This is a genomic window from Lagierella sp. ICN-221743 (genome assembly GCF_037890055.1).
Taxonomy (GTDB): Bacteria; Bacillota; Clostridia; order Tissierellales; family Peptoniphilaceae; genus Mediannikoviicoccus.
Map to the genome: position 1 here is coordinate 1 of NZ_JBBKBD010000016.1, position 44061 is coordinate 44061.

A 44061-nucleotide genomic window follows, 5' to 3' on the forward strand; every position below is an offset into this window, starting at 1 on the left:
AATAAAGGATGATAAACATCCTTTATATATATTACTTTTACTCTGCTAAGTGTTCTATGAACTCAACAAGCTTGTCCAAGTTTTCTTGTTCGTTTTCACCGGAAACTCTTACAGTTATTTCAGAACCCTTTGAAACACCTAAGGCCATAACGTTGAAAATACTCTTAGCATTTGCAGTTTTTCCATCTTTAATAAGCTCTACAGTGCCTTCAAAATTTTTAACAAATTGAACTAATGATGCAGCAGGTCTTGCATGTAAACCTGTTTCATTTTTTACAACTAAGGTTTTTTCTACCATTTTTTCCTCCTAAAATTTATCCTTATAATTAGTCTATCACTTGATTTATAAATTATCAACAATAACTAATTTAAATCCTTTACTGTTTCCCTAACAATCAAACTGCTTGGAAGAATTGTAACCTTGTCTATGTCTTCCTTATCCTTCAGATTTTTTATAATTTTTCTTACGGCTACTGCGCCATAATCATAATAAGGCTCTCTAACAGTAGTAAGTCTTGGTCTATATAGAGAAGCTATTTTTATGTCTCCAAAACCTACAACAGAAATGTCCTCAGGAACATTTTTATTATTATCATAGCAATAGTTCAAAAATCCTATGGCAAGTTCATCTTCAGAGAAGAAGCAAGCTGTTATGCCTTCCTTCTCTATTACTTCCCAAATTTCTTCACCATGATTATAACCTTCTCTGTCGGTTACACCTTCTACAGAAATTTCAAATGGTTTTAAATTGTTTTTCTTTACAACTTCGTTATATCCCTTTAATTTTTCAAGGCCAATCTTAGCATTACTATATTCCTTGATAAATAAAATATTCTTATGTCCCTTTTCAATTAAGAACTCAGTCATGTCCTTAGATGCTTTAGTATAGTCCACATTTACTGAATATGTATCGTCAGTATCGTAGAACTTGTCTAGGTGCATAAATGGAGCCTTGTGGCTGTTTAACATATACACAAGCTCTGGGTTGGCATCTTCAGAAACAAGAATTATACCTTCAACTTGCTTAGTAAACATAAAGTTTATAATTTTTTTTGCCAAATCCAAGTCGCCATAAAAGCTGGATAGAAGAATGTCATAATTATACATTCTACCAACTTCTTCAATTCCCCTAACCATTTCAGTCATATGGGAAATGGCTATGTCTTTTACGACAACACCAATAAGATTAGATCTTCTCATAACTAAAGATCTTGCTAGTTCATTGGGTTTGAAATCTAGTTTTTCAATTGCATCAAGAACTTTTCTTCTCGACTCTGGGCTTACTGGTTTAGAGTCATTCATTACTCTTGAAACTGTAGAAATAGAAACTCCTGCCAGTTTTGCCACATCTTTTATTGTAGGTGATGACAATTTCTTCACTCCTTTATATTTGTAAAAACTTTTAGTTTATAATCAGCGACTTTAATATCAATAGGCGTTGTACCAAAGGCCTCTCCATCAATATCTAGTTCCACCGGTTGTTCCGACTCAACATGGATGTCCTTTGCGTGGAAGTAAACAACTGCATCGTCCTCCACATGCTCTCCAGAAAATATTTTGAAAAATATTGAAGCCACATCCCTAACATTGCCTGTGTCTTTTATAATTATTACATCTAAGTATCCATCTGTAACCAAAGCCTTTGGGGCAATTTTTGAAAATCCTCCAATGGAAGATGAATTTGATACAAGAAACACTAAAGCGTTGTCTTCATATTTTTCACCGTCAACTGTGTAGGTCATCTTAAATCCAGAAGATAATGCATCTGGGACAGCCTTTGCACCTTCTGCATAATATGCAAGCTTTCCAAAAACCGTCTTAAGTGCCCTGTCAGTTTCGTGGGCTATGCTTGCAATCTTCCCTCCAGCTGCCACATTTACAAAGTATTTATCATTTGCCAGGCCTAAATCAACTGGAATATAAAAATCGTTTTTTATAAGTCTTACTAAGTCTCTTGTAAATCCATTTAGTCCTAGATATGTAGCGAAATCGTTTACAGTACCCGTAGGATAAATTCCTAATTTCATGGAACTTTTCAATTCTGCCATGGCATTTACGACTTCATTCACAGTACCATCTCCACCACAGGCTATTATTATATCAAAGCCATCCCTATCTGCACTTATAGTCTCGTCATACGCACTGGTCTTATATATTGTTGGTGACAACTTCACCATATAATCGAGATCCAATAATTGTAGCGCCAAGTTGTGTGCAGAATTTTTTGATAGTTGATGCCCTGAAGTAGGATTATATATTATTTTAATTTTTTGCACTATTCTCACCAATAAAATATTATCAAATATTTGAAAATTTATCAATAAGCATTTCAAAAACAAAAGGAGAGCATAGCCCTCCTTTACATATTATTTCTTAAAGATTGAAAGTACAGAACTCAAGCTATCAAAAATTGTAGATTTAATACCTCTAGATGGTGATGTGAATCTATTTTTGATATTGTCAACTCCATCTACTACAGATTCTGCAACAAATTCAACTGTATGTGTAACATCTGAAACAACTCCATCAACATTTGATGTCACATTTGACACAGAGTTTGTTATATTTCTTACATCAGGTGAAATATCTTCAATCAATCTATCTGATTTTCTTGTAATAAGCGAAACATTTTCTGTAGTTTCCCTTACACTACGCAAAGAGGCGTCAATATCATTACGGTTTCTTTCGATTGTGCTATTAATTTCTTTAATTGTTGCAACTAATTTAAACACAAACACTGTTAAAGCTATAAGAAACGCCGCTAAGCATATATAAACCAAGATTAGAAAATATTGTGTTAAATCCATTATCTATTTCCTTTCTAATATCTTAGACTATTTGTTGTCTTTAGCTTCTTTTTCTACTTTATCAGCAGCTTTTGAAACTTTATCTCCTGCTTTTTTAGTGTCATGTTTTATTTCTTTAGAAGCTTCTTCAGTCTTTTCTGCAACTTTTTTACCAGCTTCTTCAGCTTTTTTAGCTACATCTTTACCAATTTCTTCAGCCTTGTCTGCAGTTTTGTCAGCGAAGCTTTGAGCTCTATCAGATACTTCTCCTGCAACTTTTTCAAGTTCAGTGTATCCTTTATTTCTCATTTCGTCATATTTATCTTTAACGTCATCGCTAAATTCTTGAGTCTTTGTAGCAATAGTATCTTTTGCATTTACGATTTCTTCTGCTAATGCATCCTTTGTTTCTCTTGTATAGTCAGCGATGTCCTTTCTAGTTTCCTTTCCTGATTTAGGTGCAAATAAAACACCAACAGCAAGTCCAGCTAATGCTCCAGCTGCTACAGTTGAAACTGATTTAAGTCCATCTTCTAATTGTTTTAATCTTAGTTCTGTTCTGATTTCTCTTTCTTTTTGTTTTCTCTTTTCATCAATGTAATCTAGTATACTCATTTCTTACCTCCAAAAAATTTAAATTAAAAACCCTAGCGACTCCTGCAAAATAACAACCTTCAGTATGTGAAGGTGGGTCGACTGTCTTAAATATCTGAAGTCCCCTCTTGAGGGCTTTCCATCAAAGTAAGAACTTCCGTCGTCCCTTATAGTCAGTGTAGGTTTATATAACAGGACTTGTCACTAAGGCTATCTTTATTATATAAAATGCAAGATATAATTTCAAATCCCTATTATATTTTTATTCTCTACTAACCCACTCTGTTATTATATATACCCAATGAAATCATTTTAAACATAAACTTTTGATTTCTGTTATAATCTAAATATTAGGAGGTAATACCTTTGAGTGAAAATAAAATTATAAATTTAATGACCAACGGGTCGGAAAAATCTCTAATCATTGCAGAAGAGTTAAAACATAAATTTGAAGCCCTAGGATATGTGGGCACTTACGAATTAGATGACAATGCAATTTTAAATATTTGTATTGGCGGCGACGGAACTTTTTTAAGGGCAGTTCATAAAACAGGTTTTAGTAGCACCCCATTTGTAGGTATTAACACTGGAACCCTTGGGTTTTTCCAAGAGATATCCGTACTAGAAATAGATAAATTCATAAAGACATTTGTTGCCGGTGACTACGACATTGAAAAGCTTGACCTATTAGAAGGAAGAGTCTATTCAAGGGAACATAAAGAATATTTTCATAACTCACTGAACGAGTTTGTAATTAGATCTGAAGACACTTCCATAATCCACTTAGATGTATTTATTGACGATAACCATTTACAGACCTTTGCCGGTGATGCACTTCTTGTGTCAACACCATCTGGCTCTACCGCATATAACTACTCTGCAGGTGGGGCTGTATTGTACAGGTCTTTAAAAGGCTATCAACTTACACCCCTTGCACCAATTAACTCCAAGGCCTATCGTTCGCTTTTAAACCCATTGGTGTTGCCAAGTGACTCGGTACTTACTTTAAAGAGACGCCCAGAGGACAAGGCGGGAACACTGGTTATTAATGACGGAATGAATGTACTATGCGACAACTTTGATTGCATAAAAATTAAGACTTCCGACAAGTGGATTAACAAATTACAATTTAACAACAACTGGTATTGGTTGAATATAAAAGACAAATTTATTTAATCAAGAGCTTCTACTACGGTGGAAGCTTTTTTTATTAACAAAAAAAGGAAGCCGTAGCTTCCTAAATGTTTTTTTATTAAAAACTTCTTCCTGCTCCTCCGCCTCCGCTGGAACCTCCTCCACCGGAAAAGCCTCCGAATCCACCTGAGCTTCCACTTGATCCAGAAAATCCTCCAAAGCTCCATGGGGAGTATCCCCTTCTATATCCTCTACCACGAGGTCCCCTTGGCGTTCTGTATCTTGAAAGTAGAATAAGTATTATGATGATTAGAAGGATTACCCATCCATTGACCTCTTCAGAACTATCCAGTCTGTTCATGTACTTTTCATAATCTCCATCAAGTTCTACATCATATTCCAAAATAACCTGTGATATAACCGCTCTGAAAGTCTCCCTAAGGCCTTCGTCGAAACTAGTTGGGTCGTCCCTGTTTATATGAGGAATAAAAAATTCATCTATAATTCTTCCAACTTTACCATCATTAAGCCTTCCTTCAAGGCCATAACCAGTTGCAATATAGATAGAGTACTTTTCCGTTGTAGGTTCTTTTCCTAGTAGAATAAGCACTCCATTATTTAACTCCTTGTCGCCTATGCCCCACTTTCTAAACATTTCAAGGGCATACTCCTCAATAGGATACTGCTGTAAGTCATTTACCGTTGCAACTACAACTTGTGCCTTTGTCTTTCCTTGAAGTTCTACATTGGTCTTTAGTATTTCACTCTTTAGTTCTTCAGAAATAACTCCCATTTCATCGTAGTAGTAGAACTCCTTTGTGGGACTTGGCAAATTAAGTTTTGCAAAGCTTGATGTGGTTGAAAAAATTATTGTAAGGACGAGAAGGATAGGAAAAAATCTTTTTAGTTTTCTATCCTTCATAACATTATCCAATCATATTTATAACTTTGTAACCAAAGTTAACTGATGGCGCATTTTCTGCACCAGGATCTGCTTCAAAGTAATCCCTTGGTGAAAATCCTAACATCTTTGCAAAGATATTTGTAGGAAATCTTCTAACTTTGCTATTAAAAGTCTTAACAACGCCGTTGTAGTCTTTTCTTGCTACGGCAATTCTATTTTCAGTTCCCGCAAGTTCATCTTGAAGTTGTATAAAGTTTTGATTTGCCTTTAAATCAGGATAAGCTTCCACAACCACATTTATGTCGCCAATGGCCTTAGTAAGTTCTGCGTTTGCTTCAGAAAGTTCCTTTGGTCCCTTTGCTTCATTAACCTTTGCCCTTGCTTCAGTTATCTTTGTAAGTGTTTCTTGCTCATGACTTGCATATCCCTTAACAGTATTTACAAGATTTGGGATTAAATCTGCCCTTCTTTGAACGGCTGTTTGTAAATCTGCATAGGAGTTGTTTACATTTTCGTCAAGTCCTACAAGTCCGTTATATGTGCTAAATGCTCCAATTGCCAAAATAACAACTATGGCTATAATTGCAAGCACTCCTCCGCCAGCTTTTTTCATGTTATCACTCCTTTTCAAAAATCAATTTAGGTTTAAATTTAGGTTTATACCTATAATATATTTACCCAAATAGATTTTAGTAACCCATTACTCCACATCTATTTCATAAATCTCCATGCTGTTTATTGCATCTTCCACAAGCTTGTCCACTTCAAGATTTTCTTCGCTCTTTAAAATATCAGAAAGTCTCGGCTTAGTTACAGGCCTGTCTGGAAGAAATACCGTACAACAGTCTTCGAAAGGAAGGATTGATGTTTCATAAGTTCCAATATCACGAGATATTTCAATAATCTCCGTCTTGTCCATTCCAATTAACGGTCTTAAAATCGGCATTGACACAACTTGATTTATTACACTAACGGACTCTATGGTCTGACTTGCCACTTGTCCTAGACTCTCCCCGGTTATAAGGGCATTGTATTCATGCTTTTTAGAAATCTCTTCTCCAATCCTCATCATAAAGCGCCTTGAAAGAATTGTCATCTCCCTGGCTCTACACTTTTCATTAATCTCCCTTTGAATCGGAAGAAGATTTATGGAGTACATGGTAATTTTACCTGTGTAATATGAAAGTTCTTCTGCAAGTTTATGAACTTTTTCAAAGGCACGGTCACTGGTAAAAGGATATGAGTGGAAGTGCAACGCCGATATTTCAACGCCACGCCTTGCAAGTAAAAAGCCTGCCACTGGACTGTCGATACCACCGGACAATAGTAGTAGTCCCCTTCCTGAAGAGCCAATAGGTAGTCCACCATAGCCCTTTATCTTGTCGGAGTAAATATAGATATGATTTTTCACATCAATATAAACCATAATGTCTGGGTTATGCACATCAACATACATCTTTGAGCCATACTGCTTTAATATAGCTCCACCAATTTTAGGATTTAGTTCCGGTGACTTAACGGGGAAACTCTTGTCAGATCTCTTTGCTTCCACCTTAAAAGAGGTCTTCTCCGTAATATTTTTGCTTTCTATTAATTGAAGTGCTCCCTTTTCAATTTCTTCAACGGATCTTCCAACTCTAATTACAGGACTAATATACACAATTCCAAAGACCTTTTTAATATGGTCAATCATATCGTCAAAGTCGTCTTTATTAGCCTTAATATATAACTTTCCCTGATCCTTATAATGATCTTCTATGTCAAAATCCTTAACAGAATCCATAATTTTTTTAACGGCTCTGTCTTCAAAAGTCTTTCTGTTTTTTCCCTTAAGTGCAAGCTCTCCAAAGCTTACAGATAAATACCAATTCATTACCTTCTCCCTACAATAGATCTAATATCATTAACCGCTCTTTCAAACTCAACAAAGAACTCCCTAGCCTCTTCCATGGTGGATTCGTCACTAAAGGAAATTCTAACAGTGCCAAGACCATACTCCTTAGGCACCTTTATGGCTTGAATAACTGGGCTTACATTATTTTTATTACATGCAGAACCTGTGGACACATACATTTCCTTTGACTCCAAGTAGTGAAGTAGCACCTCTCCCCTAACGTCCTTTAAAGACACATTTAAAATATATGGGCTGTGGTGTTCCCCTTTGGAGTTTATAATTACATCTCCCAATGATTCTAGCTTTTCAATCAAATAATTTTTTACCTTACTTACATTTTCATAATTTTCTTCCAAATTTTCACTCATGATTTCGCACATTTCACCAATGGCAAGAATCCCCGGAACATTTTCAGTACCAGAAGACATTCCCTTCTCCTGACCACCACCATATATTACCGGCTTTAAATTTACACCTTCTTTAATATACATGGCACCAATGCCCTTTGGCGCGTGGAATTTATGTCCAGAAATTGTGTACACATCCACCAATGCCCTTTTTAAATCAAGGTGCACTTTGCCAAAACCTTGAATGCCGTCCACATGAAATATAGTATTTGGATTCTTTTCCTTAATAATCTTTCCAATGGCCTCAATATCATTTATGATACCAATTTCGTTATTCACATGCATAACAGAAACCATCTTGGTGTTTTCATTAATGGAGTCCCTAAGTTCATCAAGGCTAATCTTACCATGTTTATCAACGGAAAGAATCTTTAAATTTTTTATATTGTGATTTTCATAGGCCCTTTTAACAGAAGAGTGTTCAAGCTCTGTCGTAATAAACTCTCCAGAGCTTCCATGGAAAGTTGCAATTGCAATATTGTTTCCCTCAGTTCCACAAGAAGTAAAATAAACTTCATTTGCAGAAACACCAAGGGCATGTGCAACCTTTTGCCTTGCAACATCTACCTCCTTTTCAACCCTGTGGCCAAAGCTGTGAAGTGCAGAAGGATTTGCAAAATCATCCCTCATGGCCTTCACCATTATATCAACAGCTTCCTGTCTAACCCTAGTAGTGGAAGCATTATCAAAATAAATCATTAAACCATCCCTTCATACTGTGCTAAAATAATTATAACACTAAGAGAGGTGATATTAAATGAATGAACTCTTCTGCCATAATGATAAAAAAACTTTTCTAAGTATAATCACAACGGGAATAGACAGAAATAAAAATAGAATTTTTCTTGCAAATCTATACGACGGTGAAAATTTAAAACAATATAGATTTCCATTAGATAGGGAAGTATTTGAAAATGACATAAAAGATTTAAAAGTAATAACCTACAATGGAGGTAGCTTTGACATTCCATTCCTAAAGGCAAATAGAATTACTGTAAGTGAAAACTTCGACCTGTATTCATTTTTAAAATTATATAAGCTGCTGGACCTTCAAAGCCATAAATTTAAAGATGTGTATAAATATTTTACTTCAGAAGACACAGGCGAACTTGAAGCAAAGGAAGTAATAAAACTTATAAAAGAATACGAAAAGAATAATGACGAAGTTGCATTAAAAAAAGTTTTTGCACATGGAGAAAGACATATAAAAAATTTATACAAACTTTATGAAGCGGTGAAAAAAGATTTGATTAAAAACCAATTGGACCTGGAGTTATATAGCAAAAAAATTAAAATGACTCCCTATAGCTTTAAAGAAGAAGGCGATTACTTTGATATATTGCTATTAAATATGGGTGAATTTATAAATATGAACCTTGAATTTAATACCTTTAGTTTATTTAGCAAAGACTTAAACTACGTACTTCGATTTAAAACCATAAGGGGATATTTGAATGAAAATACCATAGGTACATGCGTTATAACAGACCTGGACTTAAAGGACGAAAACTTCCCTATGTTAAATAAAAATCTCTACCCTATAGTGGTTGATAAGGAAAAAATAGAAAACGTGAAGAGGCTATCTGTTAAAGCGATTGAAAGTGTAATAGAATAAAGTTGAGAAATGTTGAAAGAAAATTTCTTCAGGAATTTTCTTTCTGCTTCCCTCAGCCAACAAAAAATCATTTATTTTATTCAGGTGTTTTACATGAAGTAAATGCAATTTAATCTCATTGACAAAACAAAACCCCTACTATATAATAATCAATACCTGCTCTCTTAGCTCAGTAGGTAGAGCGCTTCCATGGTAAGGAAGAGGTCGCCGGTTCAATTCCGGCAGTGAGCTCCATAGGCATCCCATTTGGGATGTCTTTTTTTTGTCGGAATTATTTTTTATTTTATTTTTTTATTTATTTTTTCTTAAATGGGTATACAATTATTGGCTGTAGAATTTTAGCAGTATGTTGAGTTATTTAACAAATTATTATCCCTAAATTAAATTAACTAATATACTTTAAACATAATTTGCCATTCGGTGAAAAATATGCTAAATTATATAGCGCAAAAAATTTTTTCAGGAGGCAAAAATGAAAAAAACAAAATTACTTGCAATTTTCATGGCTTTTGCATTCATATTAACTGCATGTGGAAAGCCAGCAGACAACAAAGGAACCGATGCTCCTAACGCACCGGCTGTTGAAGGAACTGAAACAGGTTCTGGCAAAGTAGGTGGATTAATGGTTTTAGGTATTGGATCAGATCCAACATCTGTTAACCCTCTATTTGCAAACGACAGAGTTTCATTAACTATTTCAAATGTACTTTATGATGCCCTATATCATGTTAAGTTAGGTGAAGTTGTATATGATGGTTTAGCTGAGTCTATGACTCCATCAGACGACCACTTAACTTATACACTAAAGTTAAAAGACGGCATCAAATGGCATGATGGTAAAGACATAACAGCTGATGACGTTATCTTTACCTATGACAGCATATTAGATGATAAGCAAAATGCTAAGGGACAAAATGTTCTTAAGTCTGACGCTGGTGTTGTTGAGTATAAAAAAGTTGATGACAAGACAATAGAATACAAATTACCTAAGGTAGATATGACATTCGTTGAAGGAATTTCTGGTATCTCTCCTATTCCAAAGCATGTATTTGAAGGAGAAGCAGAAATTGCTAAGAGTCCAAAGAATGCTTAACCAATTGGTAGTGGTCCTTTCAAATTTAAAGAACACAAGACTGGTGAGTTATACCAAGTTGAAAGATTTGATGAATACCATGGCGACGTTGCAAAGCTTGATGGCATAGCTTATAAAGTTATTCCTGATGCAAACGCATCAATGGTTGCACTTGAAAACGGCGAAATTTCTGTTTCATATATCAAACCAAAAGACGTAGCTAAGTTTGAAAAGAATGACAACTTTGAAATTGTTACCTTCCCTGAAGGAATGGTTGACAATCTATTCTTTAGAGTTGACTCTGAAAACCTAAAAGATGTAAAGGTTCGTCAAGCTATCTCTTATGCAATTGATAAAGCTAAACTTATTCAAGGAACTTATTTAAGTGAAGACTATGCAGATCCTGCATATTCAGCATTCGCAACAAACACTGGATTCTTTAGTGATGACGTTGAAAAATATGACTACAATGTTGATAAGGCTAAAGAACTTTTAAAAGAAGCTGGCAAGGAAAAATTAGAACTTAAGTTAATGTACACTTCAGGAAGCCCTGCTCAAGAAAAAGAAAGTCTATTAATTCAAGAAATGCTTAAAGAAGTTGGAATCAATGTAGAACTTCTTCCAATGGAAAGAGCAACATTCATTGAAAAATTATTAGACGGTTCAAACCACGACTTTGACATGGCTATAAACGGATATGTAATGGGAGACAACCCTGACTCTTATGCTTCAATTTTTAATACTAATTCATCTGAAAACTTCAGTAACTACAGCAATCCAAAGGTTGATGAGCTATTTGAACAAGCTAAGGTAGAAACTGACGAAGCTAAACGTAGAGAGCTATATAAAGAAATTCAACAAATTCTTGCTGAAGATGCAGTAGAATATCCTGTTGCAAATGTTAAGTCTATACTTGCAGTTCGTAAAGACTTTACAAACTTAGACGCAGCAAACCCTGCACCTATTCATATGTTTGATTACTTCAACAAGATTGAATCTAAATAAAACTATAACACAATGAACAGTCCCTTCATGGGATTGTTCATTTATTTAGGAGATATTATGACAAGACTTATACTAAGACGACTTTTACAAACCATACCTATGATAATAACTATTTCCATAGTTTCCTTTTTGCTTGTAAGAATCGCACCCTCTGACCCAGTTAGGGCGATGATAACACCTGAGTCCACTGTGGAAGACATCGAAAGAATCAGGGAGAACATGGGCCTTAACGACAGTTATGTCGTTCAATACAAAAGATGGGCGGGAGATATTTTAAAAGGCGACTTTGGTTACTCTTTTTCAAATCACAGACCTGTGCTTGACCAAGTTACTGAAAGACTTCCAGCAACCCTGGGACTTATGGGAAGCGCATTTATTATTTCAATTATAATCGGCACAATTATCGGTATTATTTCCGGAATGAACCAGGGAGGTATAGTGGATAAAATTTTTACACTTCTTTCCTACATAGGAATATCCATACCTTCATTCTGGTTTGCCATGATGCTGGTACATCTTTTTTCACTAAAACTAGGACTCCTTCCTTCAATCGGAATGAGAACCCTTGGCGTTGAAACCACAGCAGACCTTATTAAGCACTCTATACTACCAGTTCTTACACTTAGCATAGGCGACACAGCTGTAATAAGTAGATATGTAAGGGCAAGGGTAACAGACCAACTAAAAGAAGATTATGTTATGACAGAGCTTGCCCAAGGTAGTTCAAAGAGAGAACTCTTCTTTAAAAGTATTTTAAAAAACTCTCTCCTTCCACTTATCACACTAGTTGGAATGAGTTTACCAAGACTTGTTTCAGGCGCATTTATAACTGAAAGTATCTTTGGATGGCCAGGCCTTGGTCAACTTGGTATGAATGCCATCTTCACAGCAGACTACCCACTAATCATGGCAACAACAATGTTTGCTTCTGTACTATTAATCCTTGGAAATTTAATCTCCGACATCCTTTATGGAATTGTAGACCCTAGAATAAAGGAGATGAACTAATGAAAAATCTTTTTAAAAAATTAAAACAGAGTCCCCTTAGAGTCAAACTTTCCGTAGCGGTGTTACTAATCTTTATATTGTCGGCAATCCTTGCTGACCTGTACCCTAAAAATGGCATTGATACGGACATAACCAATGCACTGGTTCCACCAAATGGCGAAAATCTATTTGGTACCGATGACCTAGGTCGTGATTACTTTGCAAGGGCATTACACGGCGCAAGGGCTTCCCTTACAGTTGGTGTACTATCAGTAGTCATCTCCACCATACTTGGTTCCTTCGTTGGAATTATCTCAGGATACTTTGGTGGCAAAGTTGATATGATACTAATGAGAATGGTCGACATACTTATGAGTATACCTTCATTCTTCTTAATACTGATTTTAAACGCAGCACTAAAACCAGGTATTCAAAACATTATCATCATCATCGGACTATTTAGCTGGATGGGTGTTGCAAGGTTAGTTCGTGCAGAGACCTTAACAGTAAAAGAAAGAGACTATGTAACCTATTCAAAGTTAATCGGTGTTAGTCACAAAAAGATTATGACAAAGCACATTCTTAGAAATATAGTTCCCACACTTACAGTTGCGGCAACAGTCAACGTGGCATCAGCCATATTAACTGAGTCTTCCCTATCCTTCCTTGGACTTGGAGTAAGACAACCAAACTCCTCTTGGGGTTCAATGTTAAAAGATGCTCAACAATACCTAGGCACTTCACCATATTTGGCACTGTTCCCAGGGCTTTTAATCCTTTTAACCGTACTTTGCTTTAATGTAATTGGAGACTATTATAGACAGGAGATACAATGAAATTAGTAGAAATAAAGAACTTAAATGTAGAATTTCCAGGAAAGGAATATACTACCTACGCCGTTAACAATGTGAGTTTTGATATATACGAAAATGAAACCCTTGGCATTGTAGGAGAGTCTGGCTCTGGAAAATCAGTAACTGCAAAGTCCATATTAAATCTATTGAAGGACAAGTCTAAGTATAGCGGAGAAATTATCTATGATGGAGTAAACATGCTAGATGCTGATGAAAAGACTTTAAGGCGCATTAGAGGCGACGAAATATCCATGGTGTTTCAAGACCCAATGACATCTTTAAATCCCCTTTTCACCATCGAAAAGCAAATGTATAGACTTATAAAAAGACATAGAAAAGATTTAAGTACAAAGGAAATAAAAGAATTGTCCATAAAGTACTTGGACTTAGTTGGAATTCCCGATGCAAAAAACAGAATAAAATCATATCCTCACGAGTTTTCAGGTGGAATGAAACAAAGGGTTATGATTGCCATGAGTCTTTGTCTAGAGCCAAAACTTATTATTGCAGACGAACCTACCACTGCCCTAGACGTTACAATACAGGCGCAAGTACTAACGCTTTTAAACAATATAAACGAAAACTCTTCCCAGTCCACCCTACTAATAACCCACGACCTGGGAGTTGTAGCAAACACATGTGACAGAGTTATCGTGCTATATGGTGGAAAGATAATGGAAGAAGCAACCACAAAGGAACTTTTTACAAATGGACTTCATCCATATACAAAGGGACTTTTAGCATCACTTCCAAGAATTGGAGAAAAAGAAAGACTAGTTCCAATACCAGGTAACCCACCTGTTATAACAGAAAATCCAAAGGGATGTCCATTTTATGATAGATGTAGTTTAAGACAGGACATATGCAAGAATAAAGAATTACCAAAAAAAGAAGTATCCCCTACCCATAGGGTTTACTGTCACATGGTGGAGGTGTAGATATGGAAAAGATTTTTGAAATTAAAAATTTAAAAAAATACTTCCCTGTGAAAAAAGAAAAGGTATTTGAAGAGCAAAAATATTTAAAGGCACTAGATGGAATTGACCTTGAAATATATAAAGGCGAAACATTTGGACTAGTTGGAGAGTCTGGCTCGGGAAAGTCCACCTTAGGTAAATGTATTACAGGAATACATGACATAACAGAAGGCGATGTGTACTACAAAGGCAAAGATATAAACGACAAAGCCACAAAGAAGACTATGCAAAATGAAATTCAGGCGATTTTTCAAGATCCATACTCTTCCCTTAATCCAACCCTAACAGTTTATGAAATAATTGCAGAGCCAATTAAGACAAGACTTAAACTAAACGATGCAGAAACTAGAAAAAAAGTTGTAAAGCTATTAGAAAAAGTTGGACTATCACAAGAGATTATGAATAAAAAACCAGGACAATTTAGTGGTGGTCAAAGACAGAGAATCGGAATTGCAAGAGCAATCTCCACAGACCCTGAGTTTATACTATGCGACGAACCAATTTCCGCACTGGACGTTTCAATACAGGCACAAATAGTAAACCTACTAGAAGATTTACAAAAAGAACTGGGACTAACCTATCTATTTATTGCCCATGACCTGGCAATGGTACAACACATATCCCATAGAATAGGAGTTCTATACCTTGGCAATTTAGTTGAAGTTGGAAGCGGTAAGGATATATACGAAAACCCACTTCATCCATACACAAAAGAACTTTTAAATTCAGTTTTAAAACCAGAAGTTACAGGAGAAAAAGTATTGAGCCATGGCGACAGAGAAATCCCAAGCCCAATAGACCTTCCAGAAGGATGCGTCTTCCAAGGCCGCTGTCCAATTAAGACAGATATCTGTTCAAAAGAATGTCCTAAGCTTGTAGAAGTAAGTCCTGGACATAAAGTTGCATGCCATAATATATAGTGAGAAGTTAGAATGAGAAATTCGAGAAAATATATTTATTAAACAGAAGAAAATCCAGCAAGATTTTCTTCCTCTTCCAAAGCAGGTTTTCAGGACGGCCAGTTCTGAATCGTTTGGAAGGTAAGAAAAAGGGGATTTCAAGGGGAAAGCGATAGAAACCATACGAAAAGGTTTCTTAGCTTTCCCCTTGGTTGAATTAGGAAGTATGTTAGTAATAAAAAGTTGTAGGGCTTTCACCCTACAAAATAAAATTTTTAATAAAAGTTTTTACAAAAAACTTTGACAATAAACTTATGCCTTTTGCCGAGATTTTCAGAGAAAATCTCGAGGTCGCTTTCTGACACTTTCTTAAAGAAAGTGTCCGGGATCTTTCGACTTCAAAATTCCTCTGGAATTTTTCCGCTCAAGATGACAGGGTGCGTAGCTTCCCTGTTAAGCTCTTATTATCTCTATATCATATCCATCGGGGTCTGTTATAAAGTAAAAGCTTGGTCTCTTTGCATCGGAAAGGCCTCCCAGATCTGTCACTCTATATCCCTTGCTCTTATGCTCATCGTGATGCTTTTCAAGGTCTTCCACTTCAAATGCAATATGGGAATAGCCATTGCCTATGTCATATGGCTCGTGTCCATAGTTATAGGTTAGTTCTATTTCAAAGGCCCCTTCTTCCGGTGCCATATACACAAGTGTAAACTTGTCATCTGGATAGTCCTTTCTATTTGTTTCAATAAATCCGAATGCATTTTTGTAAAATTCTACAGATTTTTCTAAATCAACAACTCTAATACATGAATGTATCGGTTTAAATTTCATTTATATCACCTCTATTATCATATACCCCATACAAATGCCTTCAACCTATGGAAGTACATAACCTAAATGTGATAAAATAAGTATTTATGGAGGTATTATGATTTACTTTGACTATGCAGCAACTTCAATAAAAAGACGCGAAATATTTGAAGATGTTTTAAATAATTTTGAAAAATTCGACGCAAATCCCCACTCCCTTCATGGAATGGGAAGAAAGGCTCAGCAAGTTTTAGAAGACTCTAGGGAGAAAATCGCAAACTCCCTCGGTGTTAATAAAGACAATATAATATTTAATTCTGGAGCGTCGGAAGGTAACAACACCATTATTAGACACTTCACCGGTATTGGATATAAATTTTTATGTTCAGAAACGGACCATTCTTCTGTTATAAATTCACTAAAGAATTTAAATTCCAATTTTGAGTACCTAAAACTTGATGAACATGGACGAATTGTTATAGATGATTTAGAGAAAAATCTGGATGACAAAACCGTACTTATACTAACCCTTGTTAACAACGAAACTGGGGTTGTACAAGACCTTGAAAAAATCTCTGCCGTTTTAACGGATAAAGACGTTCACCTTCACATCGACAACGTACAAGGCTATGGCCACAAGGACTTCGACTTTGAAAGGGCTGACTCCATAAGCCTTTCTGGACATAAAATCGGCGGCATAAATGGTTTTGGAATTCTCTACTGTAACAAAAACATTCACAACCTAATCTACGCCGGCGAACAGGAAAAGAAGCGTCGTGGTGGAACTTCCTTTGTTATGGGTGCCTACTCCATGGCCAAGTCCTATGATAAAATAGTTTTGGAAAGGGATTTAATAAGAGAGATTAAACAAAGCTTTATTAACGAATTAAATTCTCTAGAAATTCCATTTGAAATTAATGGGGATTTGGAAAACTCCAGTGACCACATACTAAATTTATACTTTCCATTTATAAAGTCAGATCTTCTTTTGACCTACCTTGATATGAACGGCATCTGTGCATCGGCAGGGTCAGCGTGTTCCGCTGGGTCACTGGAAGAAAGCCATGTTATAAAGGCGATTTATGGAGAGGAAAGGGCAAAAAGGTCTATTAGATTTAGTTTTGGTTTCACTAATAATATTGAAGACGTAAAATATACGGTAGAAAAAATAAAAGAAATTTACATTAGAAAAGGTGATTCAAATTAAAAAGAGAGTTGTTTTAGGAATAAGCGGTGGCGTTGACTCCTCTGTTGCGGCAGTGGTGCTTAAAGAACAGGGCTACGACGTTACTGGCATATTTATGAAAAATTGGGACGATACAGACGAAAACGGATTTTGTACCGCAGAAAAAGACTACGAAGACGTTATAAAGGTTTGTAATCAACTGGAAATCCCCTACTACTCCATAAACTTTGAAAAGGAATACTACGACAGAGTGTTCACTTACTTTTTAGACGAATATAAAAAGGGACGTACACCAAACCCAGACATTATGTGCAATAAGGAAATAAAGTTCAAAGCCTTTTTAAACTTTGCCTACGACCTTGGCTTCGACCTAGTGGCAACGGGACATTATGCAAGAATTGGAGAAGCTAAAGACTCATCAAAACTACTTTTAAGAGGCGTGGATAACAATAAGGACCAGTCATACTTTTTAAGCATGCTTTCACAAGAGCAAATAAAAAATGTAATTTTTCCCATTGGCGACCTGGAAAAATCAGAAGTTAGAGAAATTGCAAGAAAACATAAACTTGCCACAGCAGAGAAAAAAGACTCCACTGGAATCTGCTTTATAGGTGAAAGAAACTTCAACGAGTTCCTTTCAAACTACCTTCCAGCACAAAAGGGCAAAATGGTTTCAGTTGACGGAGAAGTTATGGGAGAACACGAAGGGCTGATGTTTCACACCATCGGACAAAGACGTGGCCTTGGAATCGGCGGCGACGGCGAAGCCTGGTTTGTATGTGGAAAAGACATAGAAAAAAATGAGCTAATCGTATGTCAAGGAAAGGAAAATGAACATCTATTTTCAAATAGACTACTGGCGTCACAGTTTTCAACTGCACTAGTTGAAAAACTTCCAAAGGAGTTTGATTGCACAGCAAAGTTCAGGTATAGACAAAAGGATATCCCTGTTCATGTAAAATTTTTAGACGAAAGCCATGTGGAAATAACCTACGACCATGTTAAGTCAGTGACCCCGGGCCAAGCGGCAGTGCTATATAAAGATGAAATCTGCCTTGGATGCGCAATTATTGACGAAGTATGGAGAGATAGCCATAAACTTAAACTGTAGGAAGATTTCCCTTAAAATAAACTAATAAAAGTACTGCAAGTATGACAGTTAAAGTAGCTGTGTACAAAATATAGAGGCCATCCCTCTTCAGTACATTATTTAGTGGGAATGGAATCTTTTTACTCCTCAAAGTTTCAATGATTTCCCTTACAAGAACAATCATAAACAAAATAATTAGAATTTTTAACATAATAATCACCTATTTTGATTATATCATTAAAGGAGCGATTTAATGAAAAATAAAGAGAGACTACAGATTGTGCTTCTTACGGTCCTTTCCTTATTTATATTTATTTTTATAATTGACGGAAGCAAAGTCTACACAATTTCAAAAAGAAATTTAGAAAACGACGCAGTTAATTTTCTACTGAAATACGTTCCAGAAGATGAGACGGACACAAAACTCCTATTAGATGAAAAGACAAAATCATCCCATCTTTTGATTTTTAAAACTGGGGACACATATACTGCAGTTACCTACAACAAGAGTCTGCTGTTTAAACTATACACAAGGGACTCGGTCTATTATAATATCGAAAAATTGGATCACTATAAAATACATCAAGACAACGACAGAAGTCACATCACCTACGATATTTCAAAAGTTAGTGATGACATTAAGGTAGATATAGATACAAAGACATCAAACCAAATTATTTATAATAGTATCTACGCCTTGATTTGCTTTGCCATTGTAATATTTGGAGTCTACTTTGCAGTAAAAAGAAAAATAAAAACTAGGGAGGATCAGTAATGCCCTACCACTACTACGACTATTTAAACTTTAGAGGAGATATTACCATAGACATTGACGGACTAAGCCCAGTAGACGCATCGATTTTTGCAAGGCTGTCCTATTTGCCACTGGAACTAATAAATAACTTTTCATCCATGAGCATAAAAGACCTTGGAGAGGAGCTTTTAAAGAAAGAAAACCTTGAAGAAAACTTAGTTACCCCAGAAGATAAAAAACTTTTAACAGAAGTCATTAAGACAAAGCGTTTCGAAAATATTGAAGTTGTAAAATTCGAAAGCGAAACCGATATAGAAATTCAAAAACAATTTGCCGCCATGACCTTTTTACTACCAAATGAAATCGCCATGGTGACCTTTAGAGGAACAAATAGAGAGCTTATTGGATGGAAAGAAGACTTTAACATGAGCTTTTTAGACTCAGTTCCATCACAACTTTCCGCACTGAAATACTTAGAAAAAGTCGCAAAAGAATATGAACATATAATTATAAATGGTCACTCAAAGGGTGGAAACCTGTCCCTATATAGCCTAACAAAATGCAAAAGCGAAGTCTACGAAAAAGTAATTCGAGCATTTAACTTCGACGGTCCAGGCCTTACAGAAGAAAGCCTAACGGACGAAGTTCGAAAAAGAGCAAAAGAAAAGATGACAAACTATATACCACAAGGTTCCATCGTTGGCACATTACTGGAAAGAGAAGGCAAAGAAAAAATAGTTTCATCAAAAGAAGATCCATTAAAACAACATGACATGTATAATTGGCAAATAGCAGGACGGGACTTTTTATACCTGGACCACCTTTCAAAAGAAAGTAAATTTGCAGAGTTCACACTAAAACAATGGATTTCAAAAGTGTCCAGCAAAAATAGGGAGCTTTTCTTCGAAGCAGTCTACGATCTTTTCGACCAAATTGGAAAAACCGAATTCAATCTTATTTTATCCAATAGAAACGTTATAAAAACCTTGGGACAACTGACCATATCCCTGAAAGACCTACCATCAGACCAAAGAAAAATTGTAATCGATGGAGTGATAGAACTGTTAAAAATCGCAAGTAGAAACTATGTTGAAATGAGAAATGAAAATAGAAATAAGTAAGAAGAAAGCTGAACAAGGCTTTCTTTTTTTTGTGGGTTTTATCTTAGTCTTTTTAAAAGATAAAACCCTGCTCTTAGGAATAAAATCCATCGTTATGTCATTCATCGACTTCATTTCAGGAATAAGAAACCTAGTACTGTCATTCTGAGCGAAAATTTTTACGAAGTAAAAATTGAAGTCGAAGAATCTCGCATTTGATTTATCAAATGCATAAAACGCCCGTATTGTCATGTTGAGCGAGCGTAGCGAGTCGAAACATCTCGAGATTTTCTTTTAGAAAATCTCGCTAGTCCCCATCACGCATCAAACTTCTCATTTCCCACAACCAAAAAAAGAACTCAGGATTTCTCCCAAGTTCTTTTCTTTTAACTTACTTACTTAGTTCATTAAGAACTCTATCACTTACCATACTTCTACCACCAATTGCAGTTATCTTTTCGATATTTGCTTTAGCGATATAGTCTTTTAGTGATTTTGGTGCGCTGTTTGCTTGTGTTAATAGGATTGGCATATCTAAGATACCGCCTACTGGTCCTATTACAAGTGCGTCCATCCATTGTTCTCCATTTGCTAAGAATATTTTGTTTGTATTAAACTTCTTAGTTGCTATATCAATAGCTGTTTCGTATCTTGTTGGCCCGCTTAGTCTTTCTACTACTGTTGGTAGTGATTTTTCTAATGGTTTAGATACTGTTGAATATCCACCTGCTATTGTCACCTTTGTTATTGAAAGGTCTTTTATAGCTTTTGCTACTGTTGGTGGTAAGCTATTGTATTTAACTAGTAGTATTGGATAGCCTTCTCTTGATGCGTATGGTGCTACTGTTAGTGCATCGGCAAATACTTCTCCTGATGCTACTACTGCATGTCCAAGTTTTCCTGTTATTCCTACTACTCTTCTTGCAACTTGTGCTGAAGTTTCGTATCTGTCTTTACCGTAGATTCTTTCTACATTATCTTTATCAAATTTAGTTAATTCTTTCTTAACTGCTTCTGATACTGATGAGTTTCCACCTACGATTATTACATCTCTTGCTCCAAGTCTTTGAATTTCTGCTGCTACTCTTGGGTCAAGCTTGTTAGTTTCTGTTAGTAGGATAGGTGCTTTTAATAGCTTTGATAATACTGATGCAGTCATTGCGTCAGGGAAATCTTTTCTATCTACTACTATTACTGTGTCTGCTTGTCCAAAGTATCTCTTAGAGATTTCGATAGCAGTTTCAACTCTGTCATCACCATGAACTCTATCTGGTGTTTCTGGTTTTGTAGGAGTTGTTGGAGTTGATGGTGTATCTTTTTTAACTGTAACTTCAACTGGTGGGGCAGATTTTTTCTTACCTTCTTCAGTTTGAGTTACTTTGATAACATCTTGATCTTTTGGTTCTTTTCCTTTTGGTACTTCTGCTTCCCAAGTTTTATCATCTTTAACAGTTGTTGTAATTATTGTTGGTTTGTTTGGATCTTCAGGATTTGGAATTACAACTTCAATCGTAGAGCCTTTTTCACCCTTACCTGTGATTTTCTTGTCGCCAGGTTTAACTGGGTTAACTGTAGGTTTTTCTGAAGTAGCTTGTCTTCTTTCCCATGTTCCAGTTACAGTTTTATTTTCTGAAATGTTATTAAATTCCTTTGGATCCCATTCTTTAAATGTCCATTCATATACAGCAGTTACTTTCCCTTGATCATCTTTAATAGTTTGAGTAACTTTTTTATCGATATTAGAAGGTGTATATGAATAGTTTTCTTTTGCTGTTACTGTTTTGTCTGCTGGAATTAATGATTTAGTTCCAGCTTTTAATTCTTCTGGTAAATCATTTGCAGCAATTTCTGGTCTGTCTGCCTTATCTGCGTCAATTCCTTTAAATACATGTGTTACAGTAAATATTTTTGAAGCTTTAGCTGTGAATACGTCATTATCACTTCTTACCACATGATCATTAGGTTTATTAGGTGCTTTAGCTTCCCATACAACGCCAGTATATTTTGTAGGTTCTGTTACTTCTGCATTTATATGATCGAAGATAGTTGCTTCAGTTCCAGCAATTTTTAACTTATATTTGTCAAGGTTAGTGTTTGGTTTTACTTTATACTTACCATATTCTACAGGTGTTGCTGCACCAATTGTGCTTCCAGCTTTAACGCCTTCACCTAGCTTAAATGTTACTTCTAGTGCATCATCTGGTGTATTGTTATTTGTTGGACCTGTTATATGAGGTATTACATATAAATCTTGGTTTTCAACATCAATATATGACTTATCGCTAAATGTTACTCTTATTGTTCCTTTATTTGGATTTTTTTCTGCTGCTTCTTCTTTTGAAGTTCTTGCAGGAGTTGTATGGTCATTAAATGAAGTTTTTGCATCATTCAAATAACCTTCTATAGTTGTCTTCAATGTTTCATCAGTTACAGTATCGGCAACCTTAACTCCGTCTTTCCATGGTATAGTATCTCCTACCCATACCTTCAATGGTACTGGTGCAAGATTTGCTTTTGTAATAATCTCTGCTATCGTAAGAGCTTCATATTGGACAGTCAAAGTAACATTTTTCTTAACATTTTTGTTACTGTCAATTGCATCTGCTGGATTTTTATCCCAAACGTATTTGCTAGAGTCATTTAATTTTACCTTGCTCTTACCATCTGTAACTTTTGAATAAACTTCAACATTGATGTCCTCAGTTCCATTAGCCTTTTTACCACTTAGTTTATTTGCTTCTAAATCTAATGTTGCATTATTTGGATTTACATAGTAAACAAGTTCTTCTACTAATCCAGCATTATCAGTTGGTTCATCTGCTTGAGTATCTGTCTTTAGCCATAATTTTCCTTTATTAGCATCTGCCGTTTTAAAAGTAACTTTTAAATAACCAGCTGGTTTTGTATCACCAGGTTTTTGTACGACAATGTCGTCAATTTTCTTGTAGTGGAATTTAACTGTTTTTATATTTGTATCTTTAGTTTCATACTTTGCATTTGCTGGTATTTCAATACCACCTGTTCCCTGTGTAGTATCTTTTTCATATCCAATTAGGTCGTGGTAGTCTTTTGTTAAATCAGTTGCTTGTACTTTAGCATCTTCAGTGCCTTGTTTTTCAGTGATATAAGTCTTGTTAGGAAGTTTGTATGCTGAAATATCATTTGAAGGATCATTTATTTTATTTCCATCTGCCCAGTATTCAATCTTAACTGATCCATCACCTAGTTTTGTAGCTGATGCAATGAAGCTTTCATCTTCGTAAGTTTTGTTATCAGATTTTAATCTTCCTGGGAATACTGTGGTTTTATCTTTATCCCATTTTCCAGTACCTGTTTTATAGCCTGTTTGAACATCTAATGTTGGGAAATCAGCTTCGGCAAGTCCTGTATTTGGTTTGATATAGAATGTTGAGTGAACAACAGTGTTGGTTTTGTCGCCATTTGTATCTCCCACTTTAACACCTTCACCAAGTTTAAGTTCAACCTTAATCTTGTTGTCAGGTAGATTATCAGGATTGATATATTTAGGATCAGTATTTGGCTTTTCCTCAACCTTGTGTTCTGATACATATAGTTTTTGTTTTGGAACTTCAATAGTAGATTTGTCCTTAAATGTTATCTTAATTGTACCTTCAAATGGATCTTTTTGTGCTGTACTTGAATTTCTAGCAGGTGTTGTTGCGTCTGCATATTTAGTTTCAGTTTCATTTAAAATCCCTTGAAGAGTATCGTCTTTAGCTTTAAGTTCAACACCTTTCTTCCAGTCGATTTTTGAACCGTCTGTATCCGTATCATCTTTCCAAACTTTAATGTCGACCGGTTTAAGTTTATCAATAAACTTAGCTGCTGTTTTATCAGCAACAATAGCTGTTAAAGTAATTTCTTTCTCTTTATTTATTTTGTGACTTTTATTTGTAATAGTAGAATTAGGTTTTGAGCTAAATGTCCACATATTATTAGCGTCTACCTTGTAAAGATTGTCATTCATTGAAACAGCATTTACATCTGCTACATCTTTTATTTCTATTCCTTCAACTGGATTTACATAGTAAACAAGAGGTGATTTTGCTTTTGCACCATCAAGTTGTAGCTCAGCTTTTTTAGAATCTTTGTCATCAACTTGATAAATTACTTTTGCATAATGCTTTTTAATATTTTCTGTTACCTTAGGATTATCATTTCCATTACCATCTTTTTCAGGAATAATACTGTCAAGTTTTTTGTAAGGAACTTCTACTGTGTATCTACCATTTTCGTCATACTTTTTACCAGTTACATCGATATTCCCACTTCTTTCATATCCGATAAAGTCTGGCTCTGGAATTGTTTCCTTTTTAACATCTTCCCCCTTGTTTCCTTCAGCAAATTTTGGATAATCTTTACCTTGAATCTTGTATATATCTTTAATAGCTTTGCCTTCTGCATCTACATATTGAACTGCAACTCTACCTTGAGCTACTGGTGCGTATACAGCGTAGAATGTTTTATTTTCTTTTACTTCATATCCATTTGGATCTACAAGTTTATCTGCATTTTGTCCATTGCTAAAGTCTAGATCTTTATTAGCTTCATCAATAACCCATCCAACAAATTCTTGGTCTTTGTTGTCTTTTTGTGGAATGTTTGTGATTTGATTTGCTTTTGGTATTTCAACAGCTGCTAAGTCTCCAAATGCTTCCCCTATTTTCATGGAGTGTCCTATTGGTTGTTCAGTTTTAACTGCTTGGTCAAATTTAGCTCCATTTGGATCAAATTTAACTTTTAGTTCTTCTCTCATTGTAGAAACGAAAGGAGTCTTATAGTCTCCAGTTATATTGAAGTGGTATTTTGTATCTCCATTTTCAATAGTTCCCTTAGTCTTCTCTTCTCCATTTTGGTCTATGATAAGTCTCCAAAGAACAGCGCCCTTCATGTCACTAACTAAGAAATCGTGTCTAGGAATAGTCCCTTTATTTTCATCTTTAACAACTACTCTTTTTTGACTTACATAAAGTTCTCCACCTTCATTAGAAACAGACTTATATTCATTTGGATCTAACTCATTTTTATTAAGTTCAACTTCATGAGGCCTATTTTTTCCATCACGATAAATAGCTTTAACAGTTGGTATTTGCTCTTCTTTATTATTAGTAAACCAAACAGCCTTATATAGAGGCATAGCTCTTTGAGCCACAGTAAGAGTCACTGTTTCAGTATCAAAATTTCCTCCATCTTCAACTTCAAGCCTTATTTCATATCTAAAGTCGGTTGGTACTATTAAATACCACTTAGTTGGATCTTTATGATCTTCGTTATTCTCATCATAATCTTTCGTTTTTACAAAATAAAAAGATTGTTCCTCAATATCTTCTTCTGTTGGATTAATTGTAGATTCTGCTATTTTAGTGTCATCTTCTTTTAAAGCGACATACACTTTAAAATTAAAATCATTTCCAAGTGTTAATCCAACTGTGTTTGATGTAAGTTTGAGTCTAATCCAATTTTCCATTGGATCACCAGCTGCCCTAGTTCTATATTTAGGTGTTAGTAATTTTTCAGGATTTTCTAACCCTAAGTCAGAAACTTTGTAGGCCTTATAGGTCTTGCCATCAATTTCTTGAATTTCATATTTTACTTCTTTTACTTCTTTTACTTCATTAGGATTACTTGTATTTGCCATCGATGGATTTACTAAAGTCCCGAGCAGCATACTAAAAGCAAGCAAAAAAGAAATTATTCTCTTTTTATTCATTTCTCCTCCTTTAAGTTTTATTACAGGAAAGGCTCTTGCCTTCCCTGTAATACTCTATTATTTTACTTTTGTCCAATAACTATTGTCATTGTACCCATCTTTATGGGCCTTTAATTCAATAGTGGTACCTGAGTTAATTGGTTCGTCTAACGTAAAGCTATATGTTCCAAATCCATTTGTTTTTATCTTGCCCATAGAAACTTTATTAATAAATACTTCTACATCGCAAAGACTTGGGTAAGTTCTAATAGTTATACTTTGATCACCAACTTTAGGATCGTTTATACTTACTTTTAAAGTTTCTTTCCTTATTTTTTCTAAGGCTTTTTCAATTTTAGTAGTAGATTCAGTAATCTTAGTATTATTTTTTAGATTTTCTTTACCTTCTTTGATAGCTTTTTCTAGCTCTCTTCTATCCTTACCTGGTTTATCCTTGTAACCATCTTTCTTGGTTTCTTCTTCTGCTTCTTTAATAATCTTAATTAAATCAAGTTTATCTTGAAGTTCTTTCTTGATAGGATTGTAATCATCAGCTTTCGGATCTTTACTTCCTGGTATTGCATCAATCTTATCTTGTGCATCCTTAATATTTTCAGGTGTTGGATTGTCCTTAGCTTTATCAACTGCTTTATCAGCTTCTTTTTGTGCAATTGCCTTGTCTAATTCTTTCTTAGCATCGTCAACTTTGCCTTGATCAATAGTTGAATCATTTTTATCGCCTTTGTCCTTAACATCTTTAGCCTTATCTAAAGCTTCTTTTAATTCCTTGTCGATTGGCTTGTTTTCATCAAGATTCTTATACTTGCCAGTATCTTTATCTTTTTCGCCTGCAATTGGATCCGCTTTATCAATTGATTCTTTTAGCTTAGATGTATCAACACCAACTATCTTTTCATCGGATGTGTTGTCAGCTTTACCTGGTTCTGATGCTGTTGCAACTACCTTATCTCCGTCTACTAGTTTGTCTGTAGTTACTTTGAAGTTTCCATCTCCGTCAGCCTTACCTCTAAATTCACTTGATGTTCCATCTTTCTTTGTAACTTTAACAACTATATCTGCATTCTTTTCTGCTGTACCTGTTACAAAGTTAGTGTCTTTAGTTGCCTCTTTTATTTCAGGTTTTTTAGTTAACACTTTATCTACAACTTCAACTTCTGTTGGATCTGACTCAACTTTTGAATCATTAATTGTAGTTACTATTATCTTATCACCTTTAGCAGCTTTCGGATCAAGTGGTACTACAATCTTACCATCTTCAACCTCAACCTTAGTACTTGGTTTTTCTTTTATCTTCCAAGTGTTGTCGGCTTGTTTTTCGATGGTTAATGAATCATTTTCATTGACTTTAACCTTAATAGTTGTTGCTGTTTCGTCTGCTAATGTTGGGTCTACAATCTTAACTTCTTTTTCACCAGTATAAACCGGGTCAACTATTGGTTTTTGACTTGCTTTTTTAACAACTGTCTTGTCAAATGCTTCGTTAGCTGGGTCTTCGCCATCTTTAAATGTTACTTTGATTAATTCTCCTGCTTTTAGTGTAAGCTTGCCATCAACAGGAATTTCAATCTTACCATCTTTTTCAGTAACTTTAACTTCTGGCTTAGAATCTTTAACCTTCCAAGTTTTAGCTGCTGTATCTTTTACAAGTGTTACAGTTTTTGCTCCGTCAGTAACCTCGATTGTTTTAATCTTGTCTTCTGCCTTTGGAGCATTAATTGTTACATTCTTGTCCTTTTCTCTTATTTGAGAAATTACTGGAGTAGAAAGTTTAATTGTCTTTCCACCTTCCCAATTTGAGTTCTTATCTCTAATTACTCTTGCTTGTTCTGGTGAAGATTCTTTCTTACCAGTTTCTTGAGCAGTGATTTCGATTAAAGTTCCTTCTGGAAGTTTTTCTTTTAATGTTGCGATTAAATATCCAGCGTCTTTATCAGTTCCAGCTACAGGTGTGCCGTCAATAAGATTTGCTTTATTTGTATCGTCTGCTTTGTAAATCTTAATTATTGCGCCTTTAGCTGCTTTAAATCTTACTTTTGTAACAGAGTCAGCACCTTGGTTAGCTGCAGTTACATCTGTAGGTTTTGCAGTTTGGTCCTTATTAACTTCAAGGGCTGTTGGTGTTTCCCCTGGATAAGTTATTTCACTGTTTCCAACTGCTACTTTAACTTCAGCCTTAATCTTTTGACCGTTGTTACCACCGTCTGCTACATCCTTGTCTGAAAGTTCGATGTTGTTTAATGGACTTACTTTAATTCCATATTCTTCAAATTTTGCAAACTCAACAATTTTCTTGTTGCCCATTTGGTCTGTTAGTAGAACTTTCATGCCTGCAAGATTTAGGTGTTCCTTGTTGTTGTAAACCGTCTTATTTGGTGATGCCACTACTTCAAGTCCTCTAATCTTATCTTTATCAAAGGCTTGTGAAGTGTCTGGTTGGTTATCGCCGTCAAGGTCATCATATACTACTGTTTCTTGCGCTGGTGATGTTCCCTTAGGTGCTAGTGTTGCTGTTACGCTTACTTTTGTTCCCTTCGGAAGTTTTGCACCATCTTTTGTAGCACTGATTTCGTAATTTCCATCAGAATTAGCTGTTGCGTTTCCTACTTCAATATTACCAACTTTTGCTATAACTTTTGCTCCTGGTTCGGCTTCACCTTTGATTGTAGTTTTAGCTTCGTCTTTAAAGTTATATGCAAGAGCTGATGGTCTTTCTGTTTTGTTTGCAGTTGGATCATCTGCTTTGCCATCGGCATCAAGATCATCAAATACTTTTGTTTTGATTTCGCCTGATGGTTTCTTGTTGCCATATTTAGCTTGTGCTTTAACTACTGTGTCTGCGTCTAGTAGTATAGCTGGGTTGTTTAGTTCAAGCTTATAAGCACCAGTATCAGCATTAGCGTCAACTGTCTTAACAACTTCTTGTCCCTTGTTTTGGAACTTAATTGTTACTTTTGAACCTGGTTCTGCCACACCTTCAATTGTTGTGAAAGTTGCTGCTTTCTTAGGTGTTGTGTCACCGGTACCAATATTTCTAGCAATTACTGATGTGATGGTTGTGGTTTCATATAAGTCTGCTATTCCGTCATTATCAGCGTCTTTTATAACTGAAGCTAGTGCTGGGTCTGATGGCAATGCCTTGTCAGCTTCTTTAGCTGTTACTTTTATAACTGCATTATCAGCTTGTCTTGTAACTTCTGCAGTAAATTCTCCTGTAGTTGGGTCTGCCTTTACGCCGCCTGCCGGTGTGATGTCATCGCCATTTACATTGTAAATCTTGATTTCTGCATCAGCTTTTGCCTTACCTGTTACTGTTGTGGTTGTCTTAGCTTTATCTGTTACTTTGCCATTTTCAACCTTGTTTTGGTTCATTGCCTTAACATCAGTTGGCATAGCTGATTTTTGTTTTTCATCATCAGTGCCGTCTGAGTTTATATCTTCAAAGACTTGTTTAACCACTGGTGAAGATTCTGTCTTGCCTGGTTCTGTTGAAGTTACCTTTACAGGTGTACCAGGTGCTAATTTGTCTTTAAGAGTTATTGTAAATTCACCCTTTGAGTCTGCCTTAATCTCAGTACCATCTGTTAAGTCCTTGCCGTCGATATCAGTAACTTTTATTATTGATCCTTCAGGTGCTTTACCTGTTACTGTTGTCTTTTGTGGATCTTTTCCTAAGTTTCTTGCAAGAACGTCAGTTGGATCTGCTGATTTGTTCATAGAAACTGATAATGTTGAAACTGTTTTTCCTTCGATAGTCTTCTTATCTTGACCTACTGTTATTTCCTTGCTTACCATAATAGGTTGTTTGTCGTGGTCTTTGATTGTCAAAGCAGTTTCATTTGCAGGTGTAATTGTAAATCCTGCATCTGTAATGGCTTTAGCTCCTACATAAGTTTCTTGGATGCCCGCCTTATCTTTTACAACAATCTTTAATCCTGCTAGGTCAAGTTGTTGTCCTTCTGCATAAGAAAGTTTTGTTGGTCCAAATACATCTATAGATGTGAGTTCATCGGCCTTGAAGGTTCCCTTTTCATATTGGGCTGTAATATCAGTTGATTGAGTGAATGTGCCCTTTAGTGCTGGATCCCAACCCTTGTGTCCATAGTTTTGGTTTGGAATAACAACTGGTGCTTTTTCTGTTAAATCGACTTCTACGCCCTTAGCAACATAGGTTGTTGTCTTGGCTCCGTTTGCAAATCTACCGTTATCTCCCGGCTTAAATGTGATTAGAACATTATCGTCTTCTTTCTTGTCAGAAAATACTGATTTGTAATTTGCTGTAAATGTCTTTTTGTCAGTGTACATTGCAGGTGTTGAAAGTTTTGCTTCTTCACTTCCATCCATCCACTTGTCAAATAACCAGTTGGTGTAAGGTGTAACTTTCGGTGCTTTTTCATTTAGAGCAACTTGAGCTTTTGGATCAACCCAAAGTTTCTTTACTACTACTGGAGTAGTGCCATCTTTACCGAAGTTACCGTGTTCACCTGCCATGAATGTGATTTCAGTCCATCCTTTTACATACTTGTCAGAGATTGATTCAGTGTACTTAGCGTTTATAGTTGTTGTTGCGTCAGTAAATGTTCTCTTAAGGTCACTGTCCCAACCTGTGAAAGTTTTCTTGTCTTTGCCTGTAACTGTTGGAGCCACATCTGTAAGGTCGACTAATTTATCTTTCTTTACATAGAAAGTAGTTTTTTGGTCTACTCCATTTACTTGTTTAAATTCTCCGTCAGTTCCTGCAGCAAATTTAACTTCTACAAAGCCTTCTTTAGCTGTATCGGAAATATCTGATTCGTAAGTTGCCTTATAGTTTGTTGTTTGAGTGTATTTTATTTTTGCATCTAATGCTACATCTGCAGTACCGTTGTTCCACGCCTTAAATGAATAGTTTATAGCCGGATTTACAGTAGGTGCTATTGTGCTTAATGCAATTTCAGAATCTGGGTTTACATATTTAACAGTCTTTGCATCGTTAGGGAAAGTTCCGTGGTCGCCTGCATTGAATGTTATTTCTATATAACCTTCTTTCTTTGTATCTGAAACATCATCATCTTTTAGATACTGGGCTGTGAAAGTTCTGTTTGCTTCTACAGTTTGAGCATTAACAGTAACCTTTGTTATTTCCTTATCCCAGCCGTTTGCCTTCCAGCCAACATGTGGAGTAACTTCTGGTGCTTGGTCTGTTAGGTCAACTTCTTTGTCTGGTCTTACCCATAGAGAGTAGTCTTTGACTTCTGTTGAGCTTGTGCCAGTTGTCTTACCAAAGTTACCATTTGCTCCTGCTTCGAATTTAATTTCAATAAAGCCATCTTTTTGTCCTTTAGAGAAATCTGATTCATAGGCAGCTGTAAAGGTGGTTGACTTGTCATAAGTTGCTGGAACTGTTAAGTCTGTTATATTTGTTTCAGCATCTTTCTTCCAACCGATACATGAGTAGCCTTTTTGGATTTCAAGGCCCGGTACTTGGTCCTTTAGTGCAACCTTTGTATTTGGTTTTACCCAAATAACAGTTTTTGCATCTGGCTTAAATAGACCCTTGTCACCTGCGTTGAAAGTGATTTGTGTCCAGCCGTCTACTGCTTCAGTTGCGATTGCCTTTTCGTTTTTACCAGTGTGAGTTGTGTCTGCTGTATAAACTTTTTGTAATGGTTTATCCCAACCTGTAAAGTAGTAGCCATTGTCAGGAGTAACCTTTGGTTCTTTGACTGTAATGTCTATTTCTTTATCTTTTCTTACATAGATTGTTGTTACTTGGTCTTGGCCATTAACTTGTTCAAATTTACCATGGTCGCCTGCTAAGAACTCAACTTTTACAAAACCTTCTTTAGCAACATCAGAAAAGTCTGATTCATAGGTTGCAGTTAAAGTTTTTTCTGCAGTGTATGTTTGAGCTGTGTTCATATCAGCGGCAGCTTGTCCGTCCATCCACTTGTCAAAGGACCAGTTAGTTTCAATTACGAGTTCTGGTGCGATTTCTGATAATTTAACTTCTGATTTTGGATTTACCCAAATATCTTTTACTGTTACTGGACTATTTTCTTTTGTACCGAAGTTTCCGTGTTCACCAGACTTAAAGGTAATCTTAGTGAAACCTGGGATTTCAGAATCAGAAGAAATTTTTTCGTATTTTGCTGTAAATGTTGCTGGTGCAGCGAATAATTTTTCTGTTTCTAAATCTACATCAGCGCTTCCATCGTTCCATGCTGATAGTCTGTAGTTCTTATCTGGAGTGATTCCCGGAGCAATTTCTTTTAGTGTAAGTTTTACTTCAGGGTCAACCCACTTAACTGTGATTGCATCTTGAACAAAGCGTCCGTGATCTCCTGAGTTGAATTGTAGTCTTGTCCAACCTTCAACTGGCTTGTCAGAAACTGCCTTTGTGTATTGGGCTGTTATAGTTGTGTCTGTGCTTACCTTAATTTTTGTTAGGTCAGCAGGAGCATTATCAATTGCCCAACCCTTGTGTGATAAGCCACTCTTAGGTGTTACCTTAGGTGCTTTATCTTTGATATCAACTTCTTTATTTGCCCTTACATAAGTTTCAGTTGTTGCACCTTGGTCGAAAGTACCGTCTGTTCCTGGAGCGAAAGTTACTTTTACGAAACCTTCTTGTGGTGTAGTAGATATATCTGACTTATAAGAAGCAGTATAGGTTTTTGCTTCCGTATATTTGCCAGCAACATCTAATTCAGTGGCTGCATTTTCGCCGTCCATCCACTTATCAAATGACCAGTTCTTGTCATCAATAGTCTTTGGTGCCTTGTCAGATAATTTTACATCTGCCTTTGGATCAACCCATAGTTTCTTTTCAACGATTGGTGTCTTGTTTAGGGTTCCAAAGTTTCCGTGCTCTCCTGACTTAAATGTGATTTCAGTCCAGCCAGGTACAGGTGTTTCAGATGTTGAGCCTGCGTATTTAGCTTTAATTACTGTCGCTTGGTCTGATTTTGCAAAGCTGCCAACTAAGTCTTTGTCCCAACCAGTGAAGGTCTTGCCTTCGGTTGTTACTGTAACTTCTGGGGCAGATTTTCTTAAGTCAACAAGTGTATCTGGTTTTACCCAAATTGAAATTTCTTTTTTACCATCAGCAAATGTTCCGTCATCGCCTGCCAAGAATTTAATTTCTTGGTGGCCGTCAACTTCTGTTGTAGAAATTTCTTGCTTATAAGTTGCCTTAATAGTTGTTTCTTGCTCATACTTCTTAGCTGGTGTAAGAGCAGGATCCCAACCTGTGTGTTCAAAGCCCTTATTAGGGATGACACGTGGTTCAGGCAATACTAATTCCTTAGCAGGATTTACCCAGTAAGTTACTTGTGTACCTTCAGCGAATTTACCATTTTCACCAGCGTCAAAGGTAACTTTTGTAAAGCCGTCGGTTTGTTCCGTCTTAATATCTCCAGCTGATGCGTAAGTTGCCTTTATTGTTGTTGCTTTATTAAATGTGTCAACAAGCTTGTGGTCCCATTTAATAAATAGGTAGCCAGATTTTGGTGTAACTGCTGGTGCCTTGTCTGTTAAGTCTACCTTCTTATTTGGATTTACCCAGAAGTCTTTCTTAACATTGTCGGCAATTGTACCATTCTTACCTGCATCAAAAGATACTTTTACAAAGCCATCTTTTTTTGTTTCAGAAATGTCTGATTCATAAGCCGCCGTAATAGTTGTTGCTTTAGTGTATTTTGCTGGTGTGTTTAATTCAACAGCTGCATTGTCCTTTGTCCAGCCTGTGTGTGAGTAGCCTGGATGTGGAACGATGCCCGGTGCTGGTAATGTCAATTCTTTTGCAGGGTTTACCCAAAGTTCTGTCTTTGCGTCCTTTGCAAATTCACCATTGGATCCCTTATCAAAAGTAATCTTAGTGTAGCCAGCTTTTTCTGTTGTTGAATAATCGGAATCTAGTCCGTATTGGGCTGTAATTGTTTGGTCGCCTGCGTCAGCCTTGAAGTTTACAACTAAGTCTTGGCTCCATCCTGTGTGGATGTATCCTGCGTCAGCTGTTAGCTTTGGTGCTTTTTCCCTTAGGTCTACAATGGTGCCAGGTTTTACCCAATAATCTGTTTTTTGTGCAGGATCGGTTACATTAAATTTACCGTGTTTTCCTTGATCAAAGGTAACTTTGATGTAGCCTGCCTTTTCCTTATCAGAAATTAATTCATCACTGTTATAAGTTGCGAGAATTCTTTCTTCCTTAGTGTATTTCTTTGCAGTATCTATGGCTGGGTCCCAAGCCTTGAAGCTGTAACCAGTGTTGGCAGTAACTTGTGGTGCTTGATCAGCTAATTTAATTTCCATAGCTGGGTTAACATAGATAGTCTTTGTTCTTGCGTCGCCAATCTTACCTTTATCTAAAGCGTCAAAAGTAATTGGTGTGTAACCGTCTTTTGGTGTTTCGGATGTTGCGACATCTTCTTCGTATTGGGCAGTTGCTGTAAAGTCTTCAGTAAATTTCGCTGGAATAGCCTTATCCCATCCGCCATTAGCTGCTTTAACTTTGTAGCCTGCTGCTGGTACGATTTTCGGTACCTTAACTTCAGAGCTTGCAGTGTCCTTCTTAACAAGGAAGGTATTAACTCCCTTTAGTCCGCCGTTTTTGCCAGCGTTGAATAATACTGTTACGTATCCTTCGCGTTTTTCGCCCGGTGTTGGATTTTCAATAACGTTAGGACGATTGTCTTCTACTTTAATTGCAGATGTTTCTGCATTTAAAGTTTTTGCAGCTTCTGTTTCTGTCTTAGCCTTGTAAGTTAAAGTAACTTTAACTTTTTTATCGTTGTCAGCTGTTGTTAATTCTTTTGCTGTAGTCTTATCAAAAGCATCTGTTCCTAGTGCTAGGGCAAATTTGTTATCGCTCTTGATTTCGTCATAGCCAAAGTATTTGAAATTACCTAGGCTGTCTGTAACTTTTACAACAAGTGGTTTCAAATCAAGTGTCGCCTTGCCAGTCTTGTAGTCAAGTTCATAGTTAAGGGTTGGTTGATTTGTAACTTCCATTGATTTAGCTTTTGTAATGTCAAAATTTTCTTCGCTGTCTGCTTTGCCGTTGCCATCGCTGTCGATTTGAACGATGATGTTCTTTCCTGCATTGGCTGTTAATTTTGTATTGCCTGCCTTGTATGTTGCAGTTACAACTGCTGGTGAGTCTGCAACAGCTACTTCTTTTGGTGCAATTGTAAGTTCATCGATAGCTTTTTCGCCGATTTTGAACTTGCCTGTTGCCTTATCGTAAGTCGCTTCTTCTGTTTCACCGTTATTTTTTGTAAGGGTTACTACTGTTCCTGTGTAGTCAACAGTTGCTTTTGTATCCTTATCTTTTACAAGGTACTTAGTAGTTGTTGGGTCAGTTGTTACAGCAATTTTAGTGTAAACAATGTCCTTAACAACTAGAGTCATTGTGAAGGTGCCTTTTGCTCCAGATTTATCTTTTGCAGTGTAAACAACTTCGTAAGTTCCTGGTGTTTCATTGATCTTTGCAATATTTTCTTTAGTTATTTCTGTTCTCTTGTCTGACTCAATCTTTTCAACTTTATAAGTGAATTTTTTTCCACCTTGAAGATCAATATCTGTTTCGCCATCAGCATCTGTAACTTTGATGCCGTCTTCTAAGTTAAGTGCATCGCCTTTAAAGATTTCTTTGTGGCTTGTAGTACCTCCAATTTTAGGTGCAGAGTTCCCTGTTAAAGCTTCGATAGCTTTTTTGATAGCTTCGTATTGATCGTCTAGCGATTTTTGTCCAGTTGAGCTAACTTTTACAGTTGATTTAACCTTTCCTTTATCGTCAACTAGCTTATCAGCTTCATCAAGAGCAGCTTTTAAAGCCTTTACTAAATCTTGGTTAACGCCCTTTTTACCGTCAAAGTGCTTAAATACTTCTTTTCCTGTTGGAATGATTGAGTTAAGCTTATCAGGATTTAGTTGTACTTTTTCAGTAACAGGTGCTGAAGCTGTCTTGGATTCAGGTAAGGTTACTACTACGCTGATGTCTTCCCCTGCAATAAGTGGGTCTTTTACCCCAGCTACAAAGGATCCATCTGCGTTAGCAAGTGTTCTAGTTAAAACTGTGTCACCTTTTTTAATAGTTACTACAGCGCCGTCTAAGCTTACTGGGAATTTATCAGAATTGGAAGATGCTGTGATCTTACCCTTTACTGTTGTATCTCCATCTCTTAGAGGGTGCTCTTTACCTTGAGCCTTATCAAAAGCTACTGTAACCGTATTTGGTTTTACAATAAGTTTTTGATTTTGAACTTCTAATTTAGAACCGTCTTTGAAGGTTACAAGTAGTGTACCTACTTTATCTCCCGCTTCTGCAGTTGTTCTTGCAGGATTAGTTATATCAGTAACTGTTGCATCTTTAAGAAGTGCTTCATATTCTGTTTTCTTGGCTGCATCTACATTGTCTGCAAGTGCAACACCATCATTCCAGAACTTCTCTGGGAAATCTTGGCCTTGTAGGGCTGTTGTATCGACTGCTTTTAGGTTTGCTGCAGTGATTTTATCTGCTGTACTCATGTAAATAAGCGTGATTTTTGACCCTATATTATAAGCAGGACTGTAAGAAATTCCTAGCTTATATGTCTTGCCATCTAGAGTTACTTCTTCGCCGTCTTTCTTGCCATCAACAAGTGCTGTTGCACCCTTGATATCTTTAACTTCTTCTCTTCCAATTTTGTTGTTTAATCTAAAGTAAGAATCTACCTTGTCTTGGTTTGGTAAATCAAATTTCTTTCCTTCGATAAAGTTGAAAGTAAGAATGTCCTTTAAGCTTGTTGCCGGCGTATTTTCCCTAGCTAGTGGTTGTTGGTTTACATCCACCCATTTAACATCTACTTTAGTAGATGGAACTTGAACTAAGTCAAAGGTCATATTTAGACTTGCTGCCCATGGATCTGGTGCTTTCTCATTTGTTAGATAGGCATCCGTCAAATAAGTTTCCGTATCCACATTGGTTTTCATACCAAAGGCATATGGCTGTCCAGCTATATCAAAGGTCCTTGTAATCACTTCTTGATAATTTGACTCATTGATGGTAATAGGATTGCCTACGTTGTAATCAAAGCCTTCTTCATCGATATAGAAGACTTGTAGTTCAAGCCCTTCCGGTAGAGTAGCCCAGTCAAAGGTCTTTCCACCTACTCCTTTAAAGTTAGTACCCTTAATGTTAAGAGTATAAGATGCAGGTCGGCCTGCTCCTACCGGTCTACCAAATAGATTGTCTGATATATCTAGTCCATCAGATCTTTGGATTGCTTCTGTCTTTTTTTCGTTTTTTTCTTGTGATTTTATTAAATCACCTTTTGCGTTTTTGTCTTTACTAAAAATGTAATAGACATTATCCCCTATTTGAATTTCTTGAGCTTTTGTTACGTTTTTCTCATTTTCTATGCTGGTCTTAGCAAGCACTGGTGTTAAATGAGAAAGCATCATAGCAAAAGCTAAAATAAAGGATAGTATTCGCTTATTAAACTTCATAAATTCTCCTTTTAGTAATTTTATATTCATAATACAGAGGGATAGCTCCCTCTATATTATAAATCATTTAGTTTATCTTACAAATCTTATTAATTTGTTTGCTCTGGCTTCGCCTTTAGTTGCTTCAATTATAATGAGATCTCCTCTCTTTAGCTTATAAGCTGAGCCATTAGATTCAAGGTTTACGTCTTCAAAGTCTCCTGTTGCAGATTGAACAGTTGCACTCGCTACTAGTTTTCCTCTTCTTTTGATTTGGATGTCTATTTTAGCTCCTGTATTTGATTTTACATTTAGCTTTTTATCGCCAACAGCAACATGATTTAGCCAAGCTTCTATAGCTTCTTCTCTTTCATATTTTACTATCGCTTCAGTCTTGTTATTGAAAGCGTCGAAAGCTATAATCTTAACCTTTGGCATATCTTTAAGTTCAGTTTGTCTTTCAACTGCTCTAAAGTAGTCGATAGCTTCAGACTTGGTTCTGAAAGTTTGTTCCCTGTCTCCAATGATGATCTTCACAGCATTGCCTTCCGGAACTTCACTTAAAGTGGCTGATAGGTTGGCAAACATTCTGAAGTAGTCGTCCTTTAGAAGTGCATCTTTAATAACCGGGCCTTCTAAGTCAATCTCTACATGGCCAAAGCCTTTTTGATCAGCGTTTGCGCCTGGAATCATATCATATTTACTACGTCCTTCTTCGGACTTAAAGTAAATCTTGTCGCCATGTTTTATCTTATCTCTTGGTATTTCAAGGATAGCATGTTCACCTGGTTTTAGGTTTTCGCCAGTAACTATTGGGTCTACTCCTGGAAGTGGAGTGAATGTTCCACTTGCGTCTATTGTACCTGGCGTGAATTTTGATCCTGCTCCTGGAGCATTTGGAGTTGGGTTAGGGATGGTTACCTTAATCTTAACCGTTTTTGGTTCCTCTGTTCTATCTCTATCAAATGGAACTTGTTCAATATCTGTTATCTTATTAGCGTCAACCTTTGCTTGAACAGTGTTTGTAGCTATTTTAGAAGGTACTTCTCCCTTAAAGAATTGAGCTGTAATAACATCTCCGGCTTTGTAGCTAATCGTTTTGTTTTCTAGCTCGATTACAACGTCGCCGTCTTTATCTGTAACTATTCTAAAAGCAGAGTTGCCATTTGATGTTGCTGATGTCCAAGTGTCTACTTTAGTCGTATCCTTAATAAATGTTTGTTCAAGTTTTTGACCTTGCATTGTAAAGTTTACTACAAGTTTGTTGATTGCATCATCTTTTGGTTTATAAATAGTAGCTATTTTTTCGCCGTCGTAGATATTACCTTTAAACTTAGGTGTTTCTACATCTACTGGGATGTTAGTAACTGTTATTTCATAACCAGTAATTTGAGCAATTTCATTAGGACCAAGTTGAGCGTCCTTTTTGCCTTGAACTGATGTATCTACACCTAGTGGTTTTCTTGATGTTGCTGCTGTAAAGGCGTCTACATCCTTTGAACCAGGTTTTTTAATAGATACTGATTGAGACTTACTTAATTTTACAAGTGTATTCATTGGGTCAAAAGGTGCGTCCTTATCTTGGATGGCATTTCCGCCACCTTCTGGAATTCTCATATATACATTGATACCTAGAGTTGACCAGTCGTCTGCTCCCTTGTGTTGTGCATAGGTTGCTTCTTCTCCCACAGGTACTTCAACACCGATATAGGAAATTCTTTGTCCTAGGATGTCATAACCCGGTACAGACCAAGTTAGGGTGTTTTGCTTATCTTTTTCCCATAACTTTAAGATTTCTTGATCTTTTAAGTTTGCCGGATTTAAAGTGTAGTAGTTCGCTGCTTGAAGGACAGTCGGGTCGTTCCAGTTTGTTACTGCTGTTCTGTATAGTAGACCGAACTTAACATCGTGCATTTTAGCGTCTTTCTCTTCTTGTGTAAGGTCTTGGTAACCTGACTCAGTAGATTTCTTAAATTGCTTGTTAAGGTTTACTTTATAGAATGGTCTATAGGAAGCGTATAGATGAATTACTCTTCCATCATTTTTTACAAAGTCTTCAAAAGACTTGTTTAGCTTTAGTCCATAGGTATTAGGTAAAGCCTTAGTTGGAGATAAGTCAGTAAGATTGATTGCCTTATCATTTCTTTCTTGCTCAGTATAGCCATTGTTTTCTAGAAGAGCTCCTGCCGGATAAGTTTTTTCTTCCTTGTAACCATTGTTTTCTTGGTTTGGAAGCATCCAGCCAACAAAAGTGTTTTCCTTTAAGAAATCTTCTTGGAAGTTGTCTTTGTTGAAGCTTGCAATAAAGTCTCCGTTTGCAACACTGTTCGTGTTGTAGTACATTCTTGGAATGTTTACTGCCTTGCCACTGTTGAAATCTGTGTCCTTTAGGATAATTTCTTCAGTAGCAGTGTCATTTTCATTCATATTTCTATGAAGAACTAGTTTAACGAGGGGCTTACCGTAAGCAGCGTAAACTGTTAAGTTGCTATCGAAGGGCGTCTTGTCTGTAAAGATATAGTTTTGATTGTTCTTCACTTGATCAACAGTCGTCGCCTCTTTAAGTTTAATAAATTCATTAGTCGCATCGCCAGACATCTTTTGAGTTGTCCAGCCTAGGAATTCTAGTTCTGGGTCTGGTGATACTAATGCGTCTGTTGCCGGCATCTTTCTTAATTCTAGAGCGTCACCAGCTAAGTCGCCACCGTTGTGGTCTTTGTAGTTTACATTGTCGCCTGTGAAACCTGATTCTTTATATCCTTCTTGTCCTCTTATTTTATTATTAAGGGGAGCAATTCTTGTAACTTTTTCTGTTTCTGAGTTTCTGTTTAAGTCGTAGGCAAATTCTGTACCGAGTAACTTAGATGAGTCAATACCTTGGTAGGACACAACGTTCTTAGGAAGTTTACCGCCGTTTAGGTCGAATGCTACCTTGGCTTGGATTTGTTCAACAACTGGGAAGTCATTTTCAAGTGCGTTTTGTAGTACGTCTTGGTTTGTAAAGTAAATACCGGTGTCTTTCTTTGCCCAAACTTTTGGATCTACATAGGCAGAGTTGTCTGCTCCTTCTGTAGCATCGAATTTTTCATTTGATGCCCATTGGAAGCCTTCTACATCGTCGCCGTTGACATTCATCTTGACCTTTTGGTCGCTGGCTTCGATAGTTGCAATTCTGTTTTCTGCCTTATTCGTTTCTTGGTTCTTACCTTTATATACATATACATTTACACGGTCGTATTTTGAACGACCTGATAAGAATGTAGTGTCTGTAAATGTTTCATCAACGTCCGGTACGTCAACAGTCTTTGTTAGGATACCGCCGCCGAAGTTTTCTTGACGTGCCATCATAAGTGGGTCGTGGTTGTCTATAAATAATGCTTGTGTTGGCTTATTTATCTTCTTGCCATCTTTAAAGATTTCGCCTTTTTCGTTTCTGGTGTAGCCATCTACAAGAGGTCTTTCAAATCTGAAGGTCTTGTCTTTTTTAATTGTCCTACCAGAAACATCCACGTCTGAATAGTTAAATGTAACCGTCATACCTGGTGATACTTCTTGTAACTTTGTCTTTCTTGAGAAGATTGTCAAAGGGGTATCCTTTTTAATCTTGATGTCAAAAGGAACCCGTACAGTCATCTTACGCATATAGTTTGGACCCGAAAGGATTAATCCACCTGTGTAACTTGTCTTATCACTAGTCGTTCTAATGCTTATTTTGTATTGGTCGTCGCCAATTTGGATAAAAGAACCTTGTCTGTCAAAAGTCCCTAAAGACACAAGATCACGTCTGCTGTCAAAACGGATATCTATGGTATCCCCGCGTTTAAGATTGATGTCCTCATCTCTTGGAACTGATTTGAACTCTTCAACGCCTGTTTCATTAGTAGCAAAGACTGTAGAGAAGAATTCATAGGAAACGATATCTGCACTGCCAAACTTCTTTATTAACTTGTTTTTGTCGATGAAGTACCTCACAACAGTTGAGGTTCCATAGCTGTCTCCATTAACACCAGTGGGCATGAAGGTATCATTTGGTCTATTGTTGGTCACTTTTAAAATACCAACACCATTCTTCCTTTCAATCTGCTCAAGTGGGAAGTCAATCCTGTTGGCAGGTTTTGCCACTGTCTTATCTACATCTGCATTGATAATATTATCATTGGTATCAGCAGTAAAAATTTGAGCCACTGTTTTAGATTCATCTTGTGGTTTTAGGATATCTATAAAGCTTTCATCAAAGGTTTGCATAAAGCCATAATTATCAGAACCTGCCGAAGATCCTAATTCCCTTTGAGTTCTCCTGGTGTATACGTCAATGTATCCCTTTTCTTCGTTATACTTGATATAGGAAGATGCTGATTCAAACGAAGTTGAATCATTGCGGACAACGTCAGAATTTAGTATACCTTGCTTTAGGTCAACCCTTACTGGTATGAAGGTTGACATAGTGTATGAAGAATATGGGACTTCTTGATTTGCATCAATGGTTGTGGAATATATTTGTTCATATTTAACGTCCATAAGTCTCATCTGAATGAGAGGGTTGGTCGTTAGCGTCTTAACTGTTTGACCTTCTTTAAGAACTAGGTCGATTGGCGTTTCAAAGTTAACATATTGTAGTGGTGGATTTGTAGTTAATGTACCGTCTAAACCTAGTTTAACTACATGTAAGTTGCCTGAGCCACCTTGTTGGGAAGACATAGATTCAAATTTTATAAACTCATTGTTAAAGTCATAGCCGTCATGGTTGTTAGGGTATTGTCCGGGCATCTTTTTACCCATGCCAGACTCTGACCAGTCTATCAATTGATTTAAATTGTGGTCCGGTTTTAAAACAAGTCTTTTCCAAACCCCGGAAGTAGCGTGAAGATATGATGAAAAGGCAAGCCTTACTACCTCTCTGCCGTCTGGTCTGGTGTATCCCCCAATGTACCTAATGGATGGATTTTTTAATACTTCTGCTTTTGATACTTTTACCAATCTTCCTTGGTTAGGAATTGGCCAGTATCTAGCCTCTGGGTTGTCGTCGTTCCAATTGGCTGGAGCGACTTCCGCAAAGGCATTTGTAGGCACAATGCCTATCATCATTACGATTGCTAGTAGTAAAGATAAAACTCTCTTTAAACTACTATCACTGATTTTCTTCATAATATTTCCTTTCTTGTTTTATTTGTCCATTTATGGATTGGACTTCCATGGCGATTAAAGGACGCCAACCTTATTTCAAGACAGTGACCTGTCTTTTAGTTTATTAATATAGAAAGATTTTGTTTTTGGATTACAATCTTTCTATAATAACAAACTATACGGTGGGTTAAACCTCCAAATGATTTATTCTTAACAAATCTTTTGAACATTTTACATGACCACCGTTATTAAAGTGTTAAAGAATGGATTATTAAGTTAGTTCTGAAAATTTTATTTCGTATAGAAATACTAAGTATATTCTCATAGTTATCACAAGTTTTAGATATTATAAAAAAATGATTTTAAAATAACAAACTTCCTTTGTTTAATTTACCATTCTTCCTTATGAAAGATAGTTTTTTCACATTTCAAAAATAAATTTCAGAACTCAGATATAAAACTTTCTAGAATAAATCTATAAGTTTTAATTTAAAGAGTAAAATTTATTATTCATAAGAAAAAAATATCTTTCCTTGATATTATACCATATAATCCCTCTTTATCAATTTTATTTTGCTGATAGATACAGGATTTCTTGAATCTTTTTCCATAAAGAATGGAATTTTATTCATTTTTGTTGTATTTTTAATGATTTGCTATTTTTATTATCTTAATATTTTTATATATAAACCTTGAAAACCTTTGATTTTAACAATTTTTCGCCTTTTTTAATATTATTCATGATTATAATTGTTACAAATTTTTCATATTTTTGTGATTTTTTGATATTTATATAACGTCTTGCTTCGTCTTTCTCCCCACGTCATACCCGACCTTATTACCTTCTCGGGACCATAACCTCGCTCTGTCATCCTGAACGAAAACTTTTTGAAACAAAATTAAAGTCGAAGCATTCTTGACCTAACAGAAGACGAAGTCTTCGTTGTAGGTCAAATGTCAATCTCACTTCACTTTTCGAAGAAAAGTGTCAGAAGGCGACAACCTCTTCGACACGAGTAAAGATGAAACAAAAAAGCTTTCGCCTTTTTGAGATCCTTCGAATCGCTTGTGCTCCCTCAGGATGACAGTGACGGAGTGTTGTCGAAATATAACAATTCTCTCCCTCATATTGTCATTCTGAGCGAAAAAAATTTCGAAGAAATTTTTGAGTCGAAGAATCTCGCATTTGATTTTTCAAATGCGTACAATACCTCCAACCTCCAACCTCCAACCTCTCACTTTTCTCATACAAAAAAACGATTGTCTTTCACTTACACAATCGTCTTTTTTATTATACAAATCCCTAAATACTATTTTATAACTTTCCAATATCCATTTTTTGCACTACCAACATACTCAATTAATTTATCATCAGTAAGTTTTTTCAAATCTCGTTTGATTGTCCTTTCTGTTAAATCGAACTTCTTAGATAAATCACTGGCTGTTATTTCAGGATTATTTTCTATTATTCTAATAATTTGTTTTATTCTATCAACAGGATTTAGTCTTTGAGTGACATTTTGAGTGACATTAGTATCATTTTGAGTGACATTAGTATCATTTTGGGGATCATTTTGACTGTCATAATTTAAATTCTTTAAAAATGTAGTAAAAGAAGAATCCTATGATATTAAGTATTAAAATATCATTTAAGATACAATGTATTTCTGCTCTAAACTAGAAAATCAGT

General features: G+C 36.1%; 25 protein-coding genes, 1 tRNA gene and 1 pseudogene. 12 read left to right on the forward strand and 15 right to left on the reverse strand.

The window, feature by feature from the left end:
* Positions 1-37: 37 nt before the first annotated feature.
* The 5 genes from WKS98_RS07505 to WKS98_RS07525 all read right to left on the reverse strand — a co-directional run bounded on the left by WKS98_RS07505 (position 38) and on the right by WKS98_RS07525 (position 3401).
* A complete protein-coding gene (locus WKS98_RS07505; RefSeq protein ID WP_498918220.1) occupies positions 38-298 on the reverse strand; it encodes an HPr family phosphocarrier protein in 261 nt (86 codons plus the stop codon).
* A 65-nt stretch (positions 299-363) separates the two neighbouring features.
* The gene (locus WKS98_RS07510) at positions 364-1371 is read right to left on the reverse strand and encodes a LacI family DNA-binding transcriptional regulator (RefSeq protein ID WP_498918221.1); all 1008 of its coding nucleotides are present in this window, start codon (positions 1369-1371) and stop codon (positions 364-366) included.
* Positions 1372-1376: 5 nt separating this feature from the next.
* On the reverse strand, positions 1377-2276 hold the full coding sequence (locus WKS98_RS07515) for a diacylglycerol/lipid kinase family protein (protein WP_498918222.1): 900 nt from the start codon (positions 2274-2276) through the stop codon (positions 1377-1379).
* 90 nt (positions 2277-2366) lie between these two features.
* On the reverse strand, positions 2367-2807 hold the full coding sequence (locus WKS98_RS07520) for a hypothetical protein (protein WP_498918223.1): 441 nt from the start codon (positions 2805-2807) through the stop codon (positions 2367-2369).
* Positions 2808-2834: 27 nt separating this feature from the next.
* A complete protein-coding gene (locus WKS98_RS07525; RefSeq protein ID WP_498918224.1) occupies positions 2835-3401 on the reverse strand; it encodes a YtxH domain-containing protein in 567 nt (188 codons plus the stop codon).
* A 372-nt stretch (positions 3402-3773) separates the two neighbouring features.
* Here WKS98_RS07525 and WKS98_RS07530 point away from each other — a divergent pair, with 372 nt between their 5' ends.
* Complete coding sequence (locus tag WKS98_RS07530; protein WP_498918257.1) at positions 3774-4556, forward strand: NAD(+)/NADH kinase; 783 nt, start codon at positions 3774-3776, stop codon at positions 4554-4556.
* A gap of 76 nt (positions 4557-4632) precedes the next feature.
* Here WKS98_RS07530 and WKS98_RS07535 read toward each other — a convergent pair whose 3' ends face one another.
* From WKS98_RS07535 to WKS98_RS07550, 4 genes are all read right to left on the reverse strand, one after another.
* Entirely contained in the window at positions 4633-5436 is an 804-nt protein-coding gene (locus WKS98_RS07535) for a TPM domain-containing protein (RefSeq protein ID WP_498918225.1), read from the reverse strand.
* A 4-nt stretch (positions 5437-5440) separates the two neighbouring features.
* Positions 5441-6031 (reverse strand): LemA family protein, encoded by a 591-nt coding sequence (locus WKS98_RS07540; protein ID WP_498918227.1) that lies wholly within the window; start codon positions 6029-6031, stop codon positions 5441-5443.
* 87 nt (positions 6032-6118) lie between these two features.
* On the reverse strand, positions 6119-7291 hold the full coding sequence (thiI, locus tag WKS98_RS07545; RefSeq protein ID WP_498918229.1) for a tRNA uracil 4-sulfurtransferase ThiI: 1173 nt from the start codon (positions 7289-7291) through the stop codon (positions 6119-6121).
* Positions 7291-8418 (reverse strand): cysteine desulfurase family protein, encoded by a 1128-nt coding sequence (locus WKS98_RS07550; RefSeq protein WP_498918231.1) that lies wholly within the window; start codon positions 8416-8418, stop codon positions 7291-7293. Before WKS98_RS07550 ends, thiI begins: the two co-directional genes overlap by 1 nt.
* Positions 8419-8476: 58 nt before the next feature.
* Between WKS98_RS07550 and WKS98_RS07555 the strand changes: the two genes are divergently transcribed.
* From WKS98_RS07555 to WKS98_RS07585, 7 genes and pseudogenes are all read left to right on the forward strand, one after another.
* Positions 8477-9334, forward strand: a complete 858-nt coding sequence (locus tag WKS98_RS07555; protein ID WP_498918232.1) for a ribonuclease H-like domain-containing protein — start codon at positions 8477-8479, stop codon at positions 9332-9334.
* Between the two features lie 158 nt (positions 9335-9492).
* Positions 9493-9568 (forward strand) — tRNA-Thr (locus tag WKS98_RS07560).
* Positions 9569-9956: 388 nt separating this feature from the next.
* A pseudogene (locus tag WKS98_RS07565) lies at positions 9957-11411 on the forward strand (ABC transporter substrate-binding protein).
* 57 nt (positions 11412-11468) lie between these two features.
* On the forward strand, positions 11469-12419 hold the full coding sequence (locus WKS98_RS07570; RefSeq protein ID WP_498918234.1) for an ABC transporter permease: 951 nt from the start codon (positions 11469-11471) through the stop codon (positions 12417-12419).
* Positions 12419-13234 carry an ABC transporter permease gene (locus tag WKS98_RS07575; RefSeq protein ID WP_498918236.1) on the forward strand — a complete coding sequence of 272 codons (816 nt, stop codon included), beginning with the start codon at positions 12419-12421 and terminating at the stop codon, positions 13232-13234. Before WKS98_RS07570 ends, WKS98_RS07575 begins: the two co-directional genes overlap by 1 nt.
* The gene (locus WKS98_RS07580) at positions 13231-14190 is read left to right on the forward strand and encodes an ABC transporter ATP-binding protein (protein WP_498918238.1); all 960 of its coding nucleotides are present in this window, start codon (positions 13231-13233) and stop codon (positions 14188-14190) included. The genes WKS98_RS07575 and WKS98_RS07580 overlap by 4 nt, the downstream gene beginning before the upstream one ends.
* A gap of 2 nt (positions 14191-14192) precedes the next feature.
* Positions 14193-15149: an ABC transporter ATP-binding protein gene (locus WKS98_RS07585; RefSeq protein ID WP_498918239.1), complete on the forward strand. Its 957-nt coding sequence runs from the start codon at positions 14193-14195 to the stop codon at positions 15147-15149.
* A 432-nt stretch (positions 15150-15581) separates the two neighbouring features.
* On the opposite strand, the gene gloA is transcribed toward WKS98_RS07585, so the two are convergent.
* The gene (gene gloA, locus WKS98_RS07590) at positions 15582-15962 is read right to left on the reverse strand and encodes a lactoylglutathione lyase (protein WP_498918241.1); all 381 of its coding nucleotides are present in this window, start codon (positions 15960-15962) and stop codon (positions 15582-15584) included.
* 97 nt (positions 15963-16059) lie between these two features.
* Between gloA and WKS98_RS07595 the strand changes: the two genes are divergently transcribed.
* Both WKS98_RS07595 and mnmA read left to right on the forward strand, forming a co-directional pair.
* On the forward strand, positions 16060-17148 hold the full coding sequence (locus WKS98_RS07595; RefSeq protein ID WP_498918243.1) for a cysteine desulfurase family protein: 1089 nt from the start codon (positions 16060-16062) through the stop codon (positions 17146-17148).
* A complete protein-coding gene (gene mnmA / locus WKS98_RS07600) occupies positions 17138-18238 on the forward strand; it encodes a tRNA 2-thiouridine(34) synthase MnmA (RefSeq protein ID WP_498918259.1) in 1101 nt (366 codons plus the stop codon). The genes WKS98_RS07595 and mnmA overlap by 11 nt, the downstream gene beginning before the upstream one ends.
* On the opposite strand, the gene WKS98_RS07605 is transcribed toward mnmA, so the two are convergent.
* Positions 18228-18428, reverse strand: a complete 201-nt coding sequence (locus tag WKS98_RS07605; RefSeq protein ID WP_498918245.1) for a hypothetical protein — start codon at positions 18426-18428, stop codon at positions 18228-18230. The two genes, mnmA and WKS98_RS07605, sit on opposite strands and share 11 nt — an antisense overlap.
* Before the next feature lie 42 nt (positions 18429-18470).
* Between WKS98_RS07605 and WKS98_RS07610 the strand changes: the two genes are divergently transcribed.
* Positions 18471-18992: a hypothetical protein gene (locus WKS98_RS07610; protein WP_498918247.1), complete on the forward strand. Its 522-nt coding sequence runs from the start codon at positions 18471-18473 to the stop codon at positions 18990-18992.
* Positions 18992-20092: an Mbeg1-like protein gene (locus WKS98_RS07615; RefSeq protein WP_498918249.1), complete on the forward strand. Its 1101-nt coding sequence runs from the start codon at positions 18992-18994 to the stop codon at positions 20090-20092. Before WKS98_RS07610 ends, WKS98_RS07615 begins: the two co-directional genes overlap by 1 nt.
* Positions 20093-20462: 370 nt before the next feature.
* Here the strand turns inward: WKS98_RS07615 and WKS98_RS07620 are convergent, their stop codons facing one another.
* The 4 genes from WKS98_RS07620 to WKS98_RS07635 form a co-directional block, all read right to left on the reverse strand.
* Positions 20463-25802 carry a cell wall-binding repeat-containing protein gene (locus WKS98_RS07620; RefSeq protein WP_498918251.1) on the reverse strand — a complete coding sequence of 1780 codons (5340 nt, stop codon included), beginning with the start codon at positions 25800-25802 and terminating at the stop codon, positions 20463-20465.
* A gap of 57 nt (positions 25803-25859) precedes the next feature.
* The gene (locus tag WKS98_RS07625; protein ID WP_498918253.1) at positions 25860-37268 is read right to left on the reverse strand and encodes an Ig-like domain-containing protein; all 11409 of its coding nucleotides are present in this window, start codon (positions 37266-37268) and stop codon (positions 25860-25862) included.
* Between the two features lie 72 nt (positions 37269-37340).
* A complete protein-coding gene (locus tag WKS98_RS07630) occupies positions 37341-42392 on the reverse strand; it encodes a hypothetical protein (RefSeq protein ID WP_498918255.1) in 5052 nt (1683 codons plus the stop codon).
* A 1289-nt stretch (positions 42393-43681) separates the two neighbouring features.
* A complete protein-coding gene (locus WKS98_RS07635) occupies positions 43682-43858 on the reverse strand; it encodes an HTH domain-containing protein (RefSeq protein WP_498918261.1) in 177 nt (58 codons plus the stop codon).
* Positions 43859-44061: the final 203 nt, after the last annotated feature.

Coding starts and splice junctions, on each gene's coding strand:
- WKS98_RS07605 (WP_498918245.1), bottom strand. CDS start 18,428: ATGTTAAAAATTCTAATTATTTTGTTTATGATTGTTCTTGTAAGGGAA.
- WKS98_RS07535 (WP_498918225.1), bottom strand. CDS start 5,436: ATGAAGGATAGAAAACTAAAAAGATTTTTTCCTATCCTTCTCGTCCTT.
- thiI (WP_498918229.1), bottom strand. CDS start 7,291: ATGAATTGGTATTTATCTGTAAGCTTTGGAGAGCTTGCACTTAAGGGA.
- WKS98_RS07570 (WP_498918234.1), top strand. CDS start 11,469: ATGACAAGACTTATACTAAGACGACTTTTACAAACCATACCTATGATA.
- WKS98_RS07525 (WP_498918224.1), bottom strand. CDS start 3,401: ATGAGTATACTAGATTACATTGATGAAAAGAGAAAACAAAAAGAAAGA.
- gloA (WP_498918241.1), bottom strand. CDS start 15,962: ATGAAATTTAAACCGATACATTCATGTATTAGAGTTGTTGATTTAGAA.
- WKS98_RS07610 (WP_498918247.1), top strand. CDS start 18,471: ATGAAAAATAAAGAGAGACTACAGATTGTGCTTCTTACGGTCCTTTCC.
- WKS98_RS07530 (WP_498918257.1), top strand. CDS start 3,774: ATGACCAACGGGTCGGAAAAATCTCTAATCATTGCAGAAGAGTTAAAA.
- WKS98_RS07575 (WP_498918236.1), top strand. CDS start 12,419: ATGAAAAATCTTTTTAAAAAATTAAAACAGAGTCCCCTTAGAGTCAAA.
- WKS98_RS07580 (WP_498918238.1), top strand. CDS start 13,231: ATGAAATTAGTAGAAATAAAGAACTTAAATGTAGAATTTCCAGGAAAG.
- WKS98_RS07520 (WP_498918223.1), bottom strand. CDS start 2,807: ATGGATTTAACACAATATTTTCTAATCTTGGTTTATATATGCTTAGCG.
- WKS98_RS07555 (WP_498918232.1), top strand. CDS start 8,477: ATGAATGAACTCTTCTGCCATAATGATAAAAAAACTTTTCTAAGTATA.
- WKS98_RS07630 (WP_498918255.1), bottom strand. CDS start 42,392: ATGAAGAAAATCAGTGATAGTAGTTTAAAGAGAGTTTTATCTTTACTA.
- WKS98_RS07550 (WP_498918231.1), bottom strand. CDS start 8,418: ATGATTTATTTTGATAATGCTTCCACTACTAGGGTTAGACAGGAAGCT.
- WKS98_RS07540 (WP_498918227.1), bottom strand. CDS start 6,031: ATGAAAAAAGCTGGCGGAGGAGTGCTTGCAATTATAGCCATAGTTGTT.
- WKS98_RS07585 (WP_498918239.1), top strand. CDS start 14,193: ATGGAAAAGATTTTTGAAATTAAAAATTTAAAAAAATACTTCCCTGTG.
- WKS98_RS07595 (WP_498918243.1), top strand. CDS start 16,060: ATGATTTACTTTGACTATGCAGCAACTTCAATAAAAAGACGCGAAATA.
- WKS98_RS07620 (WP_498918251.1), bottom strand. CDS start 25,802: ATGAATAAAAAGAGAATAATTTCTTTTTTGCTTGCTTTTAGTATGCTG.
- WKS98_RS07625 (WP_498918253.1), bottom strand. CDS start 37,268: ATGAAGTTTAATAAGCGAATACTATCCTTTATTTTAGCTTTTGCTATG.
- WKS98_RS07505 (WP_498918220.1), bottom strand. CDS start 298: ATGGTAGAAAAAACCTTAGTTGTAAAAAATGAAACAGGTTTACATGCA.
- WKS98_RS07615 (WP_498918249.1), top strand. CDS start 18,992: ATGCCCTACCACTACTACGACTATTTAAACTTTAGAGGAGATATTACC.